This is a genomic window from Kitasatospora sp. NPDC002543, assembly GCF_053594915.1.
Genome location: NZ_JBSFWR010000014.1, coordinates 57,672 through 109,483, shown reverse-complemented (window position 1 = coordinate 109,483; position 51,812 = coordinate 57,672). Strand labels below are relative to the sequence as shown.

Annotated in this window: 47 protein-coding genes (1 of these 47 only partly in view); 23 read left to right on the top strand and 24 right to left on the bottom strand. The window is 74.4% G+C overall.

All coding sequences use genetic code 11. From position 1 onward, the window contains the following. Both ACWD4P_RS09330 and ACWD4P_RS09325 read left to right on the top strand, forming a co-directional pair. Positions 1–223 (top strand): transposase (locus ACWD4P_RS09330; RefSeq protein ID WP_449779160.1); only part of this gene is annotated, 223 nt, incomplete at its 5' end. 322 nt (positions 224–545) lie between these two features. After that, positions 546–2,159, top strand: coding sequence for an ABC-F family ATP-binding cassette domain-containing protein (locus ACWD4P_RS09325; RefSeq protein WP_449779159.1), 1,614 nt, complete (start codon positions 546–548; stop codon positions 2,157–2,159). A gap of 3 nt (positions 2,160–2,162) precedes the next feature. Here ACWD4P_RS09325 and ACWD4P_RS09320 read toward each other — a convergent pair whose 3' ends face one another. Next, positions 2,163–3,707, bottom strand: a complete 1,545-nt coding sequence (locus tag ACWD4P_RS09320; RefSeq protein WP_449779158.1) for a S41 family peptidase — start codon at positions 3,705–3,707, stop codon at positions 2,163–2,165. 264 nt (positions 3,708–3,971) lie between these two features. Between ACWD4P_RS09320 and ACWD4P_RS09315 the strand changes: the two genes are divergently transcribed. Together ACWD4P_RS09315 and ACWD4P_RS09310 are read left to right on the top strand one after the other, a co-directional pair. Beyond that, positions 3,972–4,184 carry a hypothetical protein gene (locus ACWD4P_RS09315; protein ID WP_224280451.1) on the top strand — a complete coding sequence of 71 codons (213 nt, stop codon included), beginning with the start codon at positions 3,972–3,974 and terminating at the stop codon, positions 4,182–4,184. Continuing rightward, on the top strand, positions 4,181–4,570 hold the full coding sequence (locus tag ACWD4P_RS09310) for a toxin Doc (RefSeq protein ID WP_449779157.1): 390 nt from the start codon (positions 4,181–4,183) through the stop codon (positions 4,568–4,570). The genes ACWD4P_RS09315 and ACWD4P_RS09310 overlap by 4 nt, the downstream gene beginning before the upstream one ends. A gap of 43 nt (positions 4,571–4,613) precedes the next feature. On the opposite strand, the gene ACWD4P_RS09305 is transcribed toward ACWD4P_RS09310, so the two are convergent. From ACWD4P_RS09305 to ACWD4P_RS09265, 9 genes are all read right to left on the bottom strand, one after another. Continuing rightward, entirely contained in the window at positions 4,614–5,264 is a 651-nt protein-coding gene (locus tag ACWD4P_RS09305; protein ID WP_449779156.1) for a Pr6Pr family membrane protein, read from the bottom strand. Between the two features lie 218 nt (positions 5,265–5,482). Further along, positions 5,483–6,139 carry a response regulator gene (locus ACWD4P_RS09300; protein WP_449779162.1) on the bottom strand — a complete coding sequence of 219 codons (657 nt, stop codon included), beginning with the start codon at positions 6,137–6,139 and terminating at the stop codon, positions 5,483–5,485. Positions 6,140–6,300: 161 nt separating this feature from the next. Further along, on the bottom strand, positions 6,301–7,590 hold the full coding sequence (locus ACWD4P_RS09295; protein ID WP_449779155.1) for a sensor histidine kinase: 1,290 nt from the start codon (positions 7,588–7,590) through the stop codon (positions 6,301–6,303). Then, positions 7,587–8,561 carry a hypothetical protein gene (locus ACWD4P_RS09290; RefSeq protein ID WP_449779154.1) on the bottom strand — a complete coding sequence of 325 codons (975 nt, stop codon included), beginning with the start codon at positions 8,559–8,561 and terminating at the stop codon, positions 7,587–7,589. Before ACWD4P_RS09290 ends, ACWD4P_RS09295 begins: the two co-directional genes overlap by 4 nt. A gap of 82 nt (positions 8,562–8,643) precedes the next feature. Next, positions 8,644–9,219: a GNAT family N-acetyltransferase gene (locus ACWD4P_RS09285; protein WP_449779153.1), complete on the bottom strand. Its 576-nt coding sequence runs from the start codon at positions 9,217–9,219 to the stop codon at positions 8,644–8,646. Positions 9,220–9,308: 89 nt separating this feature from the next. Further along, positions 9,309–10,307, bottom strand: coding sequence for a hypothetical protein (locus ACWD4P_RS09280; protein WP_359818484.1), 999 nt, complete (start codon positions 10,305–10,307; stop codon positions 9,309–9,311). Between the two features lie 56 nt (positions 10,308–10,363). After that, a complete protein-coding gene (locus ACWD4P_RS09275; protein WP_449779152.1) occupies positions 10,364–11,422 on the bottom strand; it encodes a hypothetical protein in 1,059 nt (352 codons plus the stop codon). Position 11,423: 1 nt separating this feature from the next. Then, positions 11,424–13,547 (bottom strand): hypothetical protein, encoded by a 2,124-nt coding sequence (locus ACWD4P_RS09270; RefSeq protein WP_449779151.1) that lies wholly within the window; start codon positions 13,545–13,547, stop codon positions 11,424–11,426. Between the two features lie 21 nt (positions 13,548–13,568). Further along, entirely contained in the window at positions 13,569–13,904 is a 336-nt protein-coding gene (locus ACWD4P_RS09265) for a hypothetical protein (protein ID WP_449779150.1), read from the bottom strand. 429 nt (positions 13,905–14,333) lie between these two features. Between ACWD4P_RS09265 and ACWD4P_RS09260 the strand changes: the two genes are divergently transcribed. Genes ACWD4P_RS09260 through ACWD4P_RS09245 form a run of 4 tightly spaced genes read left to right on the top strand, consistent with a single transcriptional unit; the run spans position 14,334 to position 20,235 of the window. Further along, positions 14,334–15,554: a CaiB/BaiF CoA transferase family protein gene (locus ACWD4P_RS09260; RefSeq protein WP_449779149.1), complete on the top strand. Its 1,221-nt coding sequence runs from the start codon at positions 14,334–14,336 to the stop codon at positions 15,552–15,554. A 2-nt stretch (positions 15,555–15,556) separates the two neighbouring features. Next, complete coding sequence (locus tag ACWD4P_RS09255; protein ID WP_359818473.1) at positions 15,557–16,699, top strand: acyl-CoA dehydrogenase family protein; 1,143 nt, start codon at positions 15,557–15,559, stop codon at positions 16,697–16,699. A 43-nt stretch (positions 16,700–16,742) separates the two neighbouring features. Further along, positions 16,743–17,957, top strand: a complete 1,215-nt coding sequence (locus ACWD4P_RS09250) for an acetyl-CoA C-acetyltransferase (RefSeq protein WP_359818471.1) — start codon at positions 16,743–16,745, stop codon at positions 17,955–17,957. Between the two features lie 40 nt (positions 17,958–17,997). Next, positions 17,998–20,235, top strand: coding sequence for a 3-hydroxyacyl-CoA dehydrogenase NAD-binding domain-containing protein (locus tag ACWD4P_RS09245; protein WP_449779148.1), 2,238 nt, complete (start codon positions 17,998–18,000; stop codon positions 20,233–20,235). Between the two features lie 131 nt (positions 20,236–20,366). Here ACWD4P_RS09245 and ACWD4P_RS09240 read toward each other — a convergent pair whose 3' ends face one another. The 4 genes from ACWD4P_RS09240 to ACWD4P_RS09225 all read right to left on the bottom strand — a co-directional run bounded on the left by ACWD4P_RS09240 (position 20,367) and on the right by ACWD4P_RS09225 (position 24,981). Beyond that, positions 20,367–21,140: a MerR family transcriptional regulator gene (locus ACWD4P_RS09240; protein WP_449779147.1), complete on the bottom strand. Its 774-nt coding sequence runs from the start codon at positions 21,138–21,140 to the stop codon at positions 20,367–20,369. Between the two features lie 297 nt (positions 21,141–21,437). Further along, entirely contained in the window at positions 21,438–22,526 is a 1,089-nt protein-coding gene (locus tag ACWD4P_RS09235; RefSeq protein ID WP_449779146.1) for an isopenicillin N synthase family dioxygenase, read from the bottom strand. 407 nt (positions 22,527–22,933) lie between these two features. Then, a complete protein-coding gene (locus tag ACWD4P_RS09230; RefSeq protein WP_359818462.1) occupies positions 22,934–23,581 on the bottom strand; it encodes a response regulator transcription factor in 648 nt (215 codons plus the stop codon). Further along, positions 23,533–24,981, bottom strand: coding sequence for a histidine kinase (locus tag ACWD4P_RS09225; protein WP_449779145.1), 1,449 nt, complete (start codon positions 24,979–24,981; stop codon positions 23,533–23,535). Before ACWD4P_RS09225 ends, ACWD4P_RS09230 begins: the two co-directional genes overlap by 49 nt. 309 nt (positions 24,982–25,290) lie before the next feature. On the opposite strand from ACWD4P_RS09225, the gene ACWD4P_RS09220 reads away from it, so the two are divergent. Continuing rightward, positions 25,291–26,004 (top strand): ABC transporter ATP-binding protein, encoded by a 714-nt coding sequence (locus ACWD4P_RS09220; protein ID WP_449779144.1) that lies wholly within the window; start codon positions 25,291–25,293, stop codon positions 26,002–26,004. Beyond that, complete coding sequence (locus ACWD4P_RS09215; protein ID WP_449779143.1) at positions 26,001–28,394, top strand: FtsX-like permease family protein; 2,394 nt, start codon at positions 26,001–26,003, stop codon at positions 28,392–28,394. Before ACWD4P_RS09220 ends, ACWD4P_RS09215 begins: the two co-directional genes overlap by 4 nt. An 81-nt stretch (positions 28,395–28,475) precedes the next feature. Here the strand turns inward: ACWD4P_RS09215 and ACWD4P_RS09210 are convergent, their stop codons facing one another. Next, on the bottom strand, positions 28,476–29,234 hold the full coding sequence (locus tag ACWD4P_RS09210; RefSeq protein ID WP_449779142.1) for a MerR family transcriptional regulator: 759 nt from the start codon (positions 29,232–29,234) through the stop codon (positions 28,476–28,478). A gap of 146 nt (positions 29,235–29,380) precedes the next feature. Continuing rightward, on the bottom strand, positions 29,381–30,445 hold the full coding sequence (locus ACWD4P_RS09205) for a DUF2332 domain-containing protein (RefSeq protein WP_449779141.1): 1,065 nt from the start codon (positions 30,443–30,445) through the stop codon (positions 29,381–29,383). Between the two features lie 94 nt (positions 30,446–30,539). On the opposite strand from ACWD4P_RS09205, the gene ACWD4P_RS09200 reads away from it, so the two are divergent. From ACWD4P_RS09200 to ACWD4P_RS09190, 3 genes are all read left to right on the top strand, one after another. After that, a complete protein-coding gene (locus tag ACWD4P_RS09200; protein WP_449779140.1) occupies positions 30,540–31,097 on the top strand; it encodes a hypothetical protein in 558 nt (185 codons plus the stop codon). A gap of 40 nt (positions 31,098–31,137) precedes the next feature. Further along, on the top strand, positions 31,138–32,289 hold the full coding sequence (locus ACWD4P_RS09195) for an SUKH-4 family immunity protein (RefSeq protein ID WP_449779139.1): 1,152 nt from the start codon (positions 31,138–31,140) through the stop codon (positions 32,287–32,289). Positions 32,290–33,214: 925 nt separating this feature from the next. Then, positions 33,215–33,796, top strand: a complete 582-nt coding sequence (locus tag ACWD4P_RS09190) for an AAA family ATPase (protein WP_359818444.1) — start codon at positions 33,215–33,217, stop codon at positions 33,794–33,796. A 4-nt stretch (positions 33,797–33,800) separates the two neighbouring features. On the opposite strand, the gene ACWD4P_RS09185 is transcribed toward ACWD4P_RS09190, so the two are convergent. Next, the gene (locus tag ACWD4P_RS09185; RefSeq protein WP_359818442.1) at positions 33,801–34,391 is read right to left on the bottom strand and encodes a DinB family protein; all 591 of its coding nucleotides are present in this window, start codon (positions 34,389–34,391) and stop codon (positions 33,801–33,803) included. 126 nt (positions 34,392–34,517) lie between these two features. On the opposite strand from ACWD4P_RS09185, the gene ACWD4P_RS09180 reads away from it, so the two are divergent. Beyond that, a complete protein-coding gene (locus ACWD4P_RS09180) occupies positions 34,518–35,357 on the top strand; it encodes a class I SAM-dependent methyltransferase (protein WP_449779138.1) in 840 nt (279 codons plus the stop codon). Positions 35,358–35,516: 159 nt separating this feature from the next. Here ACWD4P_RS09180 and ACWD4P_RS09175 read toward each other — a convergent pair whose 3' ends face one another. The 4 genes from ACWD4P_RS09175 to ACWD4P_RS09160 form a co-directional block, all read right to left on the bottom strand. Beyond that, a complete protein-coding gene (locus tag ACWD4P_RS09175; protein ID WP_359818436.1) occupies positions 35,517–36,089 on the bottom strand; it encodes a dihydrofolate reductase family protein in 573 nt (190 codons plus the stop codon). A 160-nt stretch (positions 36,090–36,249) separates the two neighbouring features. Next, the gene (locus ACWD4P_RS09170) at positions 36,250–36,987 is read right to left on the bottom strand and encodes an SRPBCC domain-containing protein (RefSeq protein ID WP_449779137.1); all 738 of its coding nucleotides are present in this window, start codon (positions 36,985–36,987) and stop codon (positions 36,250–36,252) included. After that, entirely contained in the window at positions 36,984–37,670 is a 687-nt protein-coding gene (locus tag ACWD4P_RS09165; protein ID WP_359818432.1) for an ArsR/SmtB family transcription factor, read from the bottom strand. Before ACWD4P_RS09165 ends, ACWD4P_RS09170 begins: the two co-directional genes overlap by 4 nt. Positions 37,671–37,701: 31 nt before the next feature. Then, complete coding sequence (locus tag ACWD4P_RS09160) at positions 37,702–37,827, bottom strand: hypothetical protein (protein ID WP_449779136.1); 126 nt, start codon at positions 37,825–37,827, stop codon at positions 37,702–37,704. A 188-nt stretch (positions 37,828–38,015) separates the two neighbouring features. Between ACWD4P_RS09160 and ACWD4P_RS09155 the strand changes: the two genes are divergently transcribed. Further along, a complete protein-coding gene (locus ACWD4P_RS09155; RefSeq protein ID WP_449779135.1) occupies positions 38,016–38,447 on the top strand; it encodes a hypothetical protein in 432 nt (143 codons plus the stop codon). A 120-nt stretch (positions 38,448–38,567) separates the two neighbouring features. After that, the gene (locus tag ACWD4P_RS09150; RefSeq protein WP_359818427.1) at positions 38,568–38,987 is read left to right on the top strand and encodes a hypothetical protein; all 420 of its coding nucleotides are present in this window, start codon (positions 38,568–38,570) and stop codon (positions 38,985–38,987) included. Between the two features lie 37 nt (positions 38,988–39,024). Here the strand turns inward: ACWD4P_RS09150 and ACWD4P_RS09145 are convergent, their stop codons facing one another. Beyond that, positions 39,025–39,861 (bottom strand): helix-turn-helix domain-containing protein, encoded by an 837-nt coding sequence (locus ACWD4P_RS09145; RefSeq protein ID WP_359818424.1) that lies wholly within the window; start codon positions 39,859–39,861, stop codon positions 39,025–39,027. Between the two features lie 127 nt (positions 39,862–39,988). Here ACWD4P_RS09145 and ACWD4P_RS09140 point away from each other — a divergent pair, with 127 nt between their 5' ends. The 4 genes from ACWD4P_RS09140 (at position 39,989) to ACWD4P_RS09125 (ending at position 47,394) form a co-directional block, all read left to right on the top strand. Continuing rightward, positions 39,989–41,053, top strand: a complete 1,065-nt coding sequence (locus tag ACWD4P_RS09140; protein WP_449779134.1) for an aldo/keto reductase — start codon at positions 39,989–39,991, stop codon at positions 41,051–41,053. Positions 41,054–41,363: 310 nt separating this feature from the next. Continuing rightward, positions 41,364–42,227 (top strand): hypothetical protein, encoded by an 864-nt coding sequence (locus ACWD4P_RS09135; protein WP_449779133.1) that lies wholly within the window; start codon positions 41,364–41,366, stop codon positions 42,225–42,227. A gap of 1 nt (position 42,228) precedes the next feature. Further along, entirely contained in the window at positions 42,229–43,974 is a 1,746-nt protein-coding gene (locus ACWD4P_RS09130; protein ID WP_449779132.1) for a Y-family DNA polymerase, read from the top strand. A gap of 84 nt (positions 43,975–44,058) precedes the next feature. Then, the gene (locus ACWD4P_RS09125) at positions 44,059–47,394 is read left to right on the top strand and encodes an error-prone DNA polymerase (protein WP_449779131.1); all 3,336 of its coding nucleotides are present in this window, start codon (positions 44,059–44,061) and stop codon (positions 47,392–47,394) included. Between the two features lie 99 nt (positions 47,395–47,493). Here ACWD4P_RS09125 and ACWD4P_RS09120 read toward each other — a convergent pair whose 3' ends face one another. After that, positions 47,494–48,312 carry a TIGR03084 family metal-binding protein gene (locus ACWD4P_RS09120; protein WP_359829632.1) on the bottom strand — a complete coding sequence of 273 codons (819 nt, stop codon included), beginning with the start codon at positions 48,310–48,312 and terminating at the stop codon, positions 47,494–47,496. A 148-nt stretch (positions 48,313–48,460) separates the two neighbouring features. Here ACWD4P_RS09120 and ACWD4P_RS09115 point away from each other — a divergent pair, with 148 nt between their 5' ends. After that, complete coding sequence (locus ACWD4P_RS09115; RefSeq protein ID WP_449779130.1) at positions 48,461–49,264, top strand: LuxR C-terminal-related transcriptional regulator; 804 nt, start codon at positions 48,461–48,463, stop codon at positions 49,262–49,264. On the opposite strand, the gene ACWD4P_RS09110 is transcribed toward ACWD4P_RS09115, so the two are convergent. Next, entirely contained in the window at positions 49,257–50,792 is a 1,536-nt protein-coding gene (locus tag ACWD4P_RS09110; protein ID WP_449779129.1) for an AMP-binding protein, read from the bottom strand. The two genes, ACWD4P_RS09115 and ACWD4P_RS09110, sit on opposite strands and share 8 nt — an antisense overlap. A 321-nt stretch (positions 50,793–51,113) precedes the next feature. Between ACWD4P_RS09110 and ACWD4P_RS09105 the strand changes: the two genes are divergently transcribed. Both ACWD4P_RS09105 and ACWD4P_RS09100 read left to right on the top strand, forming a co-directional pair. Continuing rightward, positions 51,114–51,665 carry a GNAT family N-acetyltransferase gene (locus tag ACWD4P_RS09105; RefSeq protein ID WP_449779128.1) on the top strand — a complete coding sequence of 184 codons (552 nt, stop codon included), beginning with the start codon at positions 51,114–51,116 and terminating at the stop codon, positions 51,663–51,665. 4 nt (positions 51,666–51,669) lie between these two features. Beyond that, a protein-coding gene (locus ACWD4P_RS09100; protein WP_449779127.1) for a VOC family protein crosses the window boundary here: on the top strand, positions 51,670–51,812 show its 5' portion. The gene runs 244 nt beyond the window's last position; 143 of the gene's 387 nt are visible here — the first part of the coding sequence; it begins with the start codon at positions 51,670–51,672; the stop codon falls past the right edge of the window.

Here is a 51,812-nt window from a genome sequence, read left to right as displayed (position 1 = left end):
CCTGCTACGGCGGCGCGGCATCAAGCCGATGATCGCCCGACGCGGCGTCGCCCACGGTTCCGGACTCGGCAAGGTGCGCTGGGTCGTAGAGCGCGTCTTCGCCCGGCTCCACCAGTTCAAACGCCTCCGCACCCGCTACGAGCGACGCGCAGACCTCCACCAGGGACTACTCGACCTCGCCTGCAGCATCATCTGCCTCCGGCGCCTTCGAAAGTCATTCTGAAACGATCTTTAATACTGCAACGGTGCTTAAGCACCGTTGCAGTATTAATTCGGTTGCACCCCTGTCCCGGGCTGCCTACCGTGGTCCGAGTCATCAGCCAGACAAGGAGAAGGCCGTTGCTCTACTGAGGTCCCGGGACACCGCCCCCGCCGCGCAGGCCCTGCTGCCGTCGCGCGGTGCGCGAGTGTGCGACCTCAGTCACGGCCCGTGGCGCCCCTCTGCGTGACGCCACCCTTTTCTCCTCGGCCGTCCCCGGTTCCGCACCCGCGGTGTCTCCCCGTGTTGCTCACCACCCCTTCGGCAACCACCCCGGGAGGCCTGTATGGCACACCAACCCACCACCACCGCCGTCCTCTGCACCGAGCTCTCGTTCGAGTGGCCCGACGGCAAGCCCGTCCTGGACGGCTTCCAGCTCGCCGTCGGCACCGGCCGCACCGGCCTGATCGGGCTCAACGGCGCGGGCAAGTCCACGCTCCTGCGGCTGATCGCGGGCGAGCTCACGCCCACCGCCGGCACCGTCCGGATCGACGGTGAACTCGGCTACCTGCCACAGGGCTTGACACTCGACACCACCCTCCGGGTGGACGAGGCGCTCGGCATCCGCGCCGCCCGCGAGGCCCTGCACGCCATCGAGTCCGGCGACACCGACCAGCGCCACTTCGACGCGATCGGCGACGACTGGGACGTCGAGGAGCGCGCCCGCGCCACCCTCGACCGGCTCGGCCTGCGCCGCCTCGGCCTCGACCGCACCACCGGCGAACTATCCGGCGGCGAGGCGGTGCTGCTGCGGCTGGCCGCCCTGCTGATGGCCCGCCCCGACGTCCTGCTGCTCGACGAACCCACCAACAACCTCGACCGGGCCGCCCGCGAGCGGCTCTACGAGACGGTGGCAGGCTGGACGGGCGTCCTGCTGGTCGTCAGCCACGACCGCGAGCTGCTCCGGCACGTCGACCAGATCGCCGACCTCAGGGACGGCGAAGTCACCTGGTACGGCGGCAACTTCGAGGACTACGAACGCACCCTCGCGGCCCAGCAGGAGACGGCCGAGCGGATGCTGCGCAACGCCGAGGCCGACGTCCAGCGCCAGAAGCGGGACCTGGCCGAGGCCCGGGTCCGGCTGGACCGCAGCGCCGCGTACGGCAAGAAGCGCTCCGTCACCCGCAACGACCCGCACATCTTCGCGGGGATGCTCAAACGCAAGGGCCAGGAGACGGCCGGCCGTCTCCAGGGCATGCACACCGAGCGCCTGGAGGAGGCGAAGGCACGGCTCAGCGCGGCCGAGGAGGCGGTGCGCGACGACGCCGAGATCCGGATCGACCTGCCGCGCACCGCCGTGCCGGCCGGCCGCACCGTGCTCACCCTGGACAAGGTCCGGCTGCCCCACGGCACCACCGCCGACCTCGACCTGCGCGGGCCCGAGCGGATCGCCGTGGTCGGCCGCAACGGCGCCGGCAAGACCACCCTGCTGCGCACCATCGCGGGCGAACTGGCCCCGCTGGGAGGAGAGGTCATCACCCCGGTGCCGCTGCGGCACCTCCCGCAGCGGCTCGACCTGCTGGACGACGAGCGCTCCGTCGTGGAGAACGTCAAGCTGTTCGCCCCCGCCGCCGGGGACAACGCGGTCCGCGCCCGGCTCGCCCGCTTCCTGTTCCGCGGCGCCCGGGCCGACCAGCCCGCCGCCACCCTCTCCGGTGGCGAGCGGTTCCGGGCCACGCTGGCCGCCCTGCTGCTGGCCGACCCGCCGCCGCAGCTGCTGCTGCTCGACGAGCCGACCAACAACCTGGACCTCGCCAGCGTCCGCCAGCTCACCCAGGCACTGGCCGCCTACCGGGGCGCGCTGATCGTGGCCAGCCACGACCTGCCGTTCCTGCGCGGCCTGGGCCTCACCCGGTGGCTGGAGCTGGACGGCGACCTGCGGGCGGTGGAGCCGATGTGACGCCTACCGCTGCTGATCCTCGGCACTCCGGCCGCCCTGGTCGCACTGGGTGTCCTGGTCGCACTGGGTGTCCTGGGTGTCCTGATCACCTTGGGCGTCCTGGCCGTCCTGGCCGTCCCGGCCGCCCCGGGCGTCCTCGGTGAGCATCCGGCGGGCTGTGCTCAGGGCCGAGTCCCTGAGCGCGGCCAGCTCGTCGGGGGTGAACACCGGGGTGCGGACATTCGGCGGGATGCCCGGTCCGTCGAAGGTGCCGCCGTCGCGCCTGAGGTACTTCTCGTTCGGCAGGACGACCAGGAAGTCCGGCGAGAGCGTCTTGACCAGGATGTCGGAGAAGACGCCCTGGGTGTTCTCGCCGACCCGGAGCACCCTGGGGGAGCGGCCCATCATGGCCTGGGTGAACGTCTCCGCCGCGCTGGCGGAGATCGAGGAGGTGAGCAACGCCACCGGGCCGTTGAACCGCGCGCCCGCCGAGGGCCGCACGGTGACCGGGTCGGGCCGGGTGAACTTCGTCGGGTCGGCCGGGTCGTTGCGCGCCACCTTCCGGTAGGCGACGTAGGGGCGGTCGGTCAGCCGGGCGGCGACGTGCAGCGCGAGCGCGTCCGAGCCGCCGCCGTTCAGCCGCACGTCGACGACCAGGCCGGTGGGCCGCCGGGGCCCGGCCAGCGCGGCGTCCAGCGCCCGGTCCAGTTCGTCGACCTGGCTCTGGAAGTCGCCGTCGGTGAGGTCGTTGAAGCTGCTCACCCGGAGGTAGCCGAGGCCGCCGGGGAGCCGCCCCGCGCCGAGCCGGCCGCCGGCGAAGAGCTGCTCCGCGCCGGTGAGCTGGGCCTCCGAGGCCTGTCGGGCCCGCGCGATCAGCTCCTTGGTCGGAGTCGTCGACCCGGGCCGTTGCCCCTCGAAGACGTCCTCGAGCCGCCCGTCGACGACCCGGACCAGCCCGGTGTGCGCGTCGCCGAGCGGGCGGAGCATGTCCACGAGGACGGTCTGCAACTGGTCGGCGGTCGTCGTCGGGGTGATCGTGGGCCGCTTCTCGTCGCGGACGGCGTGCCAGTCGATGCCCTTGGCCGCGAAGAAGGGGTAGTGCTCCTCGAAGTTCTCCCAGAACCGGTCGAAGACCGCGAGCGGGTCGTTCGGCGCCGGCTGGGCGCACGACGGCGGAAGGGCCTTCAGCCGGGTGACCGTCTTGCTGCCGACCCCGCCCTCCTCGCGTTCGACGACCCGGTCGCGGCCCTTGGGGGTGAGCGTCAGGCCGAGGTTCTCCACGGCGTAGCGCGTGGTGCCGTCCGGGCCGGGCGCCCCGCTCTGCGTCCCCGTGATCCACCCCGGCACGCAGCTGTGCGCCGTCACGTCGTACGTGGTGAGCCGGCCCCCGGAGACGGCGATCACCATGCCGTAGCCCTCCGTCCGCCAGATCCCCTCCAGCGGGTTCGCCCGTCCCCCCGCGGCGGCGGCCGCTCCCTCGGCCGCGGCCGCCCCCGGCGCCGCCAGCCCCACCGCCGTGGCGAGCGCGACGGCCGCGGCCGCCGCCCTGCCCGTGTTCCTGCGTGTCATCTCCGGCCTCCGCCGAATCCCCGGTCTCCCCCGCGGAACCCCTCCGCCACCGCTCCCTGCCGACGCTACGGCCGGTCCCGCCCCGGCGCGTCAGCCCAGGCGGCGCACCCGGTTCCTCCTCCGGGCCGACCCGCGTCCTCCTCGGGGGCCATGCGAGCCGGGGTGGAACGGCCCCCGGCGGTCTCGACAAACACCGCTTTGACTGCGGGTGGGAATCCGTCGTCCGCGTCCCCAACTTCCCCTGGCTCCAGTACCATCGGCGGCATGCCTGCGCTCAACATCGAGTACACGGAGCACGAACTCGCGGCGATCCGCGAGGCCGCCGCGGCCGACGGCAAGACCGTGAAGGCGTACGTCCACGACCTGAGCGTGCGGGAGCAGCAGCGAAGGGTCTTCGTGGACCACGCGGTGGCGTTCTGGAAGGCGCACCGGGCCGAGTTCGACGCCGCGTTCCCCGAGGACGCCCCCGCCGCGTGAAGGCCGGGGGAGCGGCACCGCTCCACGTCGACCTGCGCTGGCTGCTCGACGTCCAGGAGCTGGCCTCCCCGGAGGACCTCGGCGTGCGGGACTACTCGGCGCTCCAGGCCGCCGTCGCCCGCCACCGGGTGAACACCGCCCAGCTCGGCCACGACGCGGACCCGGCCTGGTGCGCGGCCACCCTGATGCACACCATCGTGCTGCTGCGCCCGCTGCCGGTGCGCAACAACCTCTACGCCTGCGTGACGACGGCCGCGTACATGCACGCGGCCGGTGAGGGGATCGATCCGCCCTACGGGGCGCTGGTGGAACTGGCCCGCGACATGACGGAGGCCCGGGCGGACGTGTACGCGGCGGCCGACCGGATCCGCGCCTGGCGGATCTGAGGCCGGCCGCCGGCGGTCGTGCCGCCGATTCGTCGCTACCGCGTCACGCCTGCCGCGCCGGTCGCAGCCTGTCGGCGATCCGCGTCCCGAGCCGGTCCAGTCCGACGACGAGTGCCGCGAGCACCACGAACTCGACGGTCAGCAGGGCGATCTGGCCCCAGACGTAGCCGTAGCCCTTGGTGGTCGGGTCGAAGAAGAAGTAGGGGTAGGGCATCGGGTAGTCGTCGAACAGGGCGTTGCGGGTGAGCACGATCGCCGCGTAGCCGAGCGGGAAGGCCAGCCAGAGCGGTACGTCCTTCCAGGCCGCGGCGTTGCGCGGCTTGAGCACCAGCCAGTCGACGATCACCATCACCGGCGTCACGTAGTGCAGAAAGAACGACGACCAGTGCGCCAGCTTGTCCGGCCCGCTGACCAGCCCGGGCAGCGGGTTGGCACCGTGCTCGAGCAGTACGTGCGAGACCAGCCCGGTGATCAGGATGTACAGCGTGGCGGCGCCGCGCAGCCGGGGCGCGGGCGCGTCCACGGTGTCGCGCTTGAGCATCCAGTACACGGCGCCGACGAAGTAGCCGAACACGATCACGTTGCTCTGCACGGTGAAGTAGACCAGCGGCGCGGTCCCGAGGATCAGGCCGAGGCCCGCCGAGAGCACGATGCCCATGCGCCACCAGAGCGCGGGTCGGGTCCGGACTGTCATGCGGCCACCAGTTCGTTCCAGGCGATACCGGGAGGTATCGGGCGTTGAAGGGGAAACCCGCACTCTACTCGCTGGGAGCCGGTCGGACGGAATCCGTGTGCGCTGCCCCGGGCCGACGGTGGCGGTGCCTGCGCGTGGTCGGTGATGGTGCCTGCGCGTGGTCGGTGGCGGTGCCCGCGGCCCGTCGGTGGTGGCGCCCGCAGGGAGCTGTGCCGGTGTCAGCCTGGCAGGACGAAGCCCGACTCGTAGGCCGCGATGACCGCCTGGGTGCGGTCCCGCGCGCCCAACTTGGCCAGCACGCTGCCGACATGCGTCTTCACCGTCTCCTGGCTGACCACCAGCTGCCGGGCGATCTCGCCGTTGTTGAGTCCGGTTGCCATCAGCCGCAGCACCTGCCCCTCCCGCTCGGTCAGCCGCCCGATCGGCCCGCGGTCCGCCTCGGACTCCCGCCGCCGGTCCGCGCGGTGGCGCAGCGCCAGGTCGCGGACGGCCGCCGGGAACAGCAGCGAGTCGCCGCGCGCCACCAGCCGCACCGCCTGCACCATCTCCTCCGCCCGGGCCCGCTTCAGCAGGAACCCGGCGGCGCCCGCGCGCAGCGCGTCGTACACGTGGTCGTCGTGCTCGAAGGTGGTGACCACCAGGATGCGCGGCGGCGGGGTCATGCCGTTGACCAGCTGCTCGGTGGCCCGGATGCCGTCGATGCCGGGCATCCGGACATCCATCAGCACCACGTCCGGGCGCAGTTCGCGCACCAGCGGGACGACCTCGGCGCCGTCGGCGGCCTCGCCGACCACGGTGAGGTCCGGTTCACTGTCGATCACCACCCGCAGGCCCAGGCGGACCAGCCGTTCGTCGTCCGCGACCACCACCCGGATGCCGTCGCCGCCCCCGGTCCCGCCCCTGGTCCCGCCCCTGGTCCCGCTCTGTTCCACGCCCTGCTCCACGCTGTGCTCCACGCCCTGCTCCCCGCTTCGGCCCGTGCCCCGGTTCGTGTCCTCGGCCCAGGCTCCGCCCGCGTTCCGCCCCGTGCCCTGGTTCACGTCGTTCCTCCCGTCACCGGCAGCCAGACGGCCAGCCGCCACGTCGTTCCGTCCTCGCCCGGCCCCGCCGTGCTGCCGCCGCGCAGGGCCGCCACCCGCTCCCCGATCCCGCGCAGCCCGCGCCCGCCGCCGGGGCGGCTCGGCCGGGCGGCCCCGAGCGGGTTGGTCAGTTCGATCTCCAGTCGGCCGTCGGCCAGCCCGACCCGGAGCCCGGCCCGCGCGGGCCCGGCGTGGCGCAGCACATTGGTCAGCCCCTCCTGCACGATCCGGTACGCCTCCCGGGAGACCGCCGGGGGCAGGCCGGACAGCCCGGGCGCCAGCTCGGCGTCCACCGCCACCCCGGCGCGCCCGAGCTGGCGCAGCAGGTCGTCCAGTCCGGCGAGGGTCGGCCCGGCCGGTCCCGCGGCCCCCGGGTCCTCCTCGCGCAACAGCCCGAGCACGGCGTCGAGTTCGGCGACGGCCGACCGGGCGGTCTCCTCGATCGCGGCCAGCGCCTCGGCGGCGAAGTCCGGGTCCTTGCGCAGCACCCTGGCGGCGGCCGAAGCCTGGATGCCGACGGCGCTGAGCGCGTGCCCGACCGAGTCGTGCAACTCGCGGGCCAGCCGGTTGCGCTGGGCGAGCACGGTGGCCCGGCGCTCGGCGGCCGCCACCCGCTCCTCCGGGGTCGGGCCGAGCAGGGCGGGCGCCCAGCGGGCGAGCAGCGCGCCGCAGACCGCGTTGGTGCCCAGGATCAGCAGCAGCACGCCGAGGCCGAGGAGCGGGCCGGTGGCCAGCCAGCCGGGAAAGTGCCGCTGCCACATCCGGACGAACTCCTCGGTCCCGGAGAAGCCGCAGAGCAGCACCACCGCGAACGGGGTGCCGGCCAGGGTCATCCCGGCGACGACCCCGCCGAACAGCAGGTGCAGCACGTGCCAGAGCGCGGTGCGCCGGCGGGCCGCCCAGGAGCGGGCCGGCCCGGTGGCCAGGTCCTCCGGCCGGGCCGCCGAGCACAGCGCCCGCGCGGCCGAGCCCTCCAGCCCCCGCACCACCGGTACCAGCGCGGTGACGGCGGCCATCGGCAGCGAGACGAACAACGACAGGACGTACAGCAGCAGTTGGCGAGCGGGTGGCTGGTTCGGGTTGAGCGCCCCGAACAGCACCACCGACAGCATCCAGTACGGCATCAGCAGCGCGCCGCCCAGCACCAGGTGCACCCAGCGCAGCCGGGCCCGCCGCCCGACCACCGCCCCCGCCGCGCGCCGCGACCGGCCGCCCGTCCGGGCCCGGTCGTTCACCCCCGTGATCACCCGCGCGACTCTACGGCAGCGGCGCCACGGCGGGCGCCCCACTCGGTCAGCGCCACCGCCCCGACCACCAGCACCAGCACCGCCGCCACCACCTGGGCGGCCTCCACCAGGGGCATCAGCCCGGGCACGGCCGTCCGCGGGTCGGTCACCCGGGTCGCCGTCGCCCCGAGGGCCACCAACTGCCAGCCACCCCAGCCGAACAGCGAGCCCGCCGCCGTCCAGGCCACCAGCAGCGGCTGGATCAGCCGGCGCTCCGGCCGGACCCGGAAGACGAGGAGGAGCAGCGCCGCCACCGCGGCCACCGCCATCACCGCGGCCACCCCGTCCATCACCGCCATGCCTCGGCTGCGCTCCTCCACCATGGCCTGCGGCAGTCCGGCGGTGCCGCCGAGCGCCCAGTGGGCCCGGGCCACCGCGACGCCCGCGGCGAGCAGCGCGGCGACGCAGGCGAGGGCGCGCTGCACCGTCAGCGTGGGGGAGCCGGGCAGGTCGCCGATCCGCTCCCGCAGCAGCCCGGCCCAGCGCTGGCGGGCGTACAGGGCGAAGGCGGTGAGCAGCGCGACGCCCTGGACGGCGAAGCCGCCGTACACGACGAGGAAGACCCAGTCGCCGGGGCCCTTGTCGTCCGGGCCGCCGTCCTCCGGCCCGAGCAGCATCAGGCTTCCCAGGTACAGCGGCAGCGCGACCAGGATCGTGCCCAGCAGCCCGGTCGCCACCCACATCGGGAACGCCACCAGCCCGGCCGGCGCCCGCCGCCCCCACGGCCGGACGAACGCCAGCGCCAGCGCCACGGCGATCGCGTCCATGCCGACGGTCAGCAGGTTCAGCAGCCACAGCCGGTCCATCTCGCCGGCCTCCGCTCCCACCGGGTGCCCGGTCAGCCAGAGCAGTTTCAGCGTCAGGTACGGCCCGGTCGCCGCGACCGCCGTCCACGCCGCCCCGGTCCGCACCGCGTGCTCGTTGATCCTCATGCCCCCACGGTGCCGCCGGACCCCGCCCCGGGGCCTCCGCCCGCGGTGCGATCCCCCTCCCCCCGGCGGGGGATCTCCGGCCTCAGGCGGGTGTGGCTGCGGGGGTGGTGGCCGACGCGCCGGTCATGGCCATCCGGTGGATCAGCCGGTCCTCCTCGTCCGTGCGGCCGTCCGGGTCGGCGACCAGCCCGAGCCGCTCGGCGAGCCGTCGCGAGGGCAGGTTGTCGGCGTGGATCAGGGCGATCACCGGGACTCCGGGGTAGCGCGGCAGCGCCTCCGCCATCGCCGCCAGCGCCGCCTCCGCCGCGTACCCGCGGCCCCAGGCGGACGGCCGGAACCGGTAGTAGAGGTTGAACACCCGCTCCCCGTCCAGGGTGTGCAGGTAGAGCCCGGCGAACCCGATGACCGTCCCCGGATCCTCCCGGGTGGCCACCGTGCAGTACCCCACGCCGTCCCGCACCCAGTCGGCGACGAACCCGTCCAGCATCTCCCGGCTCGCCGCCCGGTCCCGCTGCGGCCCGTACGGGTTGTACCGGTTGGTCTCCGGGTCCCCGTGGATCGCGAACACCGCCTCCACGTCGTCCTCTCGCGGCCGCGACAGCACGAGGCGCTCGGAGACGGCGACGGTCGTGCGGGAGGTGTGGTCGGTGGTGGTCATGGCGCGTCCCCGTGTCCTGAGTAATAGGTCCATCGCAAGATAGGCCATTACTCGCGTGGCCGCCCGCCCATTTCCGACCACCCCGGTCCCTACAGGATCGGCTCGCAGCCGATCGCCTCGCCCCCGGCGGTGAGGAACTGCTTCCAGGCCTCGTCGCCGGTCGGGAACAGTCGCCCGAGTTGCCTGACGGTGCCGATCCGGAAGTAGGTGGGTCGACCGTGACAGGTCACCACGATCTCGTCCCGGGGCAGGGAACCCACCCAGCGGGCCCGGCCGAACGCCGGCGAGGTGTCCCTCTCGGCGGCGGGCGGCCGGAGCCGTGACTCGGTGGCGATGACCAGGACGGAGGTGTTCTCGTCCCTGCCCTCCGGCGTGATCGCGCAACTCCACAGCGGATCGGACCCGGCCGACACGACCTCCTTGTACCGCTTGCCCGGAGAGCGGCCGACGGTGACCCCCGGCAGCCCGCAGGCGGCGTCGGTGTCGAGCTCGCGCTCCCCGCCGGCCGGGGCCAGCTCGTGCGGCGCGGGCAGCGGAGCCCTGCCGCAGCCGCGCTGGTCCGCGACGCGGTTGGCCGTCGACACGGCGAGCCGGGCGAGACCCAGGGCATCGGGCGTGGGGCCGTCCGCACGGACCTCGACCCGCAGCCCGTCGGGGCAGTCCGCCGGGAGCAGCGCCCACGCCGACGACCCGTGGACGGCACCGACCGCGCCACCGTTCGCCGAGGCGGTGAACGGCCGCGCACCGGGGTCGACCGGAAAGTGGAAGACGTCCTTGCTCTCGGTGGCGTACACCGAGACGCTCCGGTCGTCGCCGAAGATCCCGCCGTTCACCGTGGCCCTGCACATCGCCGTACCGCGGCTCGCGCTCCCCTCGTACGACGCCGCGCTGACCTTGCCCGACCCGAGCGCGCCGTTCAGCGCGGCCGCGCTCACCATCTCGCCGCACACGCTGTCCGGCCCGAACCTGTTGGTCATGTCGTCCGCCAGCAGCGCCCACCCGCCGATCCCCAGCCCGACCGCCGCCACCCCCGCGACCACGGCCCGCACACGCCGGGTACCGGGCCGGTGATTGTCCTTGATCTCCACGGTGTCCTGTTCGCTGATCGCTGATCGGTCGGATGGGGGCGCCCCCTGCGGGGACGTCAGAGGATCGGCTCGCAGCCGATCGCCGTGCCGCCGGCGGTGAGGAACTGCTTCCAGGCGGAACCGCTGTCCGGTACGAGGTCCGGGAATCCGCTGACGTCCATCCGGAAGTAGGTGGGCCGGCCCTGGCAAGTCGCCGTCATCTCACCGGGCTTCACCCAGCGGGCGCGGCCGGTCCCCGGCTCGTCCTTCGGGGCCTCCGGGGCCAGGAGCCGGGGCTCGGTACCGATGGTGAAGGTGATCGAGGACCTCGGATCCGCGTCCGAGTGGATGAGACAGGTCCACAGCGGGTCGGTCGCGGTGGTCACGGTCTCCCGGACGGCCGGGCCCTGGACGGTGGGCATGGTGAGCCCGGACAGGCCGCAGACGGCGTTGTGGTCGAGGTCGCGGTCCTGCCCGGCGGCGGAGAGCCTGTGCGGTGCGGGCATGGGCGATGCGCCGCACCCCTGCTGTGACGCGATGCGGTCGGCCGTCGACACGGCGAGTGCGGCGAGCTTCTCGGCCCCGGGACGTTCGCCACGGTCCGCTCTGACGGCGACCCGCTGCCCGCTGTCGCACGCCTCGGGGAGCAGTGCCCAGGCCCGGTGGTCGAAGGCCGCACCGGACGCTCCACCGTTGGCCGAAGCGGCGAACAGCCGGGCGTCCGAGTCCTTCGCGACGACGGAGAGGTCACCGTTCCTGCGCAGTTCCACGGTGACGGACCGCTCGTTGCCGAAGACCCCGGAACTCACCTTCGCCATGCAGAAGGCGGATCCACTGCGGAGGTCCCCGTTGCCGAAACCCTGGTCGCTGACCTTGCCCGCCCCGAGTGCGTCGTTCAGCAGATCCGCGCTCACGGCGCCCTCGCACACACTGCCGGGACCGAAGACGTTGGTCAGGTTGTCCGCCAGGAGCACCCCGGCCCCGGCCACGACCGCCGTGACCGCCACCGCGGCCGCCGCCGCCCGCACCCGTAGCGCCCGGGTGGTGAACCCCCGCCGGTCGAGTGCCGCGTCCAGCCGCCCGCCGACGGCGCTCCTGTCGCCGGGCTGACCGGTCGTGTGCTGCGTCTCCTTCATCTCAGCGCCCACCCAGTGCGTTGCGGTACGTCTGGTTGACGCCCGTCCCGTAGCTTCCCGACACGTCGTGCAGCAGCTTCTGGGGCACACCGGAGGTCGAAGTGATCTCCGCTTCGGTGAGGCCGGCCTGTCCGGCCTTCTCGACGATCATCTGCTTCAACTGGTTCTCGCCGGAGTTGAACATCTTGGACAGGTCCGCCTGCGTCTGCCCGTCCTGCTCGCTGTTGAGCCCGTTCGCCCACTCCGACGTGCCGACGTCAACGATGCGCTGGACGAAGTCGCCCACGACGGGTATGGGAGTCAGGGGCGTGCCGATGGCGTGGTAGTTCATCTTCGCTTGCCAGTTGTTCTGGAACACCACGTCGTCGTGGTGGCGGGTCATGACGTCGGACTGCGTGCCGCTGAGCGCACCCAGGACCTGGCCGGCCTCCCGGACGTAGCCTTCGATACCGGGGCCGGGGTGCCCGGTGCTGTCCGGCCTGAACGCGTCGGGAGGGTAGGCGTCGAGTCGTCGGGCGATCTCCCGGCTCTCGGCGTAGTGGATGGCCCTGAACGCCTCCGGGTCGTCGGACACCCCACGGATGACCCGGATGAGACGGTCCCGGTCGATGGCCAGCCCGCTGGTCTCGGAGTGCCCGTTGACCTCCTTGCCGATGATCTCGTACGTGTCGGCCGCGTAGTCGGCGATCATGTTTCCGAACGGCTTGCGCAGTCCGACCGGGAGTTCGGTCACATGGCCGGCGGAGTCGCCGCCGAAGTGACTGATCGTGTCGGACATGATGCGCGCCATCGTCGCGTCGTGGGGGCGGACCGGCGGCTGGGTGCCGTGGGGATCGCGGCCGGTGGTGGCGGCCTCCAGGGCATCGCCGAACGCGCCGCGGGAGGTGTCCCGCGCGAGTGCGTCCAGCTGGTTGTGTTCGTAGCCCTGGTTGGGCCACTGACGGTCCTTGAGCAGGTAGGCGAGGTTCTTGTTGGCCGCGGGGTCGAAGAAATCCTTCGACGCCTCGGGATTGCGGCTCATGGTCTGCATGAGGTCCCGCAGGGGATCGCCCTGGTGGCCGGAGATGTTGTTCCAGTCCGGGCCCCACAGGTCTTCGCCCTTGAGCTTGCTGCCGCGCTCGTAGTCGACCAGGTCGGTGCCGACCTTGGTCAGGAAGCCCTTGTCGAAGTCGCCCTTCGCGTTGAGCAGTGCCGTCAGCGCCGGGTAGTTGTCGTTCCACCCCGCGGCCGAGCCGCCGGGGCGGCGGGCGGCCGCGAGCAGGCCGTCCTCCCAGGCCTTGCCCATCCCGCCGTCGCGGGTGGCGGCGGCCAGCGCGACGGACAGGTTCTTGTAGACGTCCTGGTAGCCCGCGGCGTTGTGGTTGCCGTGGGCCAGGCCGTCGTAGACCTTGCTGTACTCCAGCAGGGCCTCGGGGCCGGTCTTGCCACCGGCGTTGAGACCGTTGAGCAGGGTGGTGGAGAAGTCCTTGTTCTCCGCGTTGGCGGCCATGAGGGCCTGCAACTGCTTGAGCTGGTCGTCGGAGAGGCTGCCGGCCTTGGACATCAGGTCCGTGGCCCGCTTGGCGTCGGCGACCGGGCCGGCGCCGAGCGGGGCGGCGTTGAAGGCGGTGGTGCTGGTGCCGATGTCGCTCTGGAGGCCGATGGTGGCCCGCTGGTCGGCGAGGGTGGCCTTCGCGACGGCCTTGCCGAGCCGGTCGGACAGTGCCTGGGCGTTGGCCCGTATCGTGCGCTCGGCGTCGGGGTCGTTCCGCTCCTCCTTCGGCACGGTCCAGTTGACCGCGCCGTCGGCGGTGACGCTGAGGGTGGTGTCGCCCTGCGCGTCGTGGAGTGCCGTGTCGAGGTCGCGGCGGGCGGCGGCGAAGTCCTCGGCGGCGGTCTTCATGATCGCGGCGAGGGCGGTGGCGACGGCCGAGGCCTGCTTGAAGTCGCCGTCGATGCCCTGCATGGCCGTGGTGGCCGCGTCGGCGGCGTCGCCTTTCCAACCGGCCCGCTGCGCGGTGCTGGTGAGGTCCTTGGAGACCCGGCCGTCCATGGCGGTGAGGGCCTTGGCCACGCCGGCCCAGGCTTCGGCTGCTTCGCTGACCGCGGAGAAGTCGGCCTCGTGGAGTTCCTTGAAGGACACCATCTGTCTGTTCCTCCCTGCCCTCTACCGGCCCGCGCGGAAGTCGGTGGCGATGCTGGTCTCGTTGGCGTTGTAGAACTGCCGCGTCCGGTCGAGGCTGGTGGCGGCGTTGCCGAGCTTGCCGTGCAGGGTCTTGCACTGCTGCAGCCAGCGCTCGGTGCTGCCGGTGAGGGCGCCGCCGAAGGAGAAGCCGCGGATCTTGGTCGACGCGGTGCTCGCGTACTCGGTGAGGCTGTGTGCGCCCGGCCCCGCCTTGCCGTTGGCGTCGTCGAGGTCGGTGGCTGTCTGGCGGGCTATCGCGGCCGAGGCGGTGAGCTCGTACGGGGTGTCCAGCTGGGTGGTGGCCTTGCCGGGCGGCATGAGGGGAAGCGGTGGCACGGAGGCGTCGCCGGGCTGCGCCGGGTTGGCGTACGGCGATTTCACGGGATACGTGGGCAGCGGGCCCGGCACTGGGCCCGGCACTGGGCCCGGCATCGGGTCCTTGGCCGGTGCGACCGGTCCCGTGGTGAAGTACGGACTGCCCATGCGTGGAATCCTCCCCGTTCGGCGGAACGCCGCTCCCCTGCGGCATGACGACCGTACAGGGAGCCTCCGTCAGTGCACGGACCCACCCTCCGTGGTTCCGGGTGCGCGCGGAGTGGCGGTGTCCACCGAGGCGTGGGCGTGGGGGAATTGGCGGCCCGGCGCGGGGGCGGAGGTCTTGTTACCGGCGGGTCGCTTGCCTATCATCCCGAGTGTGACAGCTTTACTGTCAAACCCATCGGGAAGGGTCGGCGGCCAGTGGGTGACGTGAGCAGGGGGCCGGCGGCCGGGGGGCCGTTGGCAGGTGTGCGGGTGGTGGAGCTCGCCGGGATCGGGCCGGGGCCGTTCGCGGCGATGCTGCTGGGGGACCTCGGGGCGGACGTGGTGCGGGTGGACCGGCCGGAGCCCTCGCCGCTCGGCACCGACCCGGCGTACGACCTCAGCAACCGCAACAAGCGCTCGGTACTGATCGACCTGAAGTCCCCCGCGGGCCCCGGCCGGGTGCTGGACCTGGTCGAGCGGGCGGACCTGCTGATCGAGGGCTACCGGCCGGGCGTCGCGGAGCGGCTCGGGGTCGGGCCCGAGGCGTGCCTGGCGCGCAACCCGGCGCTGGTGTACGGGCGGATGACCGGCTGGGGGCAGCACGGCCCCCGGGCGGCGACCGCCGGGCACGACCTCGGGTACGCGGCGGTCGCCGGGGTGCTCGGGATGGTGGCGGCGCCGGGCGGCGCCGACGAGGCCCCCGGCATCCCCGCCAACCTGCTCGGCGACTACGCGGGCGGCTCGCTCTACCTGGTCGTCGGCCTGCTCGCCGGGCTGCACCACGCCCGGGCCACCGGTGCCGGCCAGGTGGTCGATGCCGCGATCGTGGACGGCGCGGCCCACCTCGGCAGCATGCTGTGGGGCCTGCTCGCGGCCGGACACTGGCAGGACCGCCGGGGCGCCAACCTGCTGGACGGCGGAGCGCCGTTCTACGCGATCTACCGGGCTGCCGACGGAGGGCACCTGGCCGTGGGCGCGCTGGAGCCGCGCTTCTACACGGAGTTCGCCCGACTGCTGGGGCTGGGCCCGGACACCCCCGGCCAGTACGACCTCGACCGCTGGCCCGAGCTGCGCTCCCTGATCGCGGCCCGCTTCGCCACCCGGACCCGGGCCGAGTGGGAGGCCGTCTTCGCGGGCTCCGACGCTTGCGTGGAGCCGGTGCTGACGATGCGTCAGGCCGCCGCCGACGGCCACCTGTCGGCGCGCGGGACGTACGTCGAGGCGGGCGGCGTCACCCAGCCGGCCCCGGCCCCGCGCTTCTCCGCCACCCCGGGGGCCCTGCGCCGCCCGCCGGCCCGGCCGGGCGCGGACACCGCCGAGGTCGCCCGGGACTGGGGCGTTCCCTCCCTCGGCCCCGGCGCCCCGTCCGTCGATCCCGGAGGCGCCCGCGCGTCCGGGAGTCCTGGCGCCCCCACCACCAACCCTTCGGCAGAGCAGGGAGAGTAGCGTTGCAGCGCGAGATCTTCACCGAGCAGCACGACGACTTCCGGGCCACCGTGCGGGCCTTCCTGGCCAAGGAGGTGCTGCCGCACTACGACCGCTGGGAGAAGGCCGGCATCGTCGACCGTTCCGCCTGGCTCGCGGCCGGCCGGCAGGGCCTGCTCGGCCTCGCCGTCCCCGAGGAGTACGGCGGCGGCGGGACTCCGGACTTCCGCTACGCCGCCGTGCTGGCCGAGGAGTTCGCCCGGGCCGGCGCCTCCGGCCTGGCGATCGGGCTGCACAACGACATCATCGGCCCGTACCTCACCTCGCTCGCCACCGAGGAGCAGAAGCGCCGCTGGCTGCCCGGCTTCTGCTCGGGCGAGCTGATCACCGCGATCGCGATGACCGAGCCCGGCACCGGATCCGACCTCCAGGGCATCCGCACCCAGGCGGTCGACCGGGGCGACCACTACCTGCTCAACGGCGCCAAGACCTTCATCTCCAACGGCATCCTCGCCGACCTGGTGATCGTGGTCGCCCGCACCACCCCCGAGGGCGGCGCCCACGGGTTGAGCCTGCTGGCCGTCGAGCGCGGCACGCCCGGCTTCGAGCGCGGCCGCAACCTCGACAAGATCGGCCAGAAGGCCCAGGACACCGCCGAGTTGTTCTTCGAGGACGTCCGGGTGCCGAAGGAGAACCTGATCGGCGAGCTCAACGGCGGCTTCGTCCACCTGATGCAGAACCTCGCCCAGGAGCGGCTCACCATCGCCGCCGCGGCGATCGCCGGCGCCGAGTACCTGGTCGAGATCACCACCGACTACGTCAAGCAGCGCGAGGCCTTCGGCCGCCCGCTCGCCAAGCTCCAGCACGTCCGCTTCGAGATCGCCGAGCTGGCCACCGAGTGTGCCGTCACCCGCGCTTTCGTGGACCGCTGCATCACCGAGCACAACCGCTGGGCGCTCACCCCGGCGGACGCCTCGATGGCCAAGTGGTGGGCCACCGAGCTGCAGAAGCGCACCGCCGACCGTTGCCTCCAACTGCACGGCGGCTACGGCTACATGAGCGAGTTCCCGGTCGCCCGGGCGTTCACCGACGGCCGCATCCAGACCATCTACGGCGGCACCACCGAGATCATGAAGGAGATCGTCGGCCGCTCCATCCTCGGCTGAGCGCTCCTTCCTCACGTCCCCCTGCCCTGAAAGGCGTTCCACCGTGACCACCGAAGCGTACGTCTACGATGCGATCCGCACCCCGCGCGGCCGGGGCAAGGCCTCCGGCTCGCTGCACGGCACCAAGCCGATCGATCTGGTCGTCGGCCTGATCCACGAACTGCGCAGCCGCTACCCCGGGTTGGACCCGGCCGCGATCGACGACATCGTGCTCGGCGTGGTCAGCCCGGTGGGCGACCAGGGCTCCGACATCGCCCGGATCGCGGCCGTCGCGGCCGGCCTGCCCGACACCGTCGCCGGCGTCCAGGAGAACCGCTTCTGCGCCTCCGGCCTGGAAGCCGTCAACATGGCCGCCGCCAAGGTCCGTTCCGGCTGGGAGGACCTGGTCCTGGCCGGCGGAGTGGAGTCGATGTCCCGGGTCAAGATGGCCTCCGACGGCGGCGCCTGGTTCGCCGACCCGATGACCGCGTACGAGACCAACTTCGCCCCGCAGGGCATCGGCGCCGACCTCATCGCCACCATCGAGGGCTTCTCCCGCACCGACGTGGACGCCTTTGCCGCCGAGTCCCAGGCCCGCGCCGCCAAGGCCCAGGCGGACGGCCTGTTCGACCGCTCGGTCGTCCCGGTGCGCGACCGCAACGGCCTGGTCGTCCTGGAGCGCGACGAGTTCATCCGCCCCGGCACCACCGTCGAGACCCTGGCGGGCCTCAAGCCCTCCTTCGCCGCCATCGGCGAGGCCGGCGGCTTCGACGCCGTCGCCCTCCAGAAGTACCACTGGGTCGAGGCCATCGACCACGTCCACCACGCGGGCAACTCCTCCGGCATCGTGGACGGCGCCGCGCTGGTGGCCATCGGCAACCGCGAGGTCGGCGAACGGTACGGGCTGCGCCCGCGCGCCCGGATCGTCTCCGCCGCGGTCTCCGGCTCCGAGCCGACCATCATGCTCACCGGCCCCGCCCCGGCCACCCACAAGGCGCTCGCCAAGGCCGGGCTCACCGCCGCCGACATCGACCTGGTCGAGATCAACGAGGCCTTCGCCGCCGTCGCGCTCCGCTTCATCCGCGAACTCGGCTTCCGCCACGACCAGGTGAACGTCAACGGCGGCGCGATCGCGCTCGGCCACCCGCTCGGCGCCACCGGCGCGATGCTGCTCGGCACCGTGATCGACGAACTGGAACGGCGCGACCTGCGCTACGGCCTGATCACCCTCTGCGTGGGCGGCGGCATGGGCATCGCCACCATCGTCGAGCGCATCTGACCTCCCCCAGCAGACCGGTAGACCTGGAGACCGTGAACCCATGAGCGACACCACCACCATCCGCTGGGAGCAGGACCAGGACGGCGTGGTCACCCTCGTCCTCGACGACCCCACCCAGTCCGTCAACACCATGAACGAGGCCTTCACCGCCGACTTCGAGACCGTCGTCGAGCGGCTGGCGGCCATGGCCTCCCCGGGCGCCTCCGCAGGCGCCTCCGCAGGCGCCGCCGCGGACGCCCCCGCGGACGCGCTGCGCGGCGTGGTGATCACCTCCGCCAAGAAGACCTTCTTCGCCGGGGGAGACCTGCGGATGCTCTCCGCCGCCCGCCCCGAGGACGCCGAGGCCGTCTTCGACAAGTCGATGCGGATCAAGCGCGCGCTGCGCAGGCTGGAGACCCTCGGCAAGCCGGTCGTCGCCGCCGTCAACGGCAGCGCGCTCGGCGGCGGCCTGGAGATCGCCCTCGCCTGCCACCACCGGATCGCGCTCGACACCCCGGCCTCCCGGATCGGCCTGCCCGAGGTCACCCTCGGCCTGCTGCCGGGCGGCGGCGGAGTGGTCCGTACGGTGCGGCTGTTCGGCATCACCGACGCCCTGCTGAAGTTCCTGCTCCAGGGGCGCCAGTACCGCCCCGGGCAGGCGCTGGAGCACGGCCTGGTGCACGAACTCGTCGACACGCCCGAGGAGCTGACCGCCCGCGCGAAGGCCTGGATCGAGGCCAACCCGACCGCCGTCCAGCCCTGGGACGTCAAGGGGTACAAGATCCCCGGCGGCACCCCGGCCACCCCGGCGTTCGCCGCCAACCTGCCCGCCTTCCCGGCCAACCTGCGCAAGCAGCTCAACGGCGCGCCCTACCCGGCCCCGCGCAACGTGCTGGCCGCCGCCGTGGAGAGCGCCCAGGTGGACGTCGACACCGCGATGGCGATCGAGGCCCGCTACTTCACCGAGCTGGCCTGCGGGCAGACCAGCAAGAACATGATCCAGGCGCTGTTCTTCGACATGCAGGCGGTCAACTCCGGCGCCGGGCGTCCGAAGGAGATCGAGAAGCGGCAGGTCCGCAGGGTCGCGGTGCTCGGCGCCGGGATGATGGGCGCGGGCATCGCCTACGCCTGCGCCAAGGCCGGCATCGAGGTCGTGCTCAAGGACGTGAGCCCGGAAGCCGCCGAACGCGGAAAGGCCTACTCCGAGGGCCTGTTGAACAAGGCCATCGCCCGCGGCCGCTCCACCGAGGCCAAGCGCGACGAACTGCTGGCCCGGATCACCCCCACCGCCGAGGCCGCCGACCTGGCCGGCTGCGACGCGGTGATCGAGGCGGTCTTCGAGAACACCGAGCTCAAGCACAAGGTGTTCCAGGAGATCGAGGGCGTCGTCGGCCCCGACGCGCTGCTCTGCTCCAACACCTCCACCCTGCCGATCGGCCTGCTCGCCGAAGGCGTCGAGCGCCAGGACGACTTCATCGGCCTGCACTTCTTCTCGCCCGTCGACAAGATGCGCCTGGTGGAGATCATCCGCGGCCCGCGGACCGGCGACGAGGCGCTCGCCCGCGCCTTCGACCTGGTCCGGCAGATCGACCGGACCCCGATCGTGGTCAACGACTCCCGCGGCTTCTTCACCTCGCGGGTCATCGGCCAGTTCCTCAACGAGGGCGTCGCCATGGTCGGCGAGGGCATCCACCCGTCCAGCATCGAGCAGGCCGCCGCCCAGGCCGGCTACCCCGCCAAGGTGCTCTCCCTGATGGACGAGCTCACCCTCACCCTGCCGCGCAAGATCCGCGACGAGTACCGGCGCTCGGTGGAGGCCGCCGGCGGCACCTGGACGCCCCACCCGGCCGACGCGGTGGTCGACCGGATGGTCGACGAGTTCGGCCGCCCCGGGCGCAGCGGCGGCGCCGGCTTCTACGAGTACGGCGAGGACGGCAAGCGCGGGCGGCTCTGGCCGGGGCTGCTGGAGCACTTCGGCGGTGGCGCTGCGGGGGACCCCGCCGACATCCCCTTCGAGGACCTCAAGGAGCGGATGCTGTTCAGCGAGGCGCTGGACTCGGTGCGCTGCCTGGAGGAGGGCGTGCTGACCTCGGTCGCCGACGCCAACGTGGGCTCGATCCTCGGCATCGGCTTCCCGGCCTGGACGGGCGGCGTGTTCCAGTACATCAACGGGTACGAGGGCGGACCGGCAGGCTTCGCGGCCCGCGCCCGCGAACTCGCCGCGGCGTACGGCGAGCGGTTCGCGCCGCCGGCGCTGCTGGAGCGGATCGCGGCCGAGGGCGGGACCTTCACGGACTGACGGGCGGAGCCGCCCGGGTCCGGGTCCGGGTTCGGACTCCGGTTCCCACCCGGTTCCGGTTCCGGTTCCGGACCGGAACCGGGTGGGGCCGCGGCTGCTGCGGCCCCACCCGGGTTCCCGGTCCGGCGGCGTCACCCGGGCTCCCCGTCCGGTCCCCGGTCCGGTTCCTGGCTCAGCTCCTCGCCCAGTTCCTCCCGCAGGTACCGCTGGAAGGCCGTGACCAGGGCCTGCGCCACCATCGGTTGGATGTGGTCCGTCAGCGCCCGCATCCGGGTCAGCTCCGCCGGTGCGGGCCCGCTCTCCCGGTACGGCTTCCACACCGTCTCGCGGAACAGCCGCTGCAACTCCCGTGCCGTCGCCCGGCTGTGCTCCAGCACCACCGCCCGGGCGGCCAGCAGCGTCTCCAGCGGGATCGGTACGTCCAGGATCCGCACGCCCAGCGGCAGCAGTCCGGGATCCACCCGGAACACCTCCGGGTCCCGCGTCCGCTCCAGGGCTCCCATCGCGGCGAGCCGTTCGACCTGCTCCTCCGTCAGCCCCCGGCCGGCCCGGCGCTCCAGTTGCGCCCGGCTGGCCTCCTCCGGGGTCTCCGGCGTCCAGGACGCCACCAACGCGCGGTGGATCGCCAGGTCCAGCGGGGTGCTGTCCTCGGGCAACCGGGCCAGGTACCGCTCGATCGCGGCCAGGGTCAGCCCCTGTCGCTGCAGTTCCTCGATCAGCCCCAGCCGGTCCAGGTGGGCCTCCCCGTACAGACCCACCCGTCGGGGCCCCAGCTCTGGTGGCGGCAGCAGCCCCTTGGTGCCGTAGAACCGAACCGTCCGCACCGTCACCCCGGCCCGCGCCGCCAGTTCGTCCACCGTCAGCCGCAGCCCGCCCCCGACCCCGGCCCCGTCGTGCTCCCCCATCCGCCGCCTCCCGCGCTGGCACACTCCTGCTGTGACACCAGCAGTGTGACAGTGCCGTCCCGGACCGGTCCACCGATGGCGGCGGGGAGGGGAGGGGAGGGGAGGGGAGCGCGGGGGCACGGGGAGCACGGGGACGCCGAAGCCCCTGCCGTCGGCCGGGGCGGCGTCGGGCAGGGGCTTCGGCGGCAGCGGTGGGGGTGGTATGGCCGCGGCTGTGGTCGGGGGCCGAGCTCGGGGCCGAGCTCGGGGTTGAGGCCGGGGTTGAGGCCGGGGCCGGGGCCGGGGCCGGGGCTGGGGTCAGGCGAGGGCGGCGTGGTGGCGGCGGGTGACTTCGGGGTGGGCCCTGGTGTAGCCCTTCCACTCGTTGAGGCCGAAGTCGGCGAAGAGCGGGTTGTCCGGGTCCTCGGTGGCGCCGGGGGCGTGGTGGGCGAGCGGGAAGTCCAGCGGTTCGACGTGGGCGTCGAGGCGGGGGTTGTAGAAGAACGGCACCGAGAAGCGCTCGCGGGCGCCGGGCGGGCTCACCACGCGGTGGTTGGTGGCCTTGAGGTAGCCGTCCGTGGCCACCTCCAGCAGCTCGCCGAGGTTGACGACGAAGGCGCCGGGGAGCGGCGGGATGTCCAGGAAGGTGCCGTCGGCGCGCTCGACCTGGAGGCCGCCGACGGTGTCCTGCAGCAGCAGGGTGATGAAGCCGTAGTCCTTGTGGGCGCCGACCCCCTGGCCGGCGCCGTCCGGGGCGGTGCCCGGGTAGCGGACCAGCTTGAGCCGCAGGTGGGGGTGGTCCGCGAAGGCCTCGTCGTAGAAGTCGGGGCGGGCGCCGATCGCGGCGAGGAGTTCGTGCAGCAGCCGGTGGGCGACCCCGTCGAGGTGGTCGATCCAGCCGAGCGCGGCGGAGCGCAGCTCGGGGAGGGCCTCGGGCCACTGGTTGGGACCCTCCAGCCACCAGTACGGGGGCTCGCCGCTGCCGGGGACGTGCGGGGGCAGCTCGGCGCCGATGTCCAGCTGGTCGCGCCAGTCCTGGTTGCCGCCGGTGAGCTCGTCGCCGGTGCGGGTGTAGCCCCGGTAGTGGGGGGAGTTGAGGTTGCTCACGGCGAGCCGGTCGGCCTCGGGCAGCGCGAAGAAGGCGCGCATGGCCCGGGTGAGCGCGGCCGTCTCCTCCGGGGTGACACCGTGGCCGACCAATTGGAAGAACCCGACACCGGTGGCCGCGGCGCGGAGCTCGTCGTGCAGGCGGCGGCGGTCGTCCGGGCTGCCGTCGGCGAGCGAGAGGTCGATCACCGGGAGGGCGTCCACCGGGAGGGCGTCCACCGGGGTGGAGCCGGTGCCGGTCTCGGATTCGCCGGTCTTGGATACGCCGGTCTCGGATATGGGCGTGTACTGCTGCGTCATGTGTGACATCCGCTGGGTCTCGTCCCGGCTGGTCCCGGTGGTCGACCGGGGACGCCGGAGCAGCCGCCTGGTGCGGCGGGTGGTCCGGGAGCCGGGAAAGGGGTGGCGGCCGGCAGGGGCCGCCGTTGAGGGTGGGTGGCGCGAGGTTCAGCCGGAGCGTCGACAGGACATGGTCGTCACGCGGAGCAGGTCCACGTGGCGGCGGCGAACAAGGATGAGCACCCCACCAGCCTAATTGACCCGTTCTGCGGCGGGCGAGCCCCGGGCAGCCGAGGGCCGTTCCCGCTGGTCGGGGCGCTGACCGGGGGGCGGCCGTGGTGGCTGTGGGGTTGTGGTGGGCGGCGTGATGGGCGGTGGTGGGTGGGTGGGTGGGGGTGGCGCCGGGCTGCGGGCGATGGCGGCTCCCTTCAGGAGTTGTTGAGGTAGGCCAGGACGGCCAGGACCCGGCGGTTGTCGTCGTCGGAGGGCTGGAGGTCGAGCCGGACGAAGATCGACGCGGTGTGCTTGGCGACGGCCCGCTCGGTGATCACCAGTTGCTGGGCGATCGCCGCGTTGGACCGGCCCTCCGCCATCAGCGCCAGCACCTGCCGCTCGCGTGGGGAGAGGGTGGAGACCGGGCCCGCCGAGGAGTTGTGGGTGAGCAGCCGGGTGATCACCTCCGGATCCATCACGGTGCCGCCCTGGGCGACCCGCCGTACGGCGTCGATGAACTGGGTGCCGTCCATCACCCGGTCCTTGAGCAGGTAGCCGATCCCGCCGGTGCTGCCGGCCAGCAGCTCGCGCGCGTACAGCTGCTCCACGAACTGCGACAGCACGAGGACGGGCAGCCCGGGGTGGGCCTGACGGGCCGCCAGCGCGGCCCGCAGCCCCTCGTCGGTGAAGCCCGGCGGCAGCCGGACGTCCACCACGGCGATGTCGGGCCGGTCCGCGGCCACCGCGGCGAGCAGTTGCTCGCCGTCCTCCACCGCCGCGGTGACCTTCATGCCGTTGGCCTCCAGCAGCCGGGTCAGACCGTCCCGGAGGAGGAAGAGGTCTTCGGCGATGACGACGCGCACGGGAGCTCCAGGTTCACGATGGTCGGCCCGCCGGGCGGGCTGCTGATCGCGAGCACCCCGTCGAAGGCGGCCAGTCGGCGTTCGGTTCCGCTGAGGCCGGTTCCCCGGGACGGGTCGGCGCCTCCGCGCCCGTCGTCGGTGACCGATATCCGCAGCAGCCCGTCACTGTGCCCTATGTCGATCCACACGCGCGAGGCCCCGGCGTGCTTCACCACGTTGGCCAGCAGCTCCGTCACCGCGAAGTAGGCGGCCGACTCCACCGGGGCGGGCACCCGGCCGGGCAGTCCGCCGCTGAAGTCGACGGGCAGCGGCAGGTCCAGTGCCGTCGCCCGCACCGCGTCGGCCAGGCCGCGGTCGGCGAGCACCGGGGGGTGGATGCCGCGGACCAGGTCCCGCAGCTCGCTCAGCGCCTTCACCGAGGACAGCCGGGCCTCGGCGAGCAGCGGCCCGAGGGCGTCCGGGTCGTCCTTCAGCTGTTCGGCCACGGTCAGCAGCATGCCCAGAGCCACCAGCCGGGCCTGCGCCCCGTCGTGCAGGTCCCGCTCGATCCGGCGCAGCTCGGCCGCTCCGGCGTCGATGGTGTCCGCCCTGGTCCGTGCCAGGTGGCTGACCTGACGGGCGAGCTCGGCCTGCCGGGAGGGACCGAGCAGGGCCCGGGCGGCCTTTTCGTGGAGCCGCAGGACCGGTGGCGCGGCCCACAGGGCGGCCAGTGGGGCGACGGTCAGGCCCAGCGAGTAGACGACGCCCAGGTGGAAGAACTGCCCGTCGCGGCCGAAGACCTCCAGGGCGACCGGGGCCAGCAGGACGATCGCGGCGGTGACCAGCACGACGGTGCCGGTGGACAGCGTCCAGACGAAGTCCCGCCAGGTCGCCGGGTCGGTGAGCCAGCCGCCGGCCCGCAGCCGCCGCCAGGGACCGGCGGCGGCCGGCCCGCGGTACGGCACCGGGATCGGCCGCCCGCTCCACTTCCCCACGGTGCGCCTGCTCTCCGTCGCGATCCAGCGGGCGCCGAACAGCCCCAGCACCAGCAGCGAGGGTGCCAGCCAGAGCGAGCCGGCCCGGCCGCCGGGCGCGGCACCGCCGTAGAGGTGCGTCGCCATCAGTGCCATCGTCCCCGGGGCGAACAGCGCGGCGCCGACCGCCCGGCCGCCGCCCCCGGTGGCCCAGCAGAGCGCCCAGAGGGCGACCGGCGCCATCGGCACGGCCAGGACCAGCGGCCCGCCCGGGTGGAGGTCCAGGGGATCGTCCGGACCGAACAGCGCGGCGGCCAGCAGGACCGGCCCCGCCAGCAGCGCCAGCAGGCCCGTCACGGCCAGCGTCACCGCGTACCAGGCCCGCACCCCGTCCGCGCAGGCCCGTCCGACCCGCAGGGCCGGCCCGCTCAGCACTTCCGCGTCCATGACGCGCCCCCTCTCCTCCCGCGGCCCCCGTCCGGAGGCCTCGGAGCCGCGGCCCGGAGCTCGGCCGAAGCCGCGGTTCCGAGCCGAGTCGCGGAGCCCCGCGGGCCCCGGTCCCGATCTTTCGCTGGTCAGTCTGCCCGGCCGGGGCGTTCGGCGATCTAGGCCTGAACACCCAGTTCGGGGTGTATCTGGATACACCTCGCAGAGGCCGTCCAGACGGCTGTCGGCACCCCGCCGCGGATTCGTAGCGTCATGTTCCGTCAGCCGGACCGGGGTTCTCGGTGCCGGACCTCGAACAGTGGAGGGCCCGTGAACGCGCCGATCATCCGGATCCGCGGCGTCAGCAGGACGTACGACCGATCCGACGCCGCCCGGCCCGCCCTGGCCGGGCTCGACCTGGAGGTCCGGGCCGGCGAGGCGCTGGCCGTGGTCGGCCGGTCGGGCAGCGGCAAGTCCACCCTGCTGAACCTGATCGCGGGCCTCGACCGCCCGAGCGAGGGCGAGGTGGAGGTGGACGGTGTCGCCGTGCACCGGCTCGGCGAGGCCGCGCTGGCCGAGTACCGGCGGGCGCGGATCGGCATGGTGTTCCAGTTCTTCAACCTGCTGGACGACCTGAGCGCGGAGGACAACGTGCTGCTCCCGGCCCAGCTGGCCGGGATGCGGCGGGAACAGGCCCGGGCCCGGGCCGCGGAGCTGCTGGAACGGCTGGGAGTGGCCCGGCACGCCAAGGCCTTCCCGGGCAGGCTCTCCGGCGGCGAGCGCCAACGGGTGGCGGTGGCCCGGGCGCTGATGAACCGTCCGCCGCTGCTGCTGGCGGACGAGCCCACCGGGGCGCTGGACACCGCCTCGGCCGCCGACGTCCGCGACCTGCTGCGCGGGCTCAACGCGGAGGGCCAGACGATCCTGCTGGTCACCCATGACACCGCGCTCGCCGAGGCCTGCGCAGACCGGACGATCGAGCTCCTCGACGGCCGGCTGGTCCGGGACACGGCGGCCGTGCCGGCACCGGGCGGTGGCCGGTGAGCGCGCTCGGCAAGGTGGTGCGCGCCGGGGTCGGCCGCCGGCGGGTGCAGACGCTGGTCATGGTGCTCACCACGACGATGGCCGTGACGGCGTGCATCCTCGCGCTCGGGCTGCTGGTCGCCGCCCAGGGCCCGTACCAGCGCTCCTTCGCCGACCAGCACGGCGCCCACCTCAACGTGCTGTACGACCGGGCCGGGGCGAGCGCCGACCAACTCGCCTCGACGGCCCGGGCGCCGGGCGTGACGGCCTCGGCCGGCCCCTACCAGGCGGTCGCCGTCCAGCCGCGCTCCGGCCCCGGCAACCGGATCCCCCCGGAGGGGAGCCCGCTGCCGCCGATGACGCTGGTCGGCCGCGCCCAAGGCGGCCAGCTGGACGGTCTGCGGATCACCAACGGCCGCTGGGTCGCGGGCCCCGGCGAGGTGGTGTTCCTGGACGGGCACTCCCCGCTGGCGGTCGGCGAGAGCATGGAGTTCCCGGACCTCCCGGGGCGCCCGGTGCTCAAGGTCGTCGGCCTGGCGGCCTCGGTCTCCTGGAGCGCGGACGGCTGGGTCGCCCCCGAGCAGGTGGCCGGGCTGACGGCGCCCGGCACGGTGCCCGCCGCCCAGTACCTCTACCGCTTCGCCCGGGCCGGCAGCGACGCCGAGGTGGAGGCCGACCGCGCCGCGCTGGCCGCCGCGGTCCCGGACAGAGCGCTCGTCCGCGCCACCTCCTACCGGCCCGCCCGGGAGGAGGCGAACCGGACGGCCTCGACCTTCGTCCCGTTCGTCACGGCCTTCGGGGTGCTCGGTCTGGCCATGTCGGTGCTGATCATCGGCGTCGTGGTCAGCGGCGCCGTCAGCGCCGCTACCAGGCGGATCGGGATCCTCAAGTCCCTGGGCTTCACTCCGGCCCAGGTGGCGCGCGCCTACGTCGGCCAGGCGCTGATCCCCGCCGGGGCCGGTACGGCGCTCGGCGTGCTCCTCGGCAACCTGCTGTCCGTGCCGGTCCTCGGGCTGGCGCACAAGGCCCTGCGCGGCGGGTTGCTCGGCATCCCGGTCTGGGTGGACGCCGTGGTCGCGGCGGCGGCCCTGGGAGCCGTGACGGCCACCGCACTGGTGCCGGCGCTGCGGGCCGGGCGGCTGCGGACGGTGGAGGCGCTGGCCGTCGGCCGGACGGCGCCGGGCGCCAAGCGGGCGGCCGCTCGCGGCGCGGCCGCCGGGGCCGGGGGCGCGGGCCCGCTCTCCCGGGCGAGGGACCAGATCGGCCGGCTGCCGGTGCCGCGGGCGCTCAGCCTCGGGCTGGCCTCCCCGCTCAACCGGCCGGGCCGCTCGGCGACCACGGGCGCCGCCGTGGTGCTCGGTACGGTCGGGGTCACCCTCTGCATCGGCCTGACGCTCTCGCTGGGTTCCCTCCAGGACGGCCTGGGGGCCGACCGCGCCGGCAAGGTGGTGGTCCAGGCCCCGATCGAGGGCCCCGCCCGGTCCGTCGACCACGTGGACGAGGCGGCCGTCGCCAAGGCCATCGACTCCCGTCCGGGCACCCGGGCCTGGTACAGCAGCGTTCCGACCCCGGTCGCCGTGGCCGGCAGCACCGGGCGTTCCCAGGTGGTCGCGTTCAGCGGCGACGCCTCCTGGAGCGGATTCCAACTGGTCTCCGGCCGCTGGTTCCACGGCCCCGGCGAGATCGTGGTGACCGCCGCCCACCTGCGGGCCGGGCGGGCGAAGGTCGGTGACACCGTCACCCTCACCGACCACGGGCGCAGCACCCCGGCGAGGATCACCGGCGAGGTTCTGGCCGTCCACGACCTGGTGTTCACCGACCGCTCCACGCTGGCGCCGCTCGGCGGAGCGATCCAGGCCGAGGCGCTCGCCTTCCGTATCGACCTCGCCCCGGGCGCCGATGCAGAGGCCTACGCCGACGGCCTGGACGAGGCGGTGAAGCCGTTGGGCCTGGCCGCCGACCCGGGTGAGGCCCCCCTCAACATCGTGGTGCTGGCGATGAACACCCTGGCGGGCACGCTCACGCTGCTGCTCTCCGTGGTGGCGGGGCTCGGGGTGCTCAACACCGTGCTGCTGGACACCCGGGAGCGGGTGCACGACCTCGGGGTGCTCAAGGCGCTCGGGATGTCACCCCGGCAGACCATCGGCATGGTGCTCACCTCGGTCTGCGGCATCGGGCTGGTGGCCGGGCTGATCGGGGTCCCGATCGGCATCCTGGTGCACCACCGGGTGATGCCCGCGATGGCCCGGGCCGCCGGGATAGGCGTTCCGCACTCCGACCTCGCAGTCTTCGCCCCGTCGGTGGTGGGGCCGCTGATACTCGGCGGCCTGGCGTTGGCCCTGATCGGCGCCGCCCTCCCGGCCACCTGGGCGGCCCGCACCCGGACGGTCACGGCCCTGCGGACGGAGTGACGGCGGGGGAGGGCCGCCCGGCCCGGGGCGGCTGAGGACCACCCCGGGCCGGGGCGCCCCCTCCGCGAGGGCGCCCCGGGCTCAGGACAGCCGCGCCGCCGCGTAGGCCTCCATGGCGGCCCGCTGGTACGCGGCCAGGCCCGGGGCGATGGCCTCGTACGCGGCGCTCCACTGCTCGTTCTCGGTGCAGGAACGGGCGATCGCCAGGTACTCCTCGGCCGGGACCGAGCGGATGGTTCCGAGCAGCCGGTACTCCTCGTCGATCGTGCTCTGCACGGCCTCGGCGTCGGCCGGGTGCCCGGCCGCCATCAGCTCCGCCAGCCGGATCATGCGGGTGGTCCGCTCGCGCTGTCCGGCCTCGACCTCGGCCGGGGTCATCGCGGCGGTCGCGCGTCGGGCAGCCTCGGCGTGCTCGGGGAAGTCGCGCAGACTCGCGTCGACGTCATCGGGCTGGATGCCCTCGAACAGGTTCTCGGGGCGGTTGATGGTCATGGGCGTGCCGTCCTTCCAGGAGCCTTCCAGGTCGGCGATCGTGCGGGAAACGGTGGCGGCCAGGGCGTCGAGCCGATCGCGCTCGGCGAGCAGCCGCCGGTGGTGGCCCCGCAGGGCCTCCAGCTCGTCCACCTGATCGCCCAGGATCCGGGCGATCTCGGTCAGCCCCACGCCCAGCGCCCGCAGTACCAGGATCTGCTGCAGCTGGAGCAACTGCCGTTCCTCGTAGTAGCGGTGGCCGTTGGAGCCGATCCGGGCCGGGGGCAGCAGCCCGATCTCGTCGTAGTGCCGCAGTGTTCTGGCGGTCACGCCGGACATCCGGGCCACTTCGGCGATGGGCCAGGCCATGGCTGCCTCCCTCGTTTCCACGTCCCCACGTTCGCGTGGACCGGGGCCGGTTCTCCGGCCCTGACCACGACGGTAGGAGCTGCCGCTGCGGCAGCTTCAAGCCCAGGACGTCCGGCCAGGCGTCGCCCCCACCCGCAAGCCTCCTCCTACGCCTCGTGCGCCTTCCACGCCTCCTCGAACCAGTCCAGAGACTGCCCGTGCGGCCCGGTGAAGGCCACCGGCCGTTCGTCCAGGGCGAGTGCGAACAGCCCGGAGCCGGCCGGGGCCGGGCGGGGGAGGCGCCGGGCGACCGCCGGCAGTACCGAGACCGCCTCGTTGGAGATCCAGTGGCCGGGCAGCTCGCGCATCGTCGCCGCGAACTCCTCCCGTGCCTCCGGTGGCAGGTAGGCGAGGACCGCGCTGTGGAACACCACCGGCGTCGCCCCCGCCGGTGCCTGCGCGACCAACTCCCTGACCGTCGCGTTGAGATCGCCGCGCACCAGCAGCGGCGGTTCGGCCCGGGCGGCCCGGACGGCACCGCGCAGCCGCTCCAGCCGGTGGGCCTGCTCGGGCCAGACCAGCGACTCCAGCCAGCGCATGTCCTCCTCGGCCCGTACGTCCAGCGGGTTGAGGTCGATCCCGGCCCGCCACACGACCTCGGGCAGCCGCTCCCGGAGGGAGCCGGTGAGCGGTACCGGCCCGCTCACCGCGCAGTCCAGCGTCACCGGGCTCGCCGTGGCGCCGAACTCGACGGCCGGGGCACCGGCACCGCCGCCCCTCCCGGTCCCCTCCTCGGCCGAGTGCCCCTCCTCGGTCACGTGCCGGTACCGGTAGCGATACCGGTCCGGGTACAGGCAGAGCCCGGCGGAGGCACCCACCTCGATCAGGGCGAGCGGCTGCGGCAGCATGGCCAGCAGCGGCAGCAGGGTGGCACAGCGGCCCGCCTCGTTGGTCTGCGTCCGCCGCTCCAGCATCGTCGCCGAGACCTCGGACCAGTGCTCCGCCACCCAGTCGCGGAAGGCCGGCCACCCCTCCGTCACCGGCCCGCCCAGGTGCCGGACCGCGCCGAACAGCAGGTTCGGCTGCCGCTTCGCCACCGGAAGCCCGTCCAGCAGCCCACCCAACTGCCTGTCCCCGGCAGTGCGCTCGGCCAGCTCCCGGTAGATCGGCGAGTTGCCGCGCGCCTCCCGCTCCGCGAACGCCCGGTAGAGCTCTCCCGTGTCGCTGCGCATTCCCCGTTGATCCCTTCGACGCCGTCCCGAGTGATCGAATCGGCCCAGCGTACGCCCGGTCCGAATCCGCTCCCGCCGTCACCGTGTGCCCACCGTGCGTCCCGCGCCCGGCTGGGCGGCGGACCGCTCGGCGGAGGAACTCGCGGAACCGTTCACCTTCGTGGTCTCCCCCGGCCGCGCGCTGCGACTCGCCCCGCGCCGTAGCGGGCACGTGGCCTGCGCGGGCGGGGAGCCGGCACCGGGCGCCGGGGAGATCGGGTTCCGGCGATCCGGGGACGGAGGGGAGGTCGGGACGGTCGGCAACCACTCCACCGGCTGCTGCCCCGACACCGCCTCCTGGCTCGACACTGCCTCCTGGCCTGCCGTCACCGCCGCCCTCGCCCGCCTCGGGTCGCCGCACCCCGAGGCCTTCACGCACCTGGCGGTCTTCACGCACCCGGTGGTCGTCCGCCGCCGCCCGCGGTGCGCCCGCTGCCACCTCGTCCGCGAGGAGCACTACGCCCGCGTCTTCTACGACGCGGACCTGCCCCGGCACTGGAACGTCGACCAGGTCGCGCTGCCCGAGCGGGCACGAGCGAGCGGGCACGGGCGGCCGACGCTCCGCCGTGAACCGCGGCGCGGGCACGCCGGGGATGTCGGGGCGGGCCGCTAGGGTCTGGGGGTCACGGGGTAGGCCGGGAGGGGTGGGGCACGTGGGGTTCGGGCAGGCGGCGGAGCTGCCGTGCGGGGTCGTGCACGCGGGCAGTCGGGAGTTCCTGGCGCGGGAGGGGCTGCCGGCGGCCGGGGCGTTCCTGGACTTCGGGGTGCTCGGGGACGGGGCGCTGACGGCCGTCCCGGCGGAGGCGGAGCGGCTGTTCCTCCTCGGGGAGACGGAGTACTGCACGCCGTTCGCCGCCGGCGGCAGCCTGGTGCTGCTGGACGGCGTGACCGGCGAGGTGTTCCTGGACAACGGCGGCCCGCGGCGCGACCTGCTCGCCTCCGGCGTGGCCGAACTGGCGGGCCTGGTGCGCGCGGTGGACGCGGTGGCCGAGGAGGCCCGGCGGCCGGAGGCCCTGGACGGGCGGCGCGGACCGGCCGCACTGGCCGAGGTGCTGGCGGGGGCCGAGCTGCGGATGCGGGAGGTCGATCCCGCGCTGTTCGGCGACGCCGCCGTGCCGCCGCCGCACTGGGGCACCGCGCTGCTCGTGCGGGCACTGGGCTGGGGCGCGCAACCCGGCGACCCGGACGGGCCCGCGTACGAGACGACCCCGGAACTGGTGGCGGAGCTGGCCGCGCTGACGGACCAGGACGGCGGCCCCGGCCGGGTGCACCGCTTCCGGGCCGAGGACCTGCCCGCCGCCCTGGCGCACGAGCCGACCCGGCGGCTGCTGACCGAGGTCGGCCTGCCGCTGGGCGGGGCGATGTTCGGGGTGTGCGAGGAGCCGCTGGTCACCATGGGCGAGGCGTACCCGGAGTACTTCGACGGCGAGGAGGAACGCCCCTACCAGCGGGACTTCCTCGCCCTCGGGGACTGGCCGACCGATCTCACGATCGCCCTGGACGGCGCCACCGGCCGGCTGGAGCTGCCGGACTGGTACGACGACGGCCACCCCGAGGCCTACCTCAACCGTGACCTGTCCGCCCTGCTCTACGCCCTCTGGACGTACGAGCGGCTGCGCGCCGAGTGGGACCGCTGGGACTACGGCCGGGCCCGGGAGACATGGGCGGTGTTCGACCCGCAGGCCCTGCTGAGCGCGGTGGTGGACCGGCTGGTGGAGGCCGTCGACCCGGAGGCCTTCGCCTCGCCCGGCTGCTCCTGGCGCCTGCTCGCCGAGGACGGCCACATGGGCGGCCTGCTCGGCTGAGCGGCTCCGGCGGTCCGGGGAGCCTCGGCCGGGCCGGGCGGCGCTCGGGGTCCGGCCGGGGTCCGGACGGACGCAGGTCGAGGTCCGGCCGGACGCAGGTCGGAGTCCGGCCGGGGCCGGTTCAGGGGCCGGGATCCACGCACGGGCCGGGGTGTCCCCGAAGGGGCCGAGGGGGCAACACCGGGCGTCCCGGGGCAAGCCGCCGCGTCCCAACGGGCGGCGCCGGTGGGGTCCGGGCCCGTTCCGTGCGACCGGGGCCGAGTCGGGGCGACGCCCGCGGCACCGCCCCGGAGTGCGCTGGGACCGGGGCTCTGCGCCAGGCGAACTCACCCGCCGTCCGGAACCGTCGACCGCCACCGCTCCCCACCCACAGCTCCGGCGGCCCCCGTACCGGTACGCCCGCCCGAAGCGGTCCGTCACCTCCGTGGCGATCCCGCGCCCGGCCGGCCGCGCCCGCCGGTAGGCCATCTCGACGGCCGTCCCGATGAGGCCGAAGTCCCGTAGCCGGTCGAGGAGTTCGCAAACGGACCGGAATAAAGGGTCCGATCCCCCGTGGAACGGGACGGGCGCGCTCTCGCGGATCGCCCGCAGCGCGGCCACCGGGTCGGTGAGCGGCCCGGCGAGCCGGAGCCGGGCCGGTCCGTGGGTGGTCGGCAGCGCCTCGCGGACGTCCCGCGGTGCGGCCCCGGGGCCCGAGTCCTCGCAGCACAAGGTGCCGCACCGCGGGCAGAAGCGTTCGGCGTCCCACCACAACTCCCCCTCGCGGTGCGGGAACTGTCCGAGGCTGCGGACGGCGGTGCCCCCGCAGCCCGCGGCGTCGGACGGCTGTCCCCGCACCCTGCTCCGCCCCCGCCGTGCCGGATCTCCCCATGCCCGACACCCTGCGGTGGCGCTCCGCGGGCCGTTCGGCCCGTAGGGTGCGGGGATGAGGCGCTATGTGCTGACGGGTACTCCGGGGGCCGGGAAGACGGCGATCCTGCGGTGGCTGGAGTGCGCGGGACACCCGGTGGTCGAGGAGGCCGCCACGGACGTCATCGCGTTGCGGCAGGCCCAGGGCGAGCCGGAGCCGTGGACGGACCCGTCGTTCGTGGACGCGGTGGTGGCGCTGCAGCGGCGGAGGCAGGAGGGGGCCGCCGGCGGGCCGGGGGAGGTGTGGTTCTTCGACCGCTCGCCGGTGTGCGCGTACGCCCTGGCGGTGTACCTCGGCCATCCGGTGTCCCCGGCCCTCGCCAGGGAGCTCGACCGCGTCCGGGAGGAGGGGGTCTACGAGCGCCGGGTGTTCTTCGTGGAGAGCCCGGGTTTCGTCACCCCGTCCGGGGCGCGGCGCATCTCGTACGAGGAGTCGCTGCGGTTCGAGCGGATCCACCGGGAGGCCTACGCCGGGTTCGGGTACGTGTGCGTGCCGATCGCCCCGGGGCCGCTCGCGGACCGGGCGGCGGCCGTCGTGCGGCACGTCGACGGGGCCGTCGCGTCGGTGTGCCGGGCCGCCGACCGGCGCCGGGGCTGACGGTTCAGGCCTGGCCGCCGGCTTCCCGGGCCGCCCGTTCCACGCGGTCGTGGTGGGCCCGCCACCAGTCGGCGTCGCCGGGGGCGGTGTTGGCGCCGTCGGGGCGCTGGCCGGTGGCGCCGTCCACGAGTTCGCGGACCAGGTCGGCGTGGCCGACGTGGCGGTGGGTCTCGGCGATCATGTGGACGAGTACCCGGTGCAGGGTCTGTTCGTGGCGGGCGCCGAACGGCACCGTGCCGACGGCGTCCAGCGGCAGGGCGTCGATGGTGGCGTCGGAGTGGGCCCAGACCCGCCGGTAGCGCCCGACGATCTCCTCGGTGCTCTCGTCCGCGCGTGCCCACAGATCGCCGTTGGGCTCGGTCCCGCCGGTGATCCACACCGGGGAGGGCTCGGGGAAGGGGCGGCCGAAGGTGTCGCCGAAGTACAGCGCCTCGGCGCCGGTGACGTGTTTGACCAGGCCCAGCAGGTTGGTGCCGGTGGGGGTGAGCGGGCGGCGCAGGTCGTACTCGGAGAGGCCTTCGAGCTTCCAGAGCAGGGCGTCGCGGGCGTCCTGGATGTAGATCCGGAGATCGTTCTTGTCATCTGCAGAAGTCATGTGATCAGTCTGTTGATCACGGGATTTCTGTCCATCGAATTCCGATCCCACCCGATCCTGACCCCACGTCAGATCGTGCCATGATCAAGCCTGTTCACCCGACGCCGAAGCCCCGGAGGAGCGGCCATGGCCGACGACACCTGGTCCTGGGACGAGACGCTGTTCGCCGGAACGGCGGCCCACTACACCCGCGGCAGGCTCCCCTACGCCCCCGGACTGGCGGAGGCACTGGCCGGGGAACTGGGACTCGACGGACGGGGACGGCTGCTCGACCTGGGGTGCGGCCCGGGCACGCTGACACTGGGCCTGGCACACCTGTTCCGCGAGGTCGTCGGAGTGGACCCGGACGCCGGGATGATCGGCGAGGCACGCCGCGCCGGCGCCACGGAGCCCAAGGTCACCTGGGTCCGGGCCCGGGCCGAGGAACTGCCGCCGGGCCTCGGCACCTTCACCCTGGCCGTCTTCGGCCAGTCCTTCCACTGGATGGACCGCGACCCGGTGGCGGCGACGGTACGGCGCCTGCTGCGGCCCGGCGGCGCGCTGGCCCACATCTCGGACCTGAAGGGCGAACCGCGCCCCACCGAGGGACTGCCGCACCCACCGGTCCCGTACGTCGCGATCGGCGAGCTGGTCCGGCACTACCTCGGCCCGGTCCGCCGCGCCGGGCAGGGGCTGCTGCCGCACGGCACGCCGGACGGCGAGGCCGCCGTCCTCGCCCGGGCGGGATTCGCGGGCCCGCGGCGGATCGTCGTCCCGGGCGGGCAGCCGCTGGAACGCACGGCCGACGACACGGTCGCGGGCGTCTTCGCGCTCTCCTCCTCCGCCCCGCACCTGTTCGCCGAGCACCGCCCGGCCTTCGAGTCGGACCTCCGCCGCCTCCTCGCCCGGACCTCGCCGTCGGGGCTCTTCTCGGAGCGGCAGCCGAGCAGCGAGGTGTTCGTCTGGCGCACCGCGGCGGCGCGTTGACCGCCCGGCCGGCCCTGCCCCGGCCGGCCCTGCCCCGGCCCGTCCTGCCCCGGCCCGTCCTGCCCCGGCCCGTCCTGCCCCGGCCCGCCCTGACCCAGACCGCCCCGACCCCGCCCCGACCCCGTCCTGACCCGACCCGGTCCGGGCGGCGGAAGCCGGTCAGCGGACCACGTCGAAGACCTGCTTCTGGAGGCCGTTCCCGTACACCTCGTGCTCGACCAGCTTCAGCTTCTGGGTGTCCTTGTCCGTCGTGCTGAACAGGCGCTTGCCGGCGCCGAGCAGCAGCGGGAAGACGAGCAGGTGGTAGCGGTCGATCAGGCCGGCGTCCGAGAGGGCGTGGTTCAGGGCGGCGCTGCCGTGGACGATGATCGGGCCGCCCTCGGTCTCCTTCAGCGCGGCGACCTCGTCGAGCGAACGCAGGATGGTGGTCTCGCCCCAGTTCGACACCAGGTCGTCCTCGGTGAGGGTGGTGGAGACGACGTACTTCGGCAGCGCCTTGTAGCGGGCGAACTCCGGCATGTCCGGCCACACCGGGCTGAACGCCTGGTAGCTGACCCGCCCGAGCAGCATGGCGGTGGCCTCCTCCTGCTCCCGGCCCTTGATCTCGAAGGCCTCGGGGAGGAACTCGATGTCCTTGAAGGTCCAGCCGGCGTTGCGGTAGCCGGGTTCGCCGCCGGGGCCTTCGACGACGCCGTCGAGGGAGACGAAGGCGGTGCTGATCAGGGTGCGCATGGGGGTTCCTCGGTTTCTCGTGCGGATCCGGTTCCGTCGGGTCCGGCTGATCCGGCTGATTCGGTCGGTGCGGAAGGCCCGGAAGGCCCGGAAGGGGTGCGGTAACGGGTGCGGCAAGGGCGGAAGTGCTCAGGGGCCGCGAAGGCCGCCAAGGCGCGGCTCAGGCGAGCACCCCGGCCAGCCACCGCTGCCAATCGGCCTCGGCCCCCTCCGGAGCCGGGCCGAAGAGGTGGTGGAACATCAGCACCAGGCCGGAGCCGTGGTGGAAGGTGTACAGCCCGTCGGCGGTGCGGACCTCGAAGCGTTCGTCGTCCGCCCGGACCACCTCGCCGTCCAGCGGCGGCAGTCCCGCCGGCTCGCCGTGGAACAGGGTTCCGGCGGCGACCGGGAGCGGCAGCGACAGGGCGCGGGCGAGCAGGGCCCGGACCTCCGGTTCCGGGCGGCCGGCCGACGGCGCGGCGGCGAACACGGGGACGGCGGTGCGTCCGGGGAAGTGGGCGAGGTACTCGCGGAGCGTGTGGAGGTGGAAGGGCCAGCCGCGGCGCAGCGCGTCGTACTCGTCCTGCCAGTCGTCGCCGAGCAGGCCGCTGTGGACGACGCGGAGCACGGTGGCGCCGCCGTCGCGGCCCTCGATCAGGTACTCGAAGGCCATGAAGCGGCCGTCCTCGCCGGTGGCCGTACGGGTGGCCAGGCGCTTGCCGGGCTCGTAGGCGGTGACGACGGCCTCCGTGCGGTGGCCCCCGGTCTCCATGGCGGCGGTGCCGCCCTCGCGCGGGTCCAGCTCGTTGCGGCCCATGAACCAGGAGTCGATCCCCGGTCCGGTGGCGATCGCCTCCCAGACCTGCTCCGGGTCGGCCGGCAGGGAGGTCTCCAGCTCGATCTCGAAGGGGTGGGTCATCGTGGGTCCTCCTGGTTCGGTGCGGTCCTGGTCGGCTCTTCCGCCGGGGTGCCGTCGGGGCCCGGCTCCGCGCCGGCTCCGGTCCGCGCCCCGGCTCCGTTCTCGGTGGCGGGGATCTGGTGGAGTCCGACGATCACCCGGTGGCTGCGGCCCCCGGGGGCGGACTCGTCGTGGTACCGGCTGACGAGGGTGGCCACGGACTGGGCCAGCTCCTCGGCGAAGGCGGCCCGGTCGGTCGCGGAGGCGAACCGCACCTGCGCGTCGATGCCGAAACTGGCGACCCGCCGGCGGGCCCGGGAGGCGCCGGTCAGCAGGGCCCCGACCTCCTGCACCAGCCGGGAGCCGAGTGCCAGCAGCCAGCGGGCGGAGAGCTGGTCCGGGGAGCGGGCGGGGTCCGGGCTCACGGCGGCCAGGACGCTGGGGGAGATCACGAAGGAGGCCGCGGTGGCGCGGTAGAGCCGTTCGGTGACGTTGCCCTTGCGGCGTTCCTCGGCGAGTTCGACGAGGCCGTGCCGCTCCAGCTCCTTCAGGTGGTAGTTGACCTTCTGCCGGGGCAGCCCCAGCCGGGCGGCCAGCATGGCGGCCGAGGCGGGCTCGGTCAGGGCGGCGAGGAGGCGGGACCGCATCGGGTCCAGCGAGGCCTCGGCCGCGGCGGGTTCTTCGATCACGGCGACTTCCAGCACCGTTCCAGCATTCAACCGACAAAAAAATTTGTCAAGGAAAAAACGCTTGTCGGTAGCCCGGCCGGGCGAACCCCGTCCCCCGTCCGGCTCGCTCGCGCTTCAGGGCGAACGCGCAGGTGCGGATCAGCCCCAGGGCGACGGCGATGCCGAATCCCATGATCATCACTGTCTCCGGATCCCGTGCCCGACGCTCGTCGGCACATCCACAAGAGGCGCGGACCGCCCCGAAGGACCCGGTTCCAGGGGGCCGGCTTCCGAAGGAGGGGGAAGTGGATCCGATGAGGCGGTGTCGCATATCCGATTTTCGCTACCGGAGTTCGGTGTGGGGGCGGCATGCTTCGCGGCATGACGGCATTCGGTGGGAGTGGCCGGTCGACGGTCGTTCTGTGGGCGGTCCTGACGGCGTTGTGCGTGGGGGCGGTCGGCGTCGCCGTGCTCCTCGGCCTGGCCCGGGTGGCGCCATGGGGACCGGTGGAGCGGGTGGTGGTGTCGACGTGCGAAACCAGGCACGCCGGGCGCAATGACTACGTGCAGTGTGACGGCGTCCTTCCCGACGGCGCCCCGGTCTCGCTGCGCCACGACGGCCGTCCCGGGGAGGGGGTGGATGCGGTGCGGGCGCCCTGGGGCTCGTACGTCGTTCCCCGGACGGGCTTCGCCGCCTGGGCCGAGGCCCTGGCGGCTCCGCTGGTGCTGTCCCTGGCGACGGTGGCGTGCGTGGTCGCCCTGCGGAAGTCGGCCCGCCGGACCCGGTACCGCCCTGGGGGCGGGCTGCGATGAGTTCGATCGCGATGTGTCCTGTCCCGGCATCTGCTGGGGGTGGCTCCGGAAGAGGTAGTTTGATCGTTCTGCGGCGAGGGCGAGGGCGAGGGCGAGGGCGAGGGCGGAAAGGCGGTGCGGATGTCCGAGCGGGCGGTGAGGCCGAGCGAGGTTCTGGCCGAAGGCGAGGTGAGGCTGCTGCAACGGGCTCTCCTCGAATGGGGCGGGCCGGCGCGGTGCAGCGACCAACTCGCCTTCGGCATGGGGTTCGCGGACGCCGGTGATCTGCTCGATCAGTGCCGCACCCTGCGTCGCGCTCTGGGAAACGACGAGCCCGTCAAGCCCGTCGAGTGGGCGCGGACCCTCCTGGCCGCGGAGATCGTCTTCGTCAGCGACCTCGCCGGCTCGGGCGTCGAGTGGCGAACGACCACGGGGCTCAGCGACGAGGCCACCCTCCCGATCCTCCGATCGATCCAGCGAAAGCTGTCCAGGACCGTGAGCGCCTACTACGGAAGACGTCCGGCCGCACAGCCCCGAGGCGATGGGGGCGGCTGGGCTTGATGCGGTCGGCCAGGGCGAGGCGGAGGACGGGCCCCGGTCATCGCGCGTACAGCCGGTCCAGGGCCGTGCGGCTCTCCTCGTCCGCGGCGCGGTAGACGAGAAGGCGCAGTCCCGGATCCTGGAGCGGTAGCAGGACTTCGAATTCGACGGTGATCGCACCCGCGACCGGATGCCGCAGCACCTTCCGGCCGCGTCCGTTGACGCTGACCTCCCGCTCCGACCACAAGCGGGCGAAGTCCTCGTCCTGCGTGACGAACTCGGCGATGAGATCGGACAGTTCCCGGTCTTCCGGGTGAGCGGCCCAGGCCGCGCGCAGGTGGGCGATCCCGTCCCGCAGCGCCTGCTCCCGGTCGGCGTAGAAGTCGCGCATCGCCGGGTGCAGCAGGCACAGCCGCATCGCGTTGCGCCGTGACGGCGGTACGGCCTCGAAGCCCGGCAGCAGCCGGGCCATTTCGGGGGTCCAGGCGAGGACGTCGTAACGGTGGTTCAGCAGCATGGCCGGCAGCGGCGAGAGGTCGCCGACCAGGCGGGCCAGCGACGGCGCCGCACCGGCGGCGGGCCCACCGGTGGTGTCGGGGCGGCGGCGTCCGGCCAGGTCGAACAGGTAGTCCCGTTCGCTCGCGTCCAGGCGCAGTGCCCGGGCCAGCGCCGCCAGGACCTCCGCGGAGGGCCGCAGCCCCCGGCCCTGTTCCAGCCGGACCACGTAGTCGGTGCTCACCCCGGCCAGCTCGGCGACCTCCTCGCGGCGCAGCCCCGGTGTCCGCCGGGCCCGCCGATGCGACGGCAGACCCAGCCGGTCCGGGTCGAGGCCTTCGCGCCTGTTCCGCAGGAACGCGGCCAACTCCTGGGCGGGGTCCATGGTTCGGCTCGTCATGACCGGTCCAACCGCCGGGGTGGGACCGCTCTTCCCAGGAAGTTCCCTCCCTTATCCCGGGCCGGAGGCCGCCGCAGACTCGGTCCCGGCAACGGAACACGAGCACACGCGAGCACAGGAGAACCTGATGGCACTGGCCCTGGACGACTACCGGCTGCTGGGCCGCTCGGGACTGCGGGTGTCACCGCTGGCCCTGGGCACCGCGACCTTCGGCACCGAATGGGGGTGGGGCGCCGAACGGGCCGAGGCCCGCAAGCTGTTCGACCGCTACGTCGGGCTCGGCGGCAACCTCCTCGACACCGCCGACACCTACACCGAGGGCAGCTCCGAGCGCCTGCTCGGCGAGTTCGCCCACGAGGAGCGCGAACGCCTGGTGCTGGCGACCAAGTACTCGACGCTGCGCCGCCCCGGCGACCCGAACTCCGGGGGCGGGCACCGCAAGGCGCTGTTCGGCTCGGTGGAGAGCAGCCTTCGGCGGTTGGGCACCGACTACCTCGACCTGCTGTACCTGCACGTCTGGGACTTCCGGACGCCGGTGGAGGAGGTGCTGCGCGGGCTGGACGACCTGGTCCGGCAGGGCAAGGTGCTGTACGTGGCGATCTCCAACACCCCGGCCTGGCAGGTGTCCCGGATGCAGGCGATCGCCGACCTGCGCGGCTGGTCGCCGCTGGTCGCGCTGCAGGTCGAGTACAGCCTGATCGAACGCACCGCGGAGCGCGACCTGATCCCGATGGCCCGGGAGCTGGGCCTGGGCGTGGTCCCGTACTCGCCGCTCGGCGGCGGGGTGCTCAGCGGCAAGTACGGCCGGGAGGACGTGGGCGCGACGGGCGCCGGCCCCGACGGGAGCACCCGTCGGAGCCACAACCTCGCCCTGGGCACCCTCACCGAACGCAGCCTCGGCGTGGCCGGGGTGGTCCGGGAGCTGGCCGTCGAGCTGGGGCACACCCCGGCCCAGGTGGCGCTGGCCTGGACGCTGCGGAAGCCGGGCGTGACGAGCACGCTGCTCGGCGCCCGTACCCCGGCCCAGTTGGAGGACAACCTGGGCGCCCTGGCGGTCGAGCTGACGGACGCCCAACTGGCCCGGCTCGACGCGGCGGGCGCGATCGCCCTCGGCCAGCCGCACGACCTGCTGGCGAGCGAGCCGATTCGCCAGGTGACCACGGGCGGCCTGCGGATCGAGACCCGCCGCTGACGGCCGCCGTCAGCGCCGGGAGCCGGGAGCCGGGAGCCGTGGGCCGTGGGCCGGGAGCCGTGGGCCCGGGGCCGGGGGCCGGTTCACCGTCCGGGCGGACCCGTTCGGATCGCTTCCGCCGTCGGACTCGCCGTCCTCACCGTCGGGGCCCACGGTCCTCACGCCCTCACGCCCTCACGCCCTCACGCCCTCAGGGCGGGGGTGAGCCTCGTGGCGCCGGTCGAACGGGTGCTTCGGCTCACGGAGAGTGACAGGTGGGGCGGACGAGTCGGACTTGAATCTTTGCGAACGAATGTTCGATCCTGGGGGTGTGCCCGTTTTCGAATCTGTTTTCGAATCCACCGCCGAGCAGCCCGCACACCCCGTGCTCCGCCCGGTGGCGTCCCCGGCTGCCGTGGCGGGGGAGAGGGGGGAACCCGAGGGGCCGCGGGCGGCGGAGCCCCGGGGGCTGCTGCCGGTGCCGTCCGCGCTGCGGGAGGTGCTGCCCGAGGCCGGGCTGCGCAGGGGGACGGCGGTGTCGGTGGCGGGCGGGGACACCGGGCTGCTGCTGGCGCTCGCCGCCGGGGTGAGGGAGACCGAGGGCGGCTGGGCCGCGGCGGTCGGACTGCCGGACCTGGGGCTGGCCGCCGCCGAGGGGTACGGCCTGGACCTGCGACGGCTGCTGGTCGCGGACGACCCGGGGCCGCACTGGGCCGAGGTGGTCTCGGTGCTGGCCGGCGCGGTCGAGCTGATCATGCTGCGCCCGGACGGGCCGGTGCCGCCGAAGCTGGCCGCCCGGCTGGCGGCGGTGCTGCGGCGCAGCGGCTGCGTGCTGCTGGTCGCCGGACCGTGGCCGGGCGCGGTACTGCGGCTGGGGGTTCGCTCCGGGCGCTGGTTCGGGCTGGGCGACGGCCACGGGCAGCTCGTCGGGCGACAGGTGGAGGTGGTGGCCGAGGGGCGCGGTTCGGCGGTCCGCGGCCGGACGGCCCGGCTCTGGCTGCCGGACGAGTACGGCGCGGTGCGCCCGCTCCGGGAACAGTCGCAGCCGGTGGCGGAACCGACGGCGGTGCCGGCAGTGCCGGTGGTACCAGCGGTACCGGCCATATCAGCAGTACCGGCAGTACCGGCCATACCGATGATGCCGGGCATGCCGGTGGCGGAGCCCGTGGCACCCCGCGTGGCGGCGGTGGTCTGAGATGGCGGACGACAGGACACCCCGGGTGCTGGTGGTCTGGTGCCCGGACTGGCCGGTGGCGGCCGTCACCGGCGACGACCCGGTCGCGGTGACCGAGGGCGGGCGGATCCTCGCCTGCTCGGCGGGCGCCCGGGCGGCCGGGGTGCGGCAGGGGCAGCGGCTCAAGCTGGCCCAGCGGCTCTGCCCGGAGCTGGAGCTGCGCGACCGCGACCCGGAGGCGGAGGCCCGCCGCTTCGAGCCGGTGGTCGCGGCGGTGGAGGCGTTCACGCCCCGGGTGGAGGTGATCCGCCCGGGCCTGTGCGCGATTCCGGTGAAGGGCCCGGGCCGCTACTTCGGCGGCGAGGAGGCGCTGGTCGGCAAGGTCGGCAGGGCGGTGGCGGACGCCCTCGGGCAGCCGCTCGTCCCGGACGCCGTCCCGGGCGCGATGGCCGTCGAACCCCGCCCGGAATCCGGTGCCCGTCCGGAACCCGGTGCCCGTCCGGAACCCGGTGCCCGCCCGGAACCCGGTGCCCGCCCGGAACCCGGTGCCCGCCCGGAATCCTCCCCACAGCCGGAGCCCGCCTCTCGGCCGGACCCCACGCCCCCGCCGGCCGCCACTCCCCGGGCCCGGGTCGGTGTCGCCGACGGCCTGTTCGCCGCCGTGCTCGCCGCCCGGGCCGGGGTGCTGGTCCCGGCCGGCCGGACGCCGGAGTTCCTCGCCCCGTACCCGGTGAGCGCGCTGGGTGACGAGGCCCTGGCCGAACTGCTCGGGCGGCTCGGCCTGCCCACCGTCGGGTCCTTCGCCGCGCTGCCTGCCGAGTCGGTCGCGGACCGCTTCGGCCCGTCCGGGACGGTCGCGCACCGGCTGGCCCGCGGCTTGCAGCCGCGCCCGCTGGTGCCGCGCGACGAGGAGCCGGACCTCGCCGTCGAGCAGCGCTTCGATCCGCCGGAGCCGCTGGCCGAACCGCTGGTGTTCGTCGCCCGCACGCTGGCCGAGCAGCTGCACCGGCGGTTGGCCGGGGCCGGGCTGACCTGCCGCCGGGTGGCCGTCGAGGTGGCCTGCGCGGACGGCCGGACGGCCTCCCGGCTGTGGCGGCACGAGGGCCGGCTGTCCGCGACGGCGCTGGCCGAGCGGGTCCGCTGGCAGCTCCAGGCCTGGCAGGGCGCGGGTACCTTCACCGACGCCGGGGGAGACGGCGCGGACACCGGCTTCATCCTGCTCCGGCTGGCCCCCGACGGCCTCTCCCCGGACCAGGGCCGTCAGCTCGCACTGTGGGGCCAGGCCGTCGCGGACGACCGGGTGGAGCGTGCCGTCGCCCGGGTGCAGGCGGTGCTCGGGCACGCCGGGCTGCGCCGGATCGAGCCGGCCGGCGGGCGCGGCCCGGGCGAGCAGGCGGTCAGGGTGCCGTGGGGTGAGCCGTACGCGGCGGCGGTGCCGGCCGACGCGCCCTGGCCGGGGCGGCTGCCGGAGGTGTGGCCCGCCGTGGTGCTCCGGGAGCCGGCGCCGGTGCGGGTGCTGGACGGGGCCGGGCAGCCGGTCACGGTGGACGGCCGGGCCGGGGTGTCGGCCCGGCCGGCCCTGGTCGTGGTCCGGGGCCGGGAGGAGCCGGTGGACGGTTGGACCGGCCCCTGGCCGGCGGTCGAGTACTGGTGGGACCAGTCGCTGGCCCGGCGCCGCGCGCGGTTCCAGGTCGTGGTGGGCGGCGGCCGGGCGCTGCTGCTCACCGTGGAGGGGGGTGCCTGGTACCTGGAGGCCGGCTACGACTGACGGTCCCGGGCCCGCACAGGAGGGGGCAAGGAGGGGGCAAGGAGGGGGGCAGGACGAGCACGAGAACGACGAAGGCAACCCCCGATGGGCTTCACCAGCCACCCCACCGTCCCCTGGACCGAACTGCACCGCCGGCTGACCGGCGCGGCACCGGACCGCACGGTCGTCCCGCTGCGCCGTCCCGTTCCCGAGGAGCCCCCGGGTTCCGGGGCCGAGCCCCCGGCCCCGGGCTCCTGCAAGCCCGCCGAGCCCTGGGCCGAGCTGCACGTCCACTCCGCCTTCAGCTTCCTGGACGGCGCCAGTGACCCGGAGGACCTGGTCGCCGAGGCGGTCCGGCTGGGCGTGGAGACCCTCGCGATCACCGACCACGACGGCCTGTACGGCGCCGTCCGGCTCGCCGAGGCGGCCCGGGGCACGGGCCTGGCCACCGTGTTCGGCGCCGAGCTGACGATCCGCCACGACGCCGCGACCGAGCACCTGCTGGTCCTCGCCCGCGACCCGGCCGGCTACCGCCGCCTCTCCGCCGCGATCGCCGCCGCCCAGCTGGCCGGCGGCGCCAAGGGCAACCCGGTGTACGACCTCGCGGCGCTCGCGGGGGCGCACGACGGCCACTGGGCGGTGCTCACCGGCTGCCGCCTCGGCCGGGTCCCCGCCGCCCTCGCCGCCGGGAGCGCGGGCCGAGCCGCGGGCCGAGCCGCGGACCGGAGCGCGAGCCAGGGCGCCGGCCGAGCCGCGGACCGGAGCGCGAACCACGGCACAGCCCAGGACGAGGCCGAGCACCGGCTCCGCACCCTCACCGAGGCGTTCGGCCGGGAGAACGTCCACGTCGAGCTGATCGACCAGTGGCTGCCCGGCGACGACCGGCGCAACGACGCCCTCGCCGCCCTCGCGGCGAAGGCGCGGCTCCCCGTCGTCGCCTCCACCAACGCCCACCACGCCGGCCCCGCCCAGGGCCGCCTCGCCCAGAGCCTCGCCGCGCTGCACGAGCGCCGCACCCTCCAGGAGGCGGTCGGCTGGACCGGTGCGGCCGGCGCCGCGCACCTGCGCTCGGGCCGCGAGATGGCCGGGCGGCTGGCCCGCTTCCCCGGGGTGCAGCGGGCCACCGTCGAACTCGGCCGGGCCTGCGCCTTCGACTTCGCCCGGCTGGACCCGGAGCTGCCCGGTTTCCCCGTCCCCGCGGGCGAGACCGAGATCAGCCATCTGCGCGCCCTGGTCGCGGCCGGCGGCCCGGCCCGCTTCGGCCCCCGCAACGCCGCCGCCCGCCGCCAGCTCGCCAAGGAACTGGACGTGATCGAGGACCTCGACCTGGCCGGCTACTTCCTGATCGTGCACGACATCGTGGACTTCTGCCGCCGCCGGGACATCTGGTGCCAGGGCCGCGGCTCGGCCGCCAACTCGGCGGTCTGCTACGCCCTGGGGATCACCGCCGTCGACCCGATCCACTACAAGCTGCTGTTCGAACGCTTCCTCTCCACCGCCCGGGACGGTCCGCCCGACATCGACCTGGACATCGAGAACCGCCGCCGCGAGGAGGTCATCCAGTACGTCTACGGCCGCTACGGGCGCGAGCACGCCGCCCAGGTCGCCAACGTGATCACCTACCGGCCCCGGCTGGCGATCCGCGACGCCGCCCGGGTGCTCGGCTACCCGCAGGGGCAGGTGGACGCGTTCAGCCGGCAGACCGACTTCCGCTCTGCCCCCGGCGCGGACGCCGTCATCCCGGCCGACGTGCTCTCGCTCGCCACCCAGCTCCACGGCCTGCCCCGCCACCTGGGCATCCACTCGGGCGGCATGGTGCTCACCCGGGAGCCGATCGGCGAGATCTGCCCCACCGAGTGGGCCCGGATGCCGGGGCGTTCCGTGCTCCAGTGGGACAAGGAGTCCACCGCGGGCGCCGGGCTGGTGAAGATCGACCTGCTCGGCCTCGGCATGCTCGCCGCCCTGCACGACGCCTGCGACCTGGTCGCCGAGCACCACGGTCTGCGCTACGACCTGGCGACCATCCCGGACGGCGACGCGGGCGTGTACGCGATGCTGCGCCGGGCCGACACCGTCGGGGTGTTCCAGGTCGAGTCCCGGGCACAGATGGCGACCCTGCCCCGGCTCAAGCCGGACCACTTCTACGACCTGGTGGTCGAGGTCGCGCTGATCCGCCCCGGCCCGATCCAGGGCGGCTCCGTCCACCCGTACCTGCGCCGCCGGGCCGGGGCGGAGCCGCCGGACTGTCCCCACCCGCTGATGGAGAACGCCCTCGGCAAGACCCTCGGGGTGCCGCTGTTCCAGGAGCAGATGATGCAACTCGCCATCGACTGCGCCGGGTTCACCCCCGCGGAGGCCGACCGGCTGCGCCAGGCGATGGGTGCCAAGCGCTCGCACGAGCGGGTCGCCCGGCTGCGCGAGCGGCTGCTCACCGGGATGGCTGAGCGCGGCATCCCGCCCGAGGTGGCCGAGGACGTCTACGGCAAGATCGAGGCCTTCTCCAGCTACGGCTTCCCGGAGAGCCACGCGATCAGCTTCGCCTACCTGGTGTACGCCAGCGCCTGGCTCAAGCACCACTTCCCGGCGGCCTTCACCTGCGCCCTGCTGGCCAACCAGCCGATGGGCTTCTACTCGCCGCTCAGCCTGGTCGCGGACGTCCGGCGGCACGGCGTGCGGGTGCGCGGGGTGGACGTCAACGCCAGCGGGGCGCGGCCCACCCTGGAGCCGTACCGGGGGCCGACCCCGAAGCCGCCGCTGACCGCGGGGCGCCCGCAGCCGGCGATCCGGCTCGGCCTGGAGACGGTGCGCGGCATCGGCACCCCGCAGGCCGAGGCGATCGTGGCCGGGCAGCCGTACGCCGGCCTGGAGGACTTCGCCCGCCGCACCGGCCTGCCCGGGCCCGCCCTGGAGGCGCTGGCGACGGCCGGGGCCTTCGACCGCTTCGGACTGACGCGGCGTCAGGCACTGTGGGCGGCGGGGGCGTTCGCCGGGATTTCGGCCGAGCTGATCCCCGGCACCACCCCCGGTACCGAGGCGCCGGAGCTGCCCGGCATGAGCCCCGTCGAGGAGACCATCGCCGACCTGTGGGCCACCGGCACCTCCGCCACCAGCCACCCGCTCCAGCACCTGCGCGACCGGCTGGAGCGCGGCGGCGCCCTCAGTGCCGCCCGACTCCCGGACGTGCCACCGGGAACGGAGGTGGTGGTCGGCGGCCTGGTGACCCACCGGCAGCGGCCGCCGACGGCCGGCGGGGTGCTCTTCCTCAGCCTGGAGGACGAGACCGGGCTGATCAACGTGATCTGCAACCGCCCGGTCTGGGAGTCCCAGCGCCGCACCGCCCTGGACCGTGCCGGACTGCTGGTCCACGGCCGCATCGAGCGCGACCGGGGCGCCACCAACCTGATCGCCACCCGGCTCACCCCGCTCCGGATCGGCCTCTGACGGCCGCCCTCTGGGGGCTGCCCGTTGTGAGGGGCGATCTCCGGGGGCGACCCCTGCGAACCGGCCCGGGCGGGTGGGCCGGTGCCCGGCGGGGCGTGCCTACGCTCCGGGCCGCCGGCCCTTGCCCGGGGCTCCGGCGAAGGCCTGGGCGATCGGCAGCCAGGCGGTGGCGACCGGCCCGGTGGCGGTGAGGGCGAGGTCGTCGCGGTGGCGGCGCTGGGTCACCAGCAGGCAGAAGTCCAGGGCCGGGCCGGCCACGACGTCCTGTGCCCCGGCCGGTCCGATGGGCCAGGGGGTGCCGTCGGGCGCGGTCAGTTCGAGCCGGACCGGGTGCTCGGGCGCGGGCAGTCCGTGCAGGGTGAAGGCGAAGCCCAGGGTGCGCAGCCCCAGGTGGGCGATGTGCCGCAGCCGGTCGGTGGGCTCGCGGGTGGCGCCGAGCGCGTCCGCGACGTCCTGGCCGTGTGCCCAGGTCTCCATCAGCCGGGCGGTGGCCATCGAGGCGGGCTTCATCGGCGGGCCGAACCAGGGCAGCCGGAGGTCGGCGGGGGCGGTGCCGAGCGCTGCCCGCACCTCCGCCCGCCCGGCCCGCCAGCGGGCCAGCAGAGCCGCGGGCTCGGCGGCCGCACCCGTGCGGGCGCCCTCCTCGACCGGGTCGGCGCCGGCCGCGAGCAGCTCGGTGAAGTGCCCGCCGAGCGAGGCGCGGAAGCCCTCCGGGTCGTGTGCGGCCAGGGCCGTCCAGTCGTCGGTCCACGCCAGGTGGGCGATCTGGTGGGCGACCGTCCAGCCCTCGGCGGGGGTGGGGCGGGCCCAGCCGTCGGCCGGCAGCTCGGCCACCAGCGCGTCCAGGTCGGCGCTCTCGTCCCGCAGGTCGGCCAGCAGGCCCTGGAGGACGTCGCCCGCGGCGTTCGGGTCGGTCATCGGCTTCCCCTCAAGATCAAGGCTGTTGCTACCCGTCGGTAGCCCGCGGCGGCACCCTACGCCCGGCCCGGCGCCGGTGCCCGCGACTCCGAGAAACACGCATGTCAGGAGTCTCGCCACCGGCCCCATCGCGTGTGACAATTCCGCGATGACCAGGGCTGCGGACACCCCCACCGCCGCGCAACCCGGCGGCGACGCCGCGCGACCGGGCACCCCCACCGCCGCGCGGACCGACGACCCCGAACTCGCCGCGCGCGCCGCCGAGCTGGTCCGGGACGCGGTGCTCGGCGACCTCGCCCGCCGGGTGGTGGGCGAGTGCGGTGCCGACGTCGGCCTGGTCGGCGTGCCCGAGCCGCTGCCCGGGAGGGGCTCCGGCCGCGAGGGCATGGTGCTGCGCCACTGGGCCGGCACCCGGGCCGACCTGCTGCACGAGGTGCCCGTCCCGGCCGGGCTCGGCCTCGGCGGCCGGGCGCTCGCCGAGCGCGCGCCCACCTGGGTGCCCGACTACCGTGCCGCCACGACCATTTCGCACGACTACGACGCGGCCGTCGCCGCCGAGGACCTGTACGCGATGCTCACCGTCCCGCTGCTGCACGGCGGCACCGTGCACGGAGTGGTGTACGCCTCGCTGCGCGCCGTCGTGCCGTTCGGCGACGTCCGGATCTCCGCCGTCGGCAAGCTGGCCGCGGCGGCCACCCGGGCACTCGCCGGAGCCGCGGCCTGGAGCGGCGAGAAGCCCCGACCGGCCGCCCCCGTACGGCCGTTGACCCCGCGGGAGCACGAGGTGCTGCGCTGGGCGGCGACCGGCCGCACCAACCCGGAGATCGCCGCCCACCTGGGCCTCACCTGCAACACCGTGACCGGTTACCTCAAGTCCGCGATGCACAAGCTCGGGGTCCGCAACCGCACCGAACTGGCCGTCGCGGCCAAGGAGTCGGGGCTCGTCAGTTGACCTGGCGGTCCCGCCCGGCCCAGTACGGCTCGCGCAGCCGGAACTTCTGCAGCTTGCCGGTGGCGGTGCGCGGCAGGGCCTCCCGGAACTCCACCGTGGTGGGGGACTTGTAGCCGGCCAGCCGCTGCTTGCAGTGCGCGATCAACTCGGCCTCGGTGACGGCCTCCTGGTCCTCCCGGAGCACCACCAGCGCCTTGATCGTCTCGCCCCACCTCTCGTGCGGCACCCCGATCACGGCCACTTCGGCGACCGCCGGGTGGCCGTACAGGCAGTCCTCCACCTCGATCGAGGAGACGTTCTCCCCGCCGCTGATGATGACGTCCTTCTTCCGGTCCGAGATGGTGAGCCGGCCGTCGGTGAGGGTGCCGCCGTCGCCGGTGTGGAACCACTCGTCGCGCAGTGCCTCGGCGGTGGCCTCCGGCTGCCGCCAGTAGCCGTCCAGCACGGTGTTGGAGCGCACCAGCACCTCGCCGGACGCGTCGATCCGCAGCCGGGTGCCCAGCGCCGGGGCGCCGGCCTGCACCAGCTTCTCGGCGCGTTCGGCGGCCGGCAGGGCGTCCCACTCGGCGCGCGAGCGGTTGACCGTGACCAGCGGGGAGGTCTCGGTCAGGCCGTAGAGCTGCATGAACTCCCAGCCCAGCTGCTCCTCGACCTGCTGGATCACCGAGGTGGGCGGCGGGGCGCCGGCCACGATCATCCGCACCCGGTCCCGGCCGGGCACGGGGCCGTCCCAGTCGGCGGCCGCGTCCAGCACCATCTGCACCACGGCGGGCGCGCCGGACAGGAAGGTCACCCCGTGCCGCTCGACCCGGCGCAGGATCTCGGCGCCGTCGACCTTGCGCAGCACGATGTGCCGTCCGCCGAGCCCGGTGATCGCGAACGGCAGGCCCCAGCCGTTGGCGTGGAACATCGGCAGGGTGTGCAGGTACACGTCCCGGTCGTTCGCGCCGTAGTGCAGGCCCATCAGCGTCGCGTTCAGCCACGCGTTGCGGTGGGTGATCCGAACGCCCTTGGGGCGGGCGGTGGTTCCGCTGGTGTAGTTGATGGTGGCGGTGTCGTTCTCGTCCACCGCGTAGTGCCGCGGGGTGCCGTCGAAGTCGTACAGCACGGCGTCGCTGTCCGCGCCGATCACGAACGTGTGCTCGGCCACCACACCGCTGAGGGTGTCGGCGACCTCGGGGTCGACCAGCAGCACGGAGGCGCCGCTCTGCCGGACGATGTACGACACCTCCTCGGCCTTCAACCGGAAGTTGACCGGCACCAGTACCCGGCCGTACCCGCTCACCCCGAAGAACGAGGCCAGCAGCCGGGCCGAGTTGTGCGAGACGACCGCGACCCGCTCGCCGGGCCCGACGCCGAGCCGGTCCAGCCCGGCGGCCTGGGCCCGGGCCAGCTCGGCGACCCGGCGGTAGCTCAGCTCGCCCCAGGAATCGGCCGGCTGCACCGGCTCGTCGACGATGCCGACCCGGTCGCCGTAGACCAGCTCGGCGCGGTCGAGGAAGTCCATCACGGAGAGTGGAATCTGCATGGGGCTCACTGTCCTCTCCCGCCCGCTCCCTGCACACCCCCGATCGGGGGTGTCACCCGTGGGGGCGCGGATGCCGCATCCTGGTCCGGGCCGGTGTCCGCGTCCGCACGGACGAGCGCCCCCGCGCCCGCGCCCGGGCCCTCCGGCTGCTAGGAAGGTCCGGGGGCCCGGGAAGGCCCCACGCAGGGACCACCCACGGGGAACGGGGAGCACACCATGGACGACCAGCGGTCCGGCACGCCCGACGAGGCCGCCGGCCCCGGCCTCCGCCGACGCCGGCCCCACCCACCCGGAGCGGGCCGGGAAGGGCCCCGGCCCCACGTGACCGCCACCGCGCCCCTGACGGCCGACGGCCTGCTGCTGCGCCCCTTCGAGGACGCCGACGCGCCCGCCCTGATCGAGGCCTACCGGGACGAGACCCTGCGCCGCTTCACCCGCACCCCGGTGGACGACGCCGAGCAGGCCGCGCACTGGCTGCGCCTCCAGCGCGAGGGCCGGGCGGCCGGCATCCGGTACTCCTTCGCGGTCCTGGACGCCGGCGAGCTGGTCGGCAACGTGGTGCTCAAGCGCGGCGCCCCGGGCGGCGGGACGGCCGAGGTGGGCTACTGGACGGCGGGCCCGGCCCGCGGCCGGGGTGTCGCCCCGCGGGCGGTGGAGGCCCTCACGGTCTGGGCCTTCGCCACCTTCGCCGCCGACGGCCTGCACCGGATGGACCTGCTGCACGAGGGCGACAACCATGCCTCCTGCCGGGTCGCGGAGAAGAGCGGCTACGCCTTCACGGAGATCGTTCCGGCCTTCCCGCCGTACCCGCTGGACGGCCACCGGCATTCCCGGAAGCGACTGGACGTCTCCGAACGGCGTGGTTCAGAGTAGGCGCATGGCTTCCCTGGTACGACATGTGACGATCGACTGCGTCGACCCGCAGTCCCTGGCCGCCTTCTGGGCCGAGGCCCTGGACGGCACCGTCGGCGAGGAGGACGACCCCGGTGACGGGCTGGCCGTGGTGGAGTCCGCCGGTGC

Bases quoted from the DNA above. Each gene is read 5' to 3' on its own strand.
- ACWD4P_RS09315 (WP_224280451.1), top strand. From the start codon at position 3,972: ATGCCTGCGCTCAACATCGAGTACACGGAGCACGAACTCGCGGCGATC.
- ACWD4P_RS09275 (WP_449779152.1), bottom strand. From the start codon at position 11,422: ATGAAGGAGACGCAGCACACGACCGGTCAGCCCGGCGACAGGAGCGCC.
- ACWD4P_RS09205 (WP_449779141.1), bottom strand. From the start codon at position 30,445: ATGCGCAGCGACACGGGAGAGCTCTACCGGGCGTTCGCGGAGCGGGAG.
- ACWD4P_RS09305 (WP_449779156.1), bottom strand. From the start codon at position 5,264: ATGACAGTCCGGACCCGACCCGCGCTCTGGTGGCGCATGGGCATCGTG.
- ACWD4P_RS09145 (WP_359818424.1), bottom strand. From the start codon at position 39,861: ATGACGAGCCGAACCATGGACCCCGCCCAGGAGTTGGCCGCGTTCCTG.
- ACWD4P_RS09115 (WP_449779130.1), top strand. From the start codon at position 48,461: ATGACCAGGGCTGCGGACACCCCCACCGCCGCGCAACCCGGCGGCGAC.
- ACWD4P_RS09190 (WP_359818444.1), top strand. From the start codon at position 33,215: ATGAGGCGCTATGTGCTGACGGGTACTCCGGGGGCCGGGAAGACGGCG.
- ACWD4P_RS09155 (WP_449779135.1), top strand. From the start codon at position 38,016: ATGACGGCATTCGGTGGGAGTGGCCGGTCGACGGTCGTTCTGTGGGCG.
- ACWD4P_RS09110 (WP_449779129.1), bottom strand. From the start codon at position 50,792: ATGCAGATTCCACTCTCCGTGATGGACTTCCTCGACCGCGCCGAGCTG.
- ACWD4P_RS09170 (WP_449779137.1), bottom strand. From the start codon at position 36,987: ATGACCCACCCCTTCGAGATCGAGCTGGAGACCTCCCTGCCGGCCGAC.
- ACWD4P_RS09140 (WP_449779134.1), top strand. From the start codon at position 39,989: ATGGCACTGGCCCTGGACGACTACCGGCTGCTGGGCCGCTCGGGACTG.
- ACWD4P_RS09325 (WP_449779159.1), top strand. From the start codon at position 546: ATGGCACACCAACCCACCACCACCGCCGTCCTCTGCACCGAGCTCTCG.
- ACWD4P_RS09180 (WP_449779138.1), top strand. From the start codon at position 34,518: ATGGCCGACGACACCTGGTCCTGGGACGAGACGCTGTTCGCCGGAACG.
- ACWD4P_RS09245 (WP_449779148.1), top strand. From the start codon at position 17,998: ATGAGCGACACCACCACCATCCGCTGGGAGCAGGACCAGGACGGCGTG.
- ACWD4P_RS09130 (WP_449779132.1), top strand. From the start codon at position 42,229: ATGGCGGACGACAGGACACCCCGGGTGCTGGTGGTCTGGTGCCCGGAC.
- ACWD4P_RS09290 (WP_449779154.1), bottom strand. From the start codon at position 8,561: ATGAGGATCAACGAGCACGCGGTGCGGACCGGGGCGGCGTGGACGGCG.
- ACWD4P_RS09240 (WP_449779147.1), bottom strand. From the start codon at position 21,140: ATGGGGGAGCACGACGGGGCCGGGGTCGGGGGCGGGCTGCGGCTGACG.
- ACWD4P_RS09270 (WP_449779151.1), bottom strand. From the start codon at position 13,547: ATGGTGTCCTTCAAGGAACTCCACGAGGCCGACTTCTCCGCGGTCAGC.
- ACWD4P_RS09185 (WP_359818442.1), bottom strand. From the start codon at position 34,391: ATGACTTCTGCAGATGACAAGAACGATCTCCGGATCTACATCCAGGAC.
- ACWD4P_RS09265 (WP_449779150.1), bottom strand. From the start codon at position 13,904: ATGCCGCCCGGCAAGGCCACCACCCAGCTGGACACCCCGTACGAGCTC.
- ACWD4P_RS09225 (WP_449779145.1), bottom strand. From the start codon at position 24,981: ATGGACGCGGAAGTGCTGAGCGGGCCGGCCCTGCGGGTCGGACGGGCC.
- ACWD4P_RS09235 (WP_449779146.1), bottom strand. From the start codon at position 22,526: ATGACGCAGCAGTACACGCCCATATCCGAGACCGGCGTATCCAAGACC.
- ACWD4P_RS09160 (WP_449779136.1), bottom strand. From the start codon at position 37,827: ATGGGATTCGGCATCGCCGTCGCCCTGGGGCTGATCCGCACCTGCGCG.
- ACWD4P_RS09175 (WP_359818436.1), bottom strand. From the start codon at position 36,089: ATGCGCACCCTGATCAGCACCGCCTTCGTCTCCCTCGACGGCGTCGTC.
- ACWD4P_RS09125 (WP_449779131.1), top strand. From the start codon at position 44,059: ATGGGCTTCACCAGCCACCCCACCGTCCCCTGGACCGAACTGCACCGC.
- ACWD4P_RS09320 (WP_449779158.1), bottom strand. From the start codon at position 3,707: ATGACACGCAGGAACACGGGCAGGGCGGCGGCCGCGGCCGTCGCGCTC.
- ACWD4P_RS09150 (WP_359818427.1), top strand. From the start codon at position 38,568: ATGTCCGAGCGGGCGGTGAGGCCGAGCGAGGTTCTGGCCGAAGGCGAG.
- ACWD4P_RS09285 (WP_449779153.1), bottom strand. From the start codon at position 9,219: ATGACCACCACCGACCACACCTCCCGCACGACCGTCGCCGTCTCCGAG.
- ACWD4P_RS09210 (WP_449779142.1), bottom strand. From the start codon at position 29,234: ATGGCCTGGCCCATCGCCGAAGTGGCCCGGATGTCCGGCGTGACCGCC.
- ACWD4P_RS09120 (WP_359829632.1), bottom strand. From the start codon at position 48,312: ATGACCGACCCGAACGCCGCGGGCGACGTCCTCCAGGGCCTGCTGGCC.